Genomic DNA, 57,671 nt, shown 5'->3' on the forward strand with positions numbered 1-57,671 from the left:
CGATCAATTTAATTGGGTTATAAAGTATAGAATCTTCTAAAGTTTGTTTTTCAACAAGGTGAACATCTTCATTGGTAGAAATAAAGAACATAATTATTACGCTGGTAATAAATGCAATTTTAATAAAACCAAACCCTGCCCCTGCCAGCTTATTTATGATTCCGAGAGCAGCAAAATTTGCAACGCTTGTTAAGAATTTTCCAGCTAATGAAATTAAAAATGCCACTAGAATGAAAGTTATAGCAAAAGAAACCAAGTTCACTATATGTGGGTTCCATGAAACTCTTTCAAATAAATATTGGGCGATAATATGAGAAAAATAAACTGCCGCATATACCCCGGCAATAAAAGCTACTAAGGATGCCAGTTCGGCAAAAAATCCTCTAAAAAATCCTCTAACAACACCGTATAGTAATATAACGGCCAAAATTATGTCAACAATATTCATGGTTTTTAAATAGTATTTACATCCTCCAAGATACGTATCTTTGCCAAATGGCAAGAGATGAACAATTAAAAGAACGCTGGAGTAGCCTTCAAACTAAACTTTCTGCTCAATTTGCAGATGGAGATTTGTTAGACCTAGATGCAATTATATACTTAGTTGGAGTGCAGGAATTAGGGCAGATTCACAGAAGATTCAAGAAAGACCATAAGTTAGACTTAATGCATATTGCAATTTGCACTTTGTTGGAACCTTATGGATATTATGAATTTGATTATTTTGATGAAGAAGGGTGGCCTCATTTTAAAATGCTGGAAGTTTTACCTAATTTAAAAGCCGGAGAACAATCGGTGTTAATGAAGGAAGCCATTGTAAATTACTTCCTGGAAAAGTCTTATATACAATAAGACTTTCAAGATACTGCTCTAACTGGACAATTTTAGTAAATTTGCGCTTCTGTAAAGAAAAGAATTCATGATTGATAAGATTAAGGAATACATTGATAAAGTTGCAGCGTTCCAGGCACAGAGTTTGGAAGAAGTTGAAGCTTTTCGAATTGAATATTTAGGTAAAAAAGGACATTTGAACCAGTTTTTTGCTGAGTTCAAAAATGTTCCGAATGACCAAAAGAAGGATTTTGGACAGGCAATAAACACCTTGAAAACAGTTTCTCAGGAAAAAGTAGCAGAATTAAAGGAAACGCTGGAAGGAAAGCAGGAGGAAGAAGGGGTATACGGCGATCTAACAAGACCTGCAGAACCACTTCAAATAGGTTCCAGACATCCTATTTCAATAGTGAAGAATGAGATTATCAACATCTTTTCAAATATAGGATTCAATGTTTCTGAAGGACCGGAAATTGAAGATGACTGGCATAATTTTACGGCACTTAATTTACCTGAATATCACCCTGCGCGAGATATGCAGGATACATTCTTTATTCAAACCGACCCCGATATTTTATTGCGCACGCATACCTCATCGGTACAGGTGAGATATATGGAGAACAATGAGCCTCCAATTCGTACTATTTCTCCGGGAAGAGTTTTTAGAAATGAAGCGATATCGGCGAGATCGCACTGTATCTTTCATCAGGTAGAAGGTTTGTATATAGACAAGGATGTCTCTTTCGCCGATCTTAAACAGACTTTACTGTATTTTACCAAGCAGATGTTCGGCAAATCTAAAATAAGGCTTAGACCGTCTTATTTCCCTTTTACCGAGCCTAGTGCTGAGGTTGATATCTATTGGGGACTGGAAACAGAAACCGATTATAGAATTACAAAAGGTACGGGTTGGTTAGAAATTATGGGCTGCGGAATGGTAGATCCGAATGTTTTAAAGAACTGTGGAATTGATCCTTCAGAATATAGTGGTTTCGCCTTCGGAATGGGAATAGAACGTATCGCCATGCTACTATATCAAATAGGGGATATTAGAATGTTTTACGAAAATGATGTTCGATTTTTAGAACAATTCAAATCTTCAATTTAATATGAAAAAATTCGGATTCTTTATATTGGCGATCATCGTATTTGCCATTATTGTTTATGTAACGTTCATAATCGCAGTTATAAAAATTGCAGTTGGAGCGATACTTTTCTTGATTGCAGCGGTTGCCATCTATATACTTTGGAATAAAATTAAACATAACCTGGATTAGTTTGAAGAAGGATATTGAGATACCAGAAGTTAACAACGTATTTATTGCTGCGGTTAGAGAACAGCATGAAGAATACAAGACGATGGATTGGAACACCTATATCATCAATGATACGAATGAGGCATTAGAAGTGGTTCTAATCGTTTCAAAAGGTTATGATTCTAAAGATGCTACTGCGATAATGCGGCATACTATAAAGGTGTTGCCTGCAAAATCGTATGCTAAGATAGAGTTCCTGCAGGAGGATGTGTTGAAGCTGAATAATGAATTTGCAGTTACTTACTTCGTGGGATCAAAAATGCATGAAAAAACATTTTTATTTAGAGCAAAGAGTATAAAAGAAAGCAAGCTTAGAGAGCTGCCTATAATACCAAAGTTGGGGATACTGGCAGAATAACATTATTAAAAAGATATAAAAAAGCCCTTTAGATTTTCTAAAGGGCTTTTTTTATATCTTAAAACTTAAGATTTTTTCTTCTTTGGCAAATTCATGAGCACAACAGAGAGAATAATAATCAATATTCCAATCCACTGATAGGTGTTTATTTTTTCATTCAATAAAACGTAAGCCATAAGAACGGCCACGGGTAACTCTACTGAAGAAATAATAGCGCCTAAGCCCACGTTTATCTTTGGCATTCCAGCTGTAAAAAGAATAGGGGGTAGAATTGTTCCAAACAATGCCAATATTAGTCCCCATTTTGCGAATATTTCCAGATTGAATTGTTCTAATAAATAAGGTGCCGATATTACTGCCACTATAATGGTGCCTCCTAACATCATCCATAAGCTTCTTCTTAACGAGTTTAATTGCAGTGCTACCGTGTTAGAAGTGTAAATGGTAACCGTGTAAGAAATCGCTGCTAAAAGACCCCAGCCAATGCCTCTCCAGTCCAATTCAATTTCGCTCATAAGCATGTTTGTGGCTAACACCGTTCCAATTAGTATCACTACTACCGCTGCGATCTTGTTAGCTGAAGGTGCTTTTTTTGCGACTATAGCCTCCAGAAATACCCCCATCCATACACTTTGCATTAGAAGCACTATTCCAATTGATACCGGTATGTACTGAACAGCCAAATAATAGAAAGTACTGGTAAGACCTAAAGAAGTACCTGCAGCCATCAGTTTAAGAATGCTCTTCAATTTAGGTTCTATGTGAGCTGTTTTCTTAGCCTTTACAAAAAGAAGATTGATAATTACAAGCCCTACAAGTCCTAAAAGCATTTGAGAAAAGGTTATTTCGTAAGAAGTAAAGCCTTCGGCATACGCCATTTTTACGAAAGTAGTGAGCATTCCATAGCTGGAAGCTCCTAAGGCAACTAATAAGCTGCCTTTAAGAACAGAATTATTCATTTATATTGCGAATGATTTTGCAGAAATCCTTCTGCGTAATGATTTAACTTTTTAGGTCTTTGTTGAAGTAACTTATTAATCCAGCTTTTCAGCTAATTTTTTAAAGACCTTCTTTGGGTTTTTTCCTTCGTAAAGAATATTATACACCGCATTTATAATTGGTGTTTTAGCTCCTTTTTCCTGATTAATCTTATAAGCGCTTTCTGTAGCGTAATAGCCTTCAGCAATCATACTCATTTCCATTTGAGCACTTTTTACAGTATAGCCTTTACCAATCATATTTCCGAACATTCTATTGCGACTAAATACCGAATATCCCGTAACCAGAAGATCCCCCAAATAAGCAGAATCATTAATGTTACGTTTCATTTTATGTACTTTCTTGATGAACTTTTTCATTTCACGAATTGCATTGCTCATTAATACACTCTGGAAATTATCCCCATATCCAAGTCCGTGTGCTATTCCAGCTGCAATGGCGTAGATATTCTTAAGCATTGCGGCATACTCGGTTCCGGTAACGTCGTCACTGGTCTTGCAGGTTATATAGTCGCTTTGAAGGTGTTTTGCCATGATCTTAGCCTTTTCTTCATCCTGGCAAGCAATGGTGAGATACGACAGTCTTTCGAGTGCAACCTCTTCTGCGTGGCAAGGTCCCGTAATTACTCCAAAATTTTCATCGGGTACGCCGTATTCTAAATTGAAATGTTCACCCACAATCAAACTGCTTTCAGGAACAATTCCTTTAATGGCTGAAAAAATAATCTTATCCTTTAGGGAGATCTTTAAGTTATTAAGTTCTTTTTGGACAAAGGCAGAAGGAATTGCAAATATTAAATAATCGGCTGCTGCCACAACTTCATTAATGTCGTTGCTTAAATGAAGTTGATTTACATCAAACTCGACAGAGCTTAAGTAGTTAGGATTATGATCTTGAGTTCTAATATGTTCTATAGAAGATTTACTGCGCATGTACCAGTAAATTTCATCTAGATTTTCACTTAACATTTTAACAATGGCCGTTGCCCAGCTACCGCCTCCAATTACAGCAAATTTATACGTGTTCTCCATAAATACTTTAATTGCGGCAAAAATACGTAATTTTAGAAGAATGCGAATATTGTGTTATTTTAAGTTTGTTGATAACAATCTTATTCAATTTTCAACGTTATAATCTTGGGAATGAACAACTGCAAGTTTATTTCCAAAGTTTAATTTAGTTTTTTGGTTGGTTATTTAGTTAAACAGCGTTACTTACATGTAGATGTGGGACGCTGTTTTTCTGTTTGATGGAAGTGCTAACAAAATTTTAATAGTTTTCATGTTAAAGATGTAAATGGTATTTCGTACTTTAGAAACACTAATCAATAAATAAATATGGGTTTATTTTCATTTATCAAGAACGCAGGTGCTAAAATTTTTGGGGCAGGTAAAACCACCAAGGATTCTTCAGCAAAAGTAGAAGGAGAAAACGACGAAGCCGAAAAATTTGAAAATGCAAAGGCGGCACGAAAACTAGAAGAAACAATTCACGATTTAAATTTAGAAATAGAGAATCTTAAAATTCATATTGAAGGCGAAATGGCCACGGTTTCAGGTTTAGCGAAAGATCAAGCCACTCGTGAAAAGATTATATTGGTGGTTGGAAATGTTGAAGGTATTGCTCAAGTTGATGATAATATGGATGTGGAGAACAAAGAACCTGAGGCTGTTTTTCATACCGTAGAAAGAGGAGATACTTTAAGTAAAATAGCTAAAGAGCACTATGGCTCGGCTAATAAGTATCCTGAAATATTTGAAGCTAATAAACCAATGCTTACAGATCCAGACAAGATCTATCCGGGACAGGTTTTGCGTATTCCGGTATTAAAGAAATAAGATTAAGACTGTTTAAAAAATTTGAGGGTGTTACATTGAGCGCAGTCGAAGTGCTAAGTTAAAGTTCCACCATGAAAAAAGTAGGTTCATTTAACTCTACAGAACGTTCAACAGGATTTTTTAAGCAGTCTTTTTAAAATATATTTATGAAAAACCCTGCATGTAATAGTGCGGGGTTTTTAATGAGATCACATATATCTACGTGGGTCTATTTGTAAAAGTTCATAAGGTCTATATATTCCCAAACTGCAGCCGGTAGCATAGGTTTAATGTTCTTTTTATCTTTGATGGCTTTTCTTATAAATGTAGAAGAAAGTTCTATAATTGGAGCATCCACTTTATGAATTGCCGGATGATCTTTAAACTGACTTTCCATCAAGCCGTCAGAAATTCTGGGATATACGTATATATGATGCTTTTCGAGAATTACCTCATAATTCTTCCACTTATGAAAGCTTTTCAAATTATCTTCTCCCATAATTAAGGAGAATTCCAGTTTTGAATGGTCCTCTTCCAGCTGTATAAGAGTTTTGACAGTATAGTTTGGTTGAGGTAATTTGAATTCCACGTCACAGGGTTTTAGCTTATCGTAATTTTCACAAGCTTTATAAACCATTTCCAAACGATGATGATTATCCAGTAAACTGCTCTTTTTCTTAAAAGGATTATGAGGAGTTACTACCATCCATACTTCATCCAGATCAGAATATTCCACCATATAGTTGGCAATTATAAGGTGCCCTATGTGAATGGGATTAAACGTGCCAAAATATAGACCAACCTTTTTCATCACTTCGTTTTATCTGCTTCAACAAAGTTGGCTACCAAATGGTAAGCTTCGTCTAATGCGGTTTGCAGATGATTATTTTCTATGATGAAATCGAATTGTGGAGCAGTGGCCAGTTCAATTGAAGCCTTTGCAACACGCATGCTAATTTTATCTTCCGATTCGGTCTTGCGTTTCTTAAGGCGTATTTTTAATTCCTCAATGCTTGGAGGTTTTACAAAAACCGCTAAGGTTTTTTCAGGATAAATATTTTTAATGTCTAATCCCCCTACAACATCAATATCAAAAATAACATGCTTCCCATGCGACCAGATTCTTTCAATTTCCGATTTTAAAGTGCCATAAAAATTATCTCTATATACCTCTTCCCATTCCAGGAATTCGTCATTCTTTATCTTCTTTTTGAAATCCTCTAAAGAAAGAAAGTAATAATCCTTTCCTTCTACTTCTTCACCTCTTGCTGCTCTTGAGGTCGCAGAAATAGAGAATTCCAAATTAAGTTCAGGATGAGCTAATAGATGTTGTACGATGGTTGTTTTTCCTGAACCGGAGGGTGCAGAAAACACAATTAACTTACCGGTATTCATTACAGTACGTTTAAAAGTTGTTCTTTAATTTTTTCCAGTTCATCTTTCATCTGAACCACTAATTGTTGCATTGGGGCATAGTTAGATTTGCTACCAATAGTATTTATTTCACGGCCCATTTCCTGAGAGATAAAAGCAAGCTTTCTCCCATTGGAATCTTCAGACGCTATAGTTTCTTTAAAGTAAGAAAGATGATTATCTAAACGAACTTTTTCCTCGGTGATATCAAATTTTTCAATATAAAAAACCAGCTCCTGCTCGAACCTGTTTTCATCTACACGCTCTTTTAGCTCTTCTACCCCTTTGCGAAGGCGCTCTCTAACACCCGCTATCCTATCGGGGTCCATGGCAATTATGTCGCTTAACAGGGTTTCAATATTAGCAATTCGAACATTTAAATCTTTTTCCAAGGCCTTACCTTCATCGGTACGAAACGTGTTTATTTCTTCCAAGGCGGTCATTACAGCTTTTTCAATGGAAGAAAATTCAGTTTCATCTATTTCTTCTCGCTCCGTTTTCATACTATCAGGCATACGAATAGCCATTTTTAGAAGTTCATCGTCATCAGCATTTACAATATCGCGTAATTGCTCCATATATGCTTTTACAATAGGAGCATTTACTACAGAGGAGGTCTCTTCCTTTGTAACTTCTACATACAGAGAGAAATCAACTTTTCCACGGGTAAGGGAATTGGCGATGATCTTTCGAAGATCCAATTCTTTTTCGCGGTATTGACCGGGGATTCTTGCGTTAAGATCCAGATTTTTGCTGTTAAGCGATTTTATTTCTACCGTAATTTTTTTAGTAGGAAGCTGTAAAAGGCTCTTCCCAAAACCGGTCATTGATTGAATCATGCTTGATTTTTAAAAGGTTGCGCAAAGATAAGCAAATCTTCAGCAGGACAAAGAAACTAGTAAAAAGACTGGTTTAAAGAAAAGAGCTTATAAATTCTAAAGCGCGTTCTTCGGTATAAGTTTGTTTTTTATTTTGAATAAAACCAACATGGCCGCCATATAAAGGGGTTTCAAGGAAGAAGTTTGGACTTCTTTTCGCTATAGCTTCTGGGTAGCAGGAATCGGAAAGAAATCCGTCATTCTTGGCATTTATCAATAAAGTAGGTGTGGAAATGTATTGCAGAAAGTTAAGCGAACTGCTTTTCTTGTAGTAATCTAAAGCATCTTTAAAGCCATGAGCTTTACTTGTATATAGATCATCTATGCTTAACAGGCTTTCACATTCCAATATTTGTGACGGGGATAGTTCCGCTGGAAAATGCTTTCCTCTAAGAATGAGCTGAGATTTCAGTTTTTTAATGAATCGTTTTGTGTAAAGTCGGTTCTTAGGCTCCTCTAACTTTTTCAGTGATCCGTGTAAATCACAGGGAGTAGATATAGCTACAGCAGCCTTTAATTGAGGTGGGAGAGCATTTCCTTCGCCAAGATATTTCAAAAGTAAATTCCCGCCCAAACTAAATCCATTAATTGCAAGGTGAGTATAGTTGTTTTTAGGCAGAACATGAGTCACTATTTCCTGCAGATCTTCACTCGCTCCGGCATTATACGATCGGTAAAGCCTATTTATCTCTCCGCTACAACCTCTAAAGTTTACCGCTGCAACATTCCAATTATGAATGTTGAAATAATTTGCAAGCCCTGTAATATATGGCCGTTGAGCATTGCCTTCCAACCCATGAAGAATGACAAGCACTTTTTTTGAAGCGGAGTTAGAATAACTCCAATCGATATCAATAAAATCTCCATCTGCAAGTTCTACGCGTTCCCTTATTTGCTTTACCGGAAGTGGCTTTCTGAAAAGAGAGGCATAAACCGTCGAAATGTGATAGTTCTTGAAAACAAACGGGGGCTGGTAGGAACTCTTTAATAATGGCATGCTGCGAATTTCGGAAATTATTTTGGGTTTTAGTTAGCTTTAATAATTATGCGCGCATAGTATTTATTTGTAGTTTTATAAAAAAAAATTAGGATTTATGTATACAAAAGAATTTGATATAAGATGGAGCGATCTGGATGCCAATCGACACTTGGCTAATTCGGCTTATATTAATTTCATGAGTCATACCCGCATGGGTTTTCTAATGGAAAATGGATTTGGACAAAGAGAATTGGCTAAGTACAATATTGGTCCGGTGGTCTTTTATGAGCATATGTATTATTTTAAAGAGGCTTTTGCAGGGAAGCCTGTAAAAGTAAGCTTACAGTTAAAAGGTCTTTCGGAAGACGGGATGTACTTTGAATTTGTTCATAATTTTTATGACACCAAGGGAAGAAATTTTGCCAGTTGTGAAATGATGGGAGGTTGGATAGATCTTCAGGAGCGAAAACTGGTAGGTTTGCCTTCAGAATTATATGAAAATCTCAATCATTTGGGACATACAGAAGATTTCAGAATTCTAACAAAAGAAGATACACGCAGATTTAATAAAAAACCTCTAGATGTAGACCCTACCGACTTATAGCAGTCGGTTTTTGCTTTTTAGAAACCAGGTAAACTCCCGTGAAAACCAGCATCGCGGCGGTTATCTTTACAATATCTAACGAATCTGCCCCGGTGGAAACGGCGTAAACAATTGCAATAAGCGGTTGTAAATAGATAAATGCGCTAATTGTGGAGGCGCTTAGTTCTTTTAGTGCGTAGATATTAAGTAAATAGGTTGAGACAGTTGTACCTAGTACTACAAAAGCCATTTTCCAGATGGCATGTGCAGGTAAATTTATCCACTCCACGGCTGTAAACTCAGAAATGGTTATTGGAAGATTTATGAAAATGGCAAATAGAAAGAACCACTTCATCAAGGTTAAAGAATGATATTTTGCGGTTAGCGGCTTTACAAGTATTAAATACATTCCATAAGAAAAGGCATTTATTATAAAGAATAAGTTTCCTAAAGGTATATTAGGCGCATTAACAGTCTCTCCGTTGCTAAATAATACTAAGGTTAAAGCGCCGGCAAGACCAATAGTAATTCCTAAAGTTTTTAAAAATGTTACTTTTTCTTTTATAAGAATAGCAGCCAGAATAAAAACCAAAATAGGAGACAAAGTAACTATTACCGAACTGTTTATGGGAGTTGATAAACTCAGCCCTTTAAAGAAGAACAGCATGTTAATTGCCATTCCAAAAATGGTACAGCCCACAATCCGAAGCCAGTCGCTAGTTGCAATTTTCTCCTTAGGTCCCCAAATACTCAAAATCCAGAATACTACCGCTGCTCCGCTAACTCGTAATAAAATAAACCCGAAAGGTTCAATAAACACGGGCATCAAATCTTTTGCTACGGTATGATTTATTCCATAGATGGTACTTGCGCCAATAGCTGCTAATATGGCTAAGAGCCTCTTACTCATTCATAGAGGCTTTTGCTGCTTCTACGCTTTTTTTAGAATTACCTATAAAAATTTTGTCGTTATTTATAATAACCGGTCTTTTTAAGAAGGTATAATGTTCTAAGATAAGGTTCTTGTAGTCTTCCTCTAAAAGGGATTGGCTTTTTAGATCTCTTTCCTTATAAAGCCTGGCTCGCTTGCTAAATAATGCTTCATAACTACCAGAAAGATTATACATTTCCTGTAATTGCGGTTCAGTAATTGCCTCCTGCTTAATATCCTGTAAAATATAAGCTGAGGGAAGCTGTAATTCCTTTAAAATTTTCTTACACGTGTCGCAGGTAGATAGGTAGTATACTTTTTTCATTATAAAATGCTTAAAGTGCAAAGTAAACCACTTTTACCTAAAACGTGCTTATTTTTTGATGGGATTTAACGTTTTTTGAGAAAAGGAGTAGCCTGCACCATTGGTATTTCAAGTCGGATTCCGCCTTCTGCGTAAGATGCTACCTCGTAGGCATTGTATTGTAGTATAAGCTTATCCTTAGTGAAGCCAATGTTTTGAGGAAGTTGAAATTCATCATTTTCAAAGAAAAAACCGGTACTATTAATAGATTCACCTTTGCCAATTTCATTTTTCTCCCGAAATAAGGCTTCTGCATACGCTTCAAACTCTTCCGTAAACAAATCTTTATTTAAAAGACGTTGTCCATTATCGGGATTAATATTAAGATAGCTAACGCTGGTATAGCCATGAGCTCCACCCGTGAAAATAGCTAAATTATATTTTATGGTAATGAGCTCTGGAGAATTATGGGTGATAACACCTTCAACTGAAGCTTCCCATGGAATGTTGTATTCAGGAAACTCCTTGGCAGTTTGCTCATAATTGTCAATAAAGCTTTGAGAAAGTGCTTCTAAGCTCTTAAAATCTTCTTCTTCCTGAAAATCTACCAAGTGAATTATATGCTTTTCAATGAGATAATTGACCTCTTTCCCCAAGGTTCCGGGATCTAAAACCCATGGAGTATGGAGGCTTATAAAAGCGCAATTTTCTTCTTCAGGTTTACAGTTCATTTCTGATACCTGCTCTATAGCAAGTTCTTCAAAAATTAATTCGGCAGGTTCATTTTTACATCCCACGAACATCACGAAGATGGAGAGGGGCAAAAGCATTTTTTTCACAGCAAGAATTCAGTGTTAAATTAGGGATAAAGGTACATGCTATTTTGTCAATCCCCAATACGTTGGTTACATTTGCTTTAAATTATTTTTTATGAAATTCAACACTAAAACTATACATGGAGGGCAGCATAACGTAGATCCCGCATACGGGTCGGTAATGCCTCCAATCTATCAAACCAGCACCTATTCTCAAACCACTCCCGGAGGGCATAAAGGCTTTGAATATTCTAGAAGCGCAAATCCTACCAGAACAGCTCTGGAAAATTCATTGGCTAGTATTGAAAATGGGAAATTTGGTCTTGCTTTTGGTTCCGGACTTGCGGCTATAGATGCTGTGATGAAGTTATTTAAGCCGGGTGACGAGATTATCTCTACTAACGATCTTTATGGTGGATCTTACAGGCTTTTTACAAAGATATTTGAAGGCCTAGGCATAAAATTCCACTTTATTGGAATGCAGGACGCTGAAAAAATAGAAGAATACATTACTGATAAAACAAAGCTTATTTGGGTTGAGACACCAACTAATCCAATGATGAATATCATCGATATTGAAGCTGTATCCAAATTAGCTAAAAAGCATAAGGTATTACTTGCAGTAGATAATACATTTGCTACTCCATATTTACAACAACCTTTAGATCTTGGAGCAGATATCGTCATGCACAGTGCAACCAAATATCTTGGCGGGCACAGTGACGTGGTGATGGGATCTCTTGTGGTGAAGGATAAGGATTTAGCCGATAAATTATATTTTGTGCAAAACGCCAGCGGTGCCGTATGTGGGCCACAGGATAGTTTTTTAGTGCTTAGAGGTATAAAAACCTTGCATATTAGAATGCAAAGACATTGTGAGAATGGTGAAAAAGTAGCGCGTTTTCTGAAAGATCATCCTAAAGTTGACAAGGTGTACTGGCCAGGTTTTGAAGACCACCCAAATCACGATATCGCTAAAAAACAAATGTCAGGATATGGAGGGATGATATCCTTTACAACTGCTGAAAACACTTTGGAAAGTGCTGTGAAAGTGGTCGAAAAATTAAAAGTATTTACCTTGGCGGAATCTCTGGGTGGAGTAGAATCTTTGGCAGGACATCCGGCAAGTATGACGCACGCCTCTATTCCGAAGGAAGAAAGAGAGAAAACTGGAGTTGTAGACTCATTGATTCGATTAAGTGTTGGAATTGAAGATGATGAAGATCTAATTGAAGATTTAAAACAAGCATTGGGTTAAACTCTCAGAAAAATAACTATTTAAAAGGTTTCAGTTTACTGAAGCCTTTTTTTATACAATTAATTTAGAAATCCAGATAATAGATATACCCTACATTTAACCAAAAGATAAGATCGTTAGCTTTATTTTGTGGCGCATCAATGTTGAGGCCGTCCAGCCAATCGGTGTTGTAATAAGTATACCTTCCTTCAATGGCCAGATCGCTGGAAGGTGTTAACCGGTATCTTGCTCCCATACTTCCAACGATTCCCCAAGTGGAACCGGAATCCAGATCTATCCCACCCACAAATGTTGGAAAGACATTATTTGGATCAGATAAAGGGCCAAAATCGGAATAGGCACTAGGTTGATAATTAACAAAATGAAAACCTAGGCTTATGAACGGGGAAAAAAGGTAACTGTAAGCGGTGTAATCACGGATGCTTAAAGGATAATATTCCAGAGAAGAGCCAATTTCGAAGACTTGGGATTTTCCATGCATTCCTCTCAACAATTTTCCGCCAAGGGTGTTTTTTGAAGCCACCGGGCCAAAATGTTCTAAGGCCGATTGGAAATAATCTATCTCAGTACGTATCTTGAAATGATCATTAAAGTATTTATCGGTAGTATAGCAGTTGCATTCGGCTCTAAACGCAAAGTTCATATAATGTATTAAGCCTACACCAATCCCGGAGTTACTTATATTATTCTGTAAATTATAACGTTCGCCATAATCGGTAAAGAAAGAAGTAGGGCCTACTAAAACTCCAATCTCATGAGAAATTCCTAATTGGGCAAAACCGCTTTTTTTAGTGAAAAAGCAAAGTAAAAAAAAGAATAAAACTATGCGGAAGTTCACCATACATCACCGGTTGAGGTACAGGCAAATATATAAAATTGAAGTTAATGTACTATGAACTATTATAAGTGTGCAATAATCTGTATGATTTTTCACGTTAATTTTGTCTCAAAATGCGATTTTTCAAGGTGGTTCCCCATATTAAATTTATATTTGCATAAAATTACGAAAACGTTTTCATTTAATAATAGTAGCACTAAATTATGGAGCAAAGTGTAAAAGATTTTTTAGATGTAGTGTCTAAAAGAAATCAAAACGAACCTGAATTTATGCAAGCCGTTCACGAGGTTGCTGAAACAGTGATTCCATTTATAGAAAAAAATAAAAAATATCAAAATGCCATGCTCCTTGAGAGAATGGTAGAACCGGAAAGAGTTATCATGTTCCGTGTGCCATGGATTGACGACGAGGGTAAAACCCAAATCAACCGTGGCTTCAGAATTCAAATGAATTCTGCCATTGGACCTTATAAAGGTGGACTTCGTTTTCACCCAACCGTTAACCTTAGTGTTTTAAAATTCTTGGCTTTTGAGCAAGTATTCAAGAATAGTTTAACAACATTGCCAATGGGTGGTGGTAAAGGTGGATCTGATTTTGATCCAAAAGGAAAATCAGATAATGAAGTAATGCGTTTCTGCCAGAGTTTTATGACAGAATTACAACGCCATATAGGAGCTGATACCGATGTGCCTGCTGGAGACATTGGTGTTGGTGGCCGTGAAATTGGTTACCTTTTTGGACAGTATAAGCGTTTGAGAAATGAATTCACCGGAATTCTTACCGGGAAAGGTCTTTCTTACGGTGGGTCGTTAATTCGTCCGGAAGCTACAGGTTACGGGAACGTATATTTTGCACAAAACATGTTGGAGGTGAAAGGGGATAGCTTAATGGGTAAAACTGTTGTTGTTTCTGGATCTGGAAACGTAGCGCAGTATGCTGCTGAGAAAGCAACACAACTTGGTGCAAAGGTTGTTACCATGTCTGATTCTGGAGGATATATTTTAGATGAGGCCGGTATTGATGCTGCAAAATTGCAGTTCATTATGACCCTTAAAAATGAGAAACGCGGAAGAATTAGCGAATATGTAGCAGAATATCCAAGTGCTAAATATTTTGAAGGAAAAACTCCTTGGGCTACTCCATGTGATGTGGCACTTCCATGCGCAACTCAAAACGAATTGCACGAAGAGGATGCTATGATATTAGTAGAAAACGGATGTAAATTAGTAGGAGAAGGAGCTAATATGCCAACTACTCCGGAGGCTATTGAAGTATTTCAAAAAGCAAAAGTTTTATTCTCTCCTGGGAAAGCATCTAATGCAGGTGGAGTTGCAACTTCAGGTTTAGAAATGTCTCAAAACTCTATGAGATATAGCTGGACTGCGGAAGATGTAGATAAAAAACTTCATGAGATCATGAAGAATATTCACGATGCATGTGTGGCTTACGGAACTGATGAGGATGGACATGTAGATTACGTAAAAGGAGCTAACATTGCCGGATTTGTAAAAGTAGCAGATGCTATGCTTGCACAAGGTGTTGTATAATCTCATTTATATATAAGAATAGGAAAAGCCGCTGTTTAGCGGCTTTTTTAATATCTTCGAATTAAAATTACGGGATGCAGGTAAACACCAATGCTATTGTAATAAGTGCTTTAAAATATTCGGAAGCCGACTTGATAGTGAAGTGCTACACTCAAAAAAGCGGTCTTAAGACTTATATGCTTCGTGGAATCCTGAAAAGTAAAAAAGGAAAGTTTAAAACTTCGCTTTTTCAGCCATTAACCCAATTAGAGCTTGTCGCAAAGCATAAGGATAAAGGAAATCTGGAATATTTGCAGGATGCTAAAATCCTTACTACTTATAAAAGCTTGCATACTAATGTGGTAAAATCTTCCATGGTGATGTTTCTTTCAGAAATGCTTCGCAATTCCATTCAGGAGGAAGAGCAAAATGAAGCTTTATATTACTTTTTGCAGGATGCATTGAACTGGTTGGATAATAGCGAGCATATTGCTAATTTTCATTTGTTATTCCTTTTGAAACTAAGTAGATATCTGGGCTTTTATCCGGATGATTCTGATACAGAGCATCTCTATTTTAATTTACTAGATGGAGTTTTTCAGGATGTGAAAACAAATGATTACTGCATTGAAGGTGATAACCTTGTCCTGTTAAAACAGTTTCTGCACATAAATTTTGAGGAGCTAAAAAACATAAAAATAAATCAATCTCACCGAACAGACTTTCTTGGAATGCTATTGAACTATTACATGGTTCATATTGAAAATTTCAAGAAGCCGAAGTCATTGTCGGTCTTAAATGAAATCTTTAATTAAATGCGAATTTTATTTTCTGCCCTTTTCACAGTCTTCGTTATTGCAATAAGTTCGGCCCAAGAAATAATAGTGATCGACAAGGATTCAAATCTTCCCATTTCCAATGTAATGATACTCAATAAGAGCAGGTCTAAAACTGTTGTTACCAATTCTCAGGGAAAAGCCGATGTTTCTAAATTTGAAACTGAAGAGCTGCTTGTTTTTACGCATGTTTCTCATTTAACCTATACTATTTCAAAGGCCAGAATTATATCAAATAAGAGCATAGTTTACCTTACTGAAGATCAGAATAACTTACAGGAAGTGGTTCTTTCAGTGGCTAAATTTGAACAGGACCTAACTTTGGTTCCGCAAAAGATAATAAGTTTAGAAGCTTCTGAAATCCAGTTTTCTAATCCGCAAACGGCTGCCGATCTTTTAGAGAATTCAGGAAAAGTATTCGTTCAGAAAAGTCAGTTAGGCGGTGGAAGCCCCATGATAAGAGGTTTTGCAACTAACCGGCTCCTAATTACTGTAGACGGAGTGCGTATGAATACAGCAATTTTTAGAAGCGGAAACCTTCAAAATGTAATTTCCATAGATCCTTTAATAGTAGATAAAACGGAAGTGCTGCTTGGTCCTGGTTCTGTTGTCTACGGAAGCGACGCGGTGGGTGGGGTAATGAACTTTTATACGCTTCAACCTAAATTTTCCAGAGAGGAAAATGCCTTAGTACTTGCAAATGCTTACACTCGATATTCAAGTGCAAATGAAGAGGGAATGGCGCACGCCAATTTTAATATAGGTTTTGAGAAATGGGCATTTTTATCAGCAGTTACGTATTCAGATTTCGGAAATCTTAAAATGGGGTCTCATGGGCCGAAGGAATACTTAAGGTATGAATACGCTTCCCAGGAAAATGGGGAAGATATCACTATTCAAAACCCCGATCCAAAAGTCCAAAAACCAACAGGTTACGAACAAATCAATCTGTTGCAAAAAGTGAAGTTTAAGGCAAATGAAGATTGGGATTTCAATTTGGGCCTTCTTTACTCCACCACCTCAAATTACCCGAGATACGATAGGTTATATCGTAAAAAGAATGGAGAGCTGCGTGCTGCCGAGTGGTATTATGGTCCGCAATCATGGTTTCTTGGTAATTTGAAGATCAATAAAAAGGGGAATAGTCAACTCTACGACAAGGCCCAATTTACAGCTGCTTACCAATATTTTGAGGAGAGTAGGCATGACCGGGACTTTGGAAAGGAACTGCGTTATAACACTCAGGAGCAGGTAGATGCCTATTCCATAAATTTGGATTTTGAGAAATCTATTGATGAAAACAGCCTTTTTTACGGTGCTGAATATGTTTTAAATAATGTACATTCTTCCGGGAACACTTATAATATTACAACAGAGGAAAAGCAGGAAACAGCTTCCAGGTATCCTGACGCTTCCAGCTGGCAAAGCATGGCTGCATATGCTACTTATTTATGGAAAATTCAGGCAAATCTTTCTTTGCAGTCGGGTGTGAGATATAGTCATATTTTACTGAATGCCAATTTTATTGATGAATTCTATGATTTTCCGTTTCAAAAAGCCGATATCAATACTGGGGCATTGACAGGAAGTATAGGAATTAACTGGCAGCAGAACCAGTTTTTTAATTGGCGACTTAATCTTTCTACAGCTTTTAGGGCTCCAAATATAGATGATGTAGGAAAGATTTTTGATTCGGAACCCGGGGCTGTAGTAGTACCCAATCCAGATTTAAAACCGGAGTATGCCTATAATTCTGAAATGGGTTTAAAGTGGACTCCTTCAGAAAAAATTAAATTGGAATTAGCAGGATTCTATACACTTTTAGATAATGCTATGGTGAGAAGGGATTTCAATTTGAATGGGCTAACGCAAGTAGATTATCAAGGAGAACCAAGCAGGGTTCAGGCAATCCAGAATGCCGCAAATGCCTATGTTTATGGATTTGAAGCGGGCGCAGAATTAGATATTATCAAGAGCTTGCAGTTGAAATCATACATTACATACACTCAGGGAAAAGAAGAACAGGACGATGGCGCCAAAAAACCATTACGTCATGCCGCACCAATATTTGGGAATACACATTTAGTGTGGACCAAGAATCGATTGAAACTGGATCTTTTTGGAGAGTATAACGGACAGTTCGATTTTGACGAGTTGGCACCATCAGAACAAAGCAAAGATTACCTATATGCCACAGACAGGAATGGAAACCCGTATTCGCCCTCCTGGTACACCTTGAATGTAACAGGGCAATATGAGTTTGATATAAACTGGACTGCTACAGCTTCCCTCGAAAATATTACCGATCAGCGCTATCGCACTTATTCTTCTGGAATTTCAGCAGCGGGGAGGAATCTTATTTTAGCACTTAAATACAGTTTGTAAACGGGGTTTGCTTTTAGCTACTCTTTTTTATGGATTTAATGTCTCTTCGGAATTAGGTTAGCATTTTACGGAATAAGCGTATTTGGTTTTGTTAAAAATCGTTATTTTCGCAACTCATAAGAAATTTCGACAAAATGAGCAGAAAGTTCCCTGAGTATAAAGGACTTGACTTACCAAAAGTAGCAGAGGAGATCTTAAGCTATTGGAAAGAGAATGATATTTTTGAAAAGAGTGTCTCTACCAGAGATGGGCATGAGCCGTTCGTGTTTTTTGAAGGACCACCTTCTGCTAACGGACTTCCCGGGATACACCATGTAATGGCGCGTGCCATCAAAGATATTTTTTGTCGATACAAAACTCAAAAAGGATTCCAGGTAAAACGAAAAGCAGGATGGGATACTCATGGTTTGCCAGTAGAGCTAGGTGTTGAAAAGGAACTTGGAATTACCAAAGAAGATATTGGAACCAAAATAAGTGTAGAAGAATATAATCAGGCATGTAAGAATGCCGTGATGCGCTACACCGATGTTTGGAACGATCTTACTGAAAAGATGGGGTACTGGGTAGATATGGATGATCCATATATTACCTATAAGCCTAAATACATGGAAACTGTATGGTGGTTGTTATCCCAGATCTATAAGAAAGGTCTTATTTATAAAGGATATACCATCCAACCATATTCTCCAAAAGCTGGTACAGGATTGAGTTCTCACGAACTTAACCAGCCGGGAACTTATCAGGATGTTACCGATACCACAGTAACGGCCATGTTCAAAGCTAAAGTCGATACTTTACCCGAATTTCTTGCTGAGGTTTCTAATGAGATCTATTTGGTTGCTTGGACTACTACACCGTGGACCTTACCTTCTAATACTGCGCTAACAGTAGGACCAAAAATTGAATATGTACTGGTATCCACCTATAATCAATACACTTTTGAGCCTATCAATGTAATTATGGCGAAAAACCTTGTCGCTAAACAATTTGATAAGAAGTTCAAGAAATTAGAGAATAAAGAAGCTTTGAAAGCGTATAAACAGGGTGATAAGATCCCTTATTATGTTGAAAAATCTTTCTTTGGAAAAGATCTTGTGGGCTTAAAATATGAGCAGTTATTGCCTTATGCGCAGCCTCATAATAATCCGCAAGATGCATTTCGAGTAATTGCCGGAGATTTTGTTACTACTGAAGATGGAACGGGGATAGTTCATACCGCACCTACTTTTGGAGCCGATGATGCCATGGTAGCAAAGCAGGCCGTTCCGGAGGTGCCGCCAATGCTAGTGATGGATGAGAATGATAATCTTGTGCCATTGGTAGATCTACAAGGGAAATTTAGACCTGAAATGGATGAGCTTGCCGGGAAGTATGTTAAGAATGAATACTATGCCGATGGAGAAGCTCCTGAGAAATCTGTAGATGTAGAAATTGCTATAAAATTAAAAGAAGAGAATAGAGCCTTTAAGGTTGAAAAATATGTTCACAGTTATCCAAACTGCTGGAGAACCGATAAGCCTATTCTTTATTATCCATTAGATTCCTGGTTTATTAAAATTACCGATGTTAAGGACAGAATGTTCGAGCTTAACCAAGGAATTAACTGGAAGCCAAAAGCTACAGGAGAAGGAAGATTTGGAAACTGGCTGGCAAATGCCAATGACTGGAACCTTTCCCGAAGTAGGTATTGGGGAATTCCGCTTCCAATTTGGAGGACAGAAGATGGAAAAGAGGAAATCATTATTGGGTCTATTGAAGAATTGAAAGCTGAAATGGCTAAAGCCGTAGAAGCAGGATTTATGAAAGAAGATAAATTCGCCTCTTTTGAAGTGGGGAATATGAGCGAAGAGAATTATGACAAAGTAGATCTTCATAAAAATGTAGTAGATGAAATTACGCTGGTTTCAGCTTCTGGAAAACCAATGAAGCGCGAAGCCGATCTTATAGATGTATGGTTCGATTCTGGATCTATGCCTTATGCGCAGTGGCATTACCCCTTCGAGCAGCCAGAAGACAAAGGTTTGATGCAGGCCGATTTCATTGCAGAAGGAGTAGATCAAACCCGCGGATGGTTCTACACATTGCACGCAATTGCTACTACCATTTTTGATGATGTAGCCTATAAGAATGTTGTTTCTAACGGACTGGTGCTGGATAAAAACGGGCAAAAAATGTCTAAAAGACTAGGGAATGCTGTAGATCCTTTTGAGACGCTAGCCGCTTTTGGTCCGGATGCAACTCGCTGGTACATGATCTCTAATGCTAACCCTTGGGATAACTTAAAATTTGATATTGAAGGAATTTCTGAAGTAAGACGTAAGTTCTTTGGAACACTTTATAATACATATTCTTTCTTCATTTTATATGCTAACATCGATAATTTCACTTACGCGGAAGCCGATGTGCCTCTAGAAGAAAGACCTGAAATTGATAGATGGATACTTTCGGAATTGAACACCTTAGTAGATAAAGTAGATAAGTTTTATGCCGATTATGAGCCAACACGTGCTACTCGAGCTATATCTGAATTCGTTCAGGAGAATTTGAGTAACTGGTTTGTGAGATTAAGCAGAAGAAGATTCTGGAAAGGCGATTACGAGCAGGATAAGATCTCTGCATACCAAACCTTATATACCTGCCTACTAACAGTAGCTAAATTAGGTGCACCGGTAGCTCCTTTCTTTATGGAAAGACTTTACCGAGATTTGAATGCTGCAACTCAAAAAGAAGCTTTTGAGTCGGTTCACCTGGCAGATTTCCCTGTTTTCGATGAGAAAATGGTAGATAAAGAGCTGGAACATAAGATGGAAAAGGCCCAGACAATTTCATCGTTAGTGTTATCATTACGTAAAAAAGAGATGATCAAAGTGCGTCAGCCGCTACAAAGAATCATGATTCCTGTGTTAGATGAACAGCAAAAAGCTGAAATTCTGGCTGTAGAAGATTTGATCAAATCTGAAGTGAATGTGAAAGAAATCCAGCTAATTGACGATGCCTCAGGGATTTTAGTAAAACAAGTGAAGCCCAATTTCAAAGTTTTAGGCCCCAGATATGGTAAGAATATGAAAACAGTTGTAAATTTAATCAATCAATTTACTTCTGAAGATATTTCAACTATAGAAAGGGACGGGAATATTAGCGTTGATAGTAATGGAAAAATGATTACTTTGGCGGCCGAAGATGTAATAATTAGCTCGCAAGATATTGAAGGCTGGTTAGTTGCCAGCAGCGGGACTATTACAGTAGCTTTAGATGTGCATATTTCGGAAGAATTAAAAAAAGAAGGAATTGCCAGAGAATTGGTAAACAGAATTCAGAATCTTAGAAAGGATTCCGGATATGAAGTTACCGATACCATAGATGTTACCCTACTGAAAGACAGTGTTGTCGAGGAGGCTGTTTTGCAAAATATAAATTATATCAAGAACGAGACACTAACTGCTCAGCTCGAATTTGCAGAGGTGATAACCGAAGGAATAGATATTGACTTCGATGATGTTACCACCAAATTGTGTATCACTAAACATTTATAACCCATGTCAACAGAAATTAAAGAACGTTACAGTGATGCTGACTTAGCTGAATTTAAAGAATTAATTCAAAGTAAGATCAGAAAAGCTCAGGAACAATTGGAGCTTTATAAAAGCGCGTATGTAAACGATGGGAATAACGGTACAGATGATACTTCCCCCACTTTTAAAGCATTTGAAGAGGGAAGCGAGACTCTTAGTAAGGAAGCGAACTCTCAACTAGCGATACGTCAGGAGAAGTTTATTCGTGATCTAAAAAACGCCTTAGTTCGTATTGAAAGCAAAACATACGGAATTTGTAGAGTAACCGGAAAACTTATTGCTAAAGAACGCCTTAAGTTGGTTCCACATGCTACGCTAAGTATTGAAGCTAAAAATTTACAACGCTAAGCGTTAGTTATTGCAAAATTCATAATTTAAAAACGTTCCATTCTGATTATGTCAAAATGGAGCGTTTTTTGTACCCTGGTATTTAATGAAATACATTTGCTCTCTTTTTATATTTTTTATATTTCTATCAGGATATTCTCAAAAGAATACTTCTCAAACATTTAATGCGGAACAAATAAATCAACTCTATATTTATACAGAGGAGGTTTTTAAGATAAATGTTCACACTTCAAACACACAGCAGGTTGTTTTAAGCTCACATTCGGAAGGGGAATACTTCAATGACATTGCTTTAAACATGGAGTTGCTGGAAGATAAAATGGTGCTAACTTCCAAATTTCGAGAGATCTTGCAAAGTGGCTACGATAAGCTGAGCGCTCATAAAGTATTTTCTCTAGAAATAGATCTTGAAATTCCGGAAGGCATGGAGGTGTTTATTAGATCAAATAATAGTTCGGTCACTGCCAATGGAAATTTTAAAGCCCTTAAAGTAGAACTCAAATCCGGTTCCTGCCATTTGCACAATTTTCTAGGGAATGCAATAATAAACACCTATAACGGCCCTATTGAAGTTACTACCCAAGATGCTATAATAACCGCCAATTCTAGAAACGGAGAAGTAATTCTGCCAAAATTCGAAACGGGAAAACATGTGTTGAAACTCACTTCTATTAACGGAGATATTAGGGTGCTGAAAAACTAAATAATATTAGTATTTTTGAGCCGTTTGTAATACACTCATTTCATGTCTTTAAAAAAAGCCAGTCTTATTATCGTTTTGATCTTATTGATAGATCAACTTTCAAAAATATATATTAAAACAAATTTCATCCTTGGAGAAGAGGTGAAAGTGCTGGAATGGTTTAGGATCTTGTTTGTTGAAAACGAAGGTATGGCTTGGGGAGCGAAAATTCCCGGAGAGTACGGGAAATTGATACTGACACTATTTAGATTAGGGGCTATTGTGGGAATAGGATACTGGCTATGGGATTCGGTTAGAAATAACGGTTCCAGGATATTAATTACTGCCATAGCCTTCATTTTTGCAGGAGCCTTTGGAAATATTATAGATTCTGTTATCTATGGAATAATTTACAGCGATAGTTACGGCCGTGTAGCCGAGTTTTTACCTGAGGGCGGGGGGTATGGAACACTTTTTCATGGAAAGGTGGTAGACATGCTTTATTTCCCTTTGTACGATGGGGTGTTGCCGGAATGGATCCCTATTTGGGGAGGGGAAAACTTCACTTTTTTTGAGCCTGTCTTTAATATTGCCGATACAGCAATAAGCGTAGGGGTAGGATTGTTATTGCTTTTCAATAAAAAAGCATTTCCGGTTAAAAAAGAAGCTGGTTTAGAAACGGCAGCTTAGGCAACCTTGTCGAATATTTTTTCGAATTTCTTAAGCTCTATAGGTTTAATCAGGTAATCGGTAACCAGATTAAAGGATTTTGCTCTTTCCAGATCTCGGGGGTCTATTGAAGAGGAAACAACATACAGCGTGATCTTCTTGTCAAAATTATTCTTGATTTTGATAAATTCTCCCAAAAATTCCCAACCATCCATAATAGGCATGTTAAGATCTAAGAATATGATGTCTGGTAATTTATCCTCGGTCATGTTGGAAAGGATTACTTTAAAATAATCCAAGGCTTCCAATCCGTTTTTGAAGATCAGTAAATTTTCTGATAGTTTTTTAATTTCGATGATTTTTCTAACTAAGTTCACGTATATTTTATCATCATCAATAATACACGCTAGCTCTATTTTTTGCCCCATTTTTTTAGATCTAGAATTTAATTTTAAAAGTGGTACCTATATTTATTGTGCTGGTAACCGAAATAGACCCTCCCATTGTTTCCACCTGATTTTTTGTGATAAACAAGCCTATTCCTTTAGCATCAGGATTTCGATGAAATGTTTTATACATACCAAACATTTTATCGCCGTATTGCTCTAGGTCAATACCCATCCCATTATCGCTTACCTCCATAAAACACTGGTCATTAGCCATGTAGGTTTGTATGAAAATTACCGGTTTCCTGCCCGGGTGTTTATATCGGATAGCATTAGTGATTAAATTTAATAAAATACTTTCGAGATATTCCGGAATGTAATTAATTTCTTTTAGGGCTGTAAATTCTGAAATTATCTTTGCTCTTTCTCTGTTAATTAAGGAAGAGGTTGCAGCAACTACTATATCAAGGGCTTTATTAAAGGAAACATTCGATCTTTCTTTGGTAAGAAGTCCGTGGTGGCTTACCATGCTATTCAGTTCTGAGATGGCATCATCCAGATTATCCGAGATGTCTACCACATTATCCAATAAATTGAGTTTTTCTCTAGCGTCGTTTGATTCGGTTAATAATTGTGCTACTAAACTTAGATTGCTGCTGTGAGATCTAAGATTGTGTGAAACTACATGTGCAAAATTAAATAGCCTGGAATTTTGTGTTGCAATAATGTCTAACGAATTCTGTAGGTTAAGTTCATTGCTCTTATTAACATCTATATCCTGAAAAACACCTCTAATTCCAATAATTTCCTGTTCGTCGCTATAAACTGGTTTTCCTGTTGCCACTACCCAAAACTCTCTTCCGTGATGAGTTAGCATTTTAAGTTCTATTTTAAATGGAATCCCGTATTTTTCACATTTATCGAACATTGAAATTGCCATTTGCTGATGTTCGGTTGCGTAAAATCGCATGCGCTCTTCATAGTCTGGCTGAAAATCTTTCGGACAATCAAAAATTCTTTTAGTAACATCATCCCAATAGATGGATTTTGATAATCCATCAATATACCAACCTCCCGTGGAGGTCATTTCTGCAGTTTCTCTATAATAGAAAAAATTCTCCTCTATGGTATATTGGTCACGCTTGGATTGATGGATATTTACAAATAATAATACGGCTATTTCCTTGCTGCTATTTTCTTTGCTTTTTAAGTTTCTACATTCAAACCACCTGTATTTATCGTTTTGTATCTTGATTTTTATTTCCTGATTCAAATTATCAGTAGTAGATATCAGGTTGTCAAAAGCAATTCGAAAGTCGTATTTATAATCCTTGTGCAGTACCTTATTTATGAAAAAATCGAAGATAGGTTCTTCTAGGCTGGGTTTTCCAACTAAAGATTCAAAGTGGTCTGACCAGGTGATTTCCTTCGTGAGGAGGTTGATCTTCCAATAGGCAATATCAAAATCTTCTAAAATACTATTTAACTGCAGGTCATTAAGCATTCACGTAGGTATGAAGGGTTAAATGTAAGCGCTTAGCTAAATGTAATATAAAATTTCATTATTTGTTAAAACTATACACCTTTCTCGGTGTAATGCAAAAATCCAAGGCTATATCACTACTTAGTAGGCCGGGGATTGCTTTTTCGGCCTCAAAAAGAGATACTCCAACTTTAATAACCTCTTTCTTGCATTCAGCCAAAAATTTATCGTAGAAGCCCTTGCCGTATCCCACGCGATGGCCTTTTTCATCGAAAGCCAGTAAAGGAACAAATACTACATCAATTTTGGACGCAGGAATCTCTATTCCTCCTGTAGGTTCGGGGATATTCCATTTATTCTTTTTTATTACGGTGGTATCTGTAAGAAGAAAATTTGTAAGCGTATTATTGGAAAAATCACTTTTGGATATTACGATGTTCTTATCCTTTCCGTGGAGTATATGAAGTATAGGCTCTGTGTCGATCTCTTTTTTTTCAGAAATAGTTAGAAAAAGATGGTAGAATTCATGCTCCCACAGAGGTAGTTCTAATAACTTGTTAGCTATTTCAAGACTTTTTTCTTCGATCTCTTCTAAAGATAATGAAGTTCGTAATTCCTGATATTTAAGGCGTAATTTATTCTTCATCTAAAGAGGGAGAAGCTGAGATATGAAAAATGGCATCTCCCTGATATACTATGGGAGATTCATTTACATTTATGATATATCCGGTGCGTGGGGCAAGCACCTTATGCCTGAACTTTCCATAAGGATCTGTAATAGTTGCCATGTACTCGCCTTTTTCAACATGTTTTCCACAGGCTATTTTTACATGTAGCAAGCCACTATACTTTGCGCGCATCCAGGAGCTACTTTCAATAATAATGCTGTTTACCACAGCTTCAGGACGATCAAACCTTGTCTTAAGCATCCCGAAATGATGCAACACTCTCATTATTCCATCAACTCCATGTTTGGCAATTTCCTTATTGCTGTCTAAAGATTTTCCTCCTTCAAACAACAAAACTGTTTTACCCAATTTGGAACAGGTTTCTCTATAAGACTTGCCTATTGTTTTAGAATACATGGTAAAAGGAGCATTGAAGATATTGGCATATTTCATCCCTTTTTCGTCATCCTTTTGAATTCTTATCTGCGCCACGTTAAATCGGCTGGCGCCTCCGGTATGAAAATCCATACAGAAATCGGCTACCGGCAAAATTTTCTTAACGAACTGAAAGGCAAACCTACTGGCCAGAGACCCATTTTTAGTTCCTGGAAACATTCGGTTAAGATCTCTTCCATCGGGAAATTCACGGGAGAGGTTAAGAAATCCGAACACATTTACTACAGGGATACAAATAACAGTTCCTATCGCTGGTTTATTAATCTTTTTAGAAATTATCTGGCGTACGATCTCAATTCCGTTAAGTTCATCGCCATGTATTCCTGCCGTAATTAGAACTACAGGCCCCGGTTTCACGGCACGCTCTATAATAACAGGAACTTCTACTGAAGTAGTAGTATATAATTTGGCCATGTTCAAATTGATAACAGCTCCTTTTCCCGGAGGGATCTTTTTGCCTAATATCTCAAGAACATTTTTCTTATCTATATGAGCCATGATCTATACGTTTCTCTCAATATATCGTATGATGGTCTTAGCAATATCTTTTCCAGTTGCCATTTCTATTCCTTCCAAGCCCGGAGAGGAATTAACTTCTAGAATTAGCGGGCCTCTTGAACTTTGAAGCATATCAACACCTGCTACTCCCAGTCCCATGGCTTTTGCTGCTTTAATAGCGGCAATTTCCTCATCATCTGTAAGTTCTATCACGCTGGCAGATCCTCCACGATGAAGGTTAGAACGAAATTCTCCTTCTTTTCCCTGGCGTTTCATGGCTCCAACAACATGTCCATCTACAATAAGAGCACGAATATCTGCACCCCCGGCTTCTTTGATGAATTCCTGAACAATAACCCGTGCCTGCAAACCATTAAAGGCTTCTATTACAGATTCTGCTGCGTTCTTGGTTTCTGCCAGAACAACTCCAAGACCTTGGGTGCCTTCTAATAATTTAATAATTAAAGGTGCGCCACCAACATGATTGATAACTTCTCCAACATCTTTAGAGTAATTGGTGAAAACGGTTTTTGGAAGTCCTAACCTGGCGCGGGAAAGCACTTGTAAGCTACGTAGTTTATCTCTACTTCTTACTAAGGCCTGCGACTCGGTAGTAGTAAATACTCCCATCATTTCGAATTGTCGAACCACTGCAGTACCATAAAAGGTCACTGAAGCTCCAATTCTAGGAATTACAGCATCTACATCATCTATTACTCTTCCTTTATAAAAAATGGAGGGTTTTCTTTTTTCAATAATCAAATCACATTTTAGCGGATCTATTACCTCTACCGTATGATTTCTTTTTTTTGCAGCTTCAATAAGACGTTGGGTAGAATAGAGGTTGCTATTTCTAGAAAGAATTTTTATGTTCATTTGATTTTAAATTATATGAGATGTCTATAAACTCGGTGTCTACAATAAACTTTTTGGTAAGGAATTTCCGTCCTATTAAAACGGGATATCGCATCTCCTGTCTAGCCGACAAAGAAAGTGAAATTTTGAAAACCTTGTTAAAAATTTTTATAGTGGATTGTACCTGATAGCGTTTTTGAATTATCCCGTTACTACTCTTTACAAAAACAATATCATACTCTTTGAAAATAAATTCTTTTCCGTTGTACAATGGGTGTTCATCGTCTAAAAATGTACAGTGGAGCGCGTCATCCTTTTCAATAATATTGTTACAGTGTATGGAAGAAGTATATGCGCCAGTATCAATTTTAATAGCAATATCTTCCAAATCTAATAAGGGAAAGTCGGCTTTATCAAAGCGACCAATTACTTTTTTTTCCATGGCGCAAGTTACTAAATTGAAGTGTAAAGCTTTAGTGCTCTATTAATATAACAAATTCCTAACATATAGAAGGTTTCCTGTTTTTAAAATATGGCTGCTGTAAATTTTACTTGCAGTTCTTTTTTTATGCTACCAAGAATATGTAATATCTTTGAAGTAATGGATACACCCGCTTTAAAAGTACAGTTACAAACCTTGCCTAACAGCCCCGGAGTTTATCAGTATTATGATAAAAATGGAAAGATACTTTATGTAGGGAAGGCAAAAAATTTAAAAAAACGTGTTTCGTCGTATTTTACCAAACGGCATGATTCGCACAGGATTGATGTAATGGTGAAGAAGATACACGATATCAAGCATATTGTAGTAGCTTCAGAAACCGATGCGTTGCTGCTCGAGAATAATCTTATTAAAAAGCTACAGCCACGTTTTAATGTAATGCTTAAGGATGATAAGACTTATCCCTGGATATGCATTAAAAATGAACGTTTTCCAAGAGTTTTTCCTACTCGTCGATTAATAAAAGATGGAAGTGAATATTACGGCCCCTTTACCAATTTTAAAACAGTGAACACACTGTTAGATCTTATTAAAGGCTTGTATCAATTAAGAACCTGTAATTATGACCTTTCAGAAGAAAAGATAAAACATGGGAAATATAAGGTATGCCTGGAATATCATTTGGGGAACTGTAAAGGTCCTTGTGAAGCTTATCAAAGCGAACAGGAATACAATGAGAACATTAATGCCATTAGGCAAATTGTAAAGGGGAATTTTAAGGATTCTCTCCATCAGTTCAGGGAGCAAATGAAAAGGCATGCCGAAAAGATGGAATATGAAGATGCACAGCGTATTAAAGACAAGATACATGTGCTGGAGAATTATCAATCTAAATCTACGGTGATCAACTCTAAAATATCTAACGTAGATGTATTTTCTATTGTGAGTGACGAGGGGTATGGTTATGTAAACTTTCTTCAAATTTCTCATGGAGCCATCATCAGGTCGCATACTATTGAATTGAAGAAAAAACTTGACGAAACAGATAAAGAATTACTGGAACTTGGAATAGTAGAAATTAGACAGCGATTCAATTCCACTTCCAAAGAAATATATGTTCCTTTTAAAGTAGATGTGGGGGAAGATGTGAAGATTACCGTTCCGAAATTGGGAGACAAAAAAGGAATAGTAGACTTGTCTCTTAGAAATGCGAGATATTACAGGCAGGAGCAGTTCAAGCAAATGAAAATTGTAGATCCCGACAGGCATGTGAAGAGAATCATGGCTCAAATGAAGGAAGATCTTAGGTTAAATGTAGAACCAAGACATATAGAATGTTTTGACAACTCTAATATCCAGGGAACCAATCCTGTGGCGGCTTGTGTGGTTTTTAAGAATGGGAAAGCCAGCAAGAAAGACTATAGAAAATTCAATATTAAAACTGTAGAAGGTCCCGATGACTTTGCCTCTATGGAAGAAGTTGTATTTAGAAGATATAGAAGATTATTGAATGAAGACCAGCCACTTCCACAACTAATAATTGTGGATGGTGGTAAAGGGCAGCTTTCCTCTGGAGTGAAAGCTTTAGAAGAATTAGGTTTGAGAGGGAAAATTGCCATTATTGGGATTGCTAAAAGGTTGGAAGAAATCTATTATCCGGGAGATTCCATCCCACTCTATTTAGATAAGAAATCGGAAACATTGAAGATCATTCAGCAATTACGAAATGAAGCTCACCGATTTGGGATTACTTTTCACCGAAATAAGCGAAGTAAAACCGCTTTGAATACCGAACTTGAATCTATTCCAGGAATAGGAGACAAAACAGTAGTAGAATTGCTTACAAATTTTAGATCTTTAAAGAGAATAAAAGAATTGCCTTTGGCCGATTTGGAGCAGGTGATAGGAAAATCAAAAGCCGCAATAATCTATAATCATTATCATAAAGATTAAATGAAAAAAATACTCTTCATCCTCATTTTACTTCTTCCATTTTTGGGTATTTCCCAGCAGCAGGAAGATGTGAAAGTGGGCTTGGTGCTAAGCGGGGGTGGGGCAAAAGGTCTTGCTCATATAGGGGTTCTAAAGGTTATTGAGGAGTCGGGAATAAAGATAGATTATATTGGAGGGAGCAGTATGGGAGCCATAGTGGGTGCGCTCTATGCTTCGGGTTATACCTCACACCAATTGGATTCTATTTTTCATGAGATCAATTTCAACATTCTTATTCAAGATGATATTCCGCGGAGTTCTAAGACCTTTTATGAAAAGGAGGATACCGAGAAATATGCTCTCACACTGCCTTTCGATAATTTTAAAGTGGGTTTTCCTTCAGGCCTTTCTAAAGGTCAGAACATTTATAACCTCATTTCCAGACTCACGATGCATTTAGGAGATGTGCGGGATTTCAGCAAATTACCGATTCCTTTCTTTTGTATTGCTTCTAATATTGAAACAGGGGAACAAGTTGTGCTTGATCACGGCTCTCTGGCAAAGGCGGTTTCTGCAAGTGGAGCCATTCCATCTATATTTAGCCCTATTAAGATAGAAGGAAAATTACTTACCGATGGCGGGGTGACAAATAATTACCCTGTTAAGGAACTCAGGGATCGGGGAGCAGAATTGATTATTGGGGTGGATGTGCAGGATAGTTTAATGGATAGAAAACAATTAAGAGGTGTTTTCGATATTTTAACTCAAATCAGCAATTTTAGAACGATTAGCGATATGAGGGAGAAGATCAAACAAACCGATATTTATATAAAACCAAATATTAAAGGTTTTAGCGTGCTCTCTTTTGAAAAGGGGTCGGCCATTATAGACTCTGGTGAGGTAGCCGGAAAGTTGAAAATAGAAAGGTTCAAAGAAATAGCCTTAAAGCAAAAGAATAGGAAAGAAGAGGTGAAGAAGATACCTTTAATAGATAGTATCAACATTAATGCGTTAACTATTGAAGGCAATAACAGCTATCCCAGAGCTTATATTTTGGGAAAGCTGAAATTGAAATACAATTATAATTATTCTCAACTGGATCTCAATAAAGGGATCAATCAACTTGCTGCAACCGGGAATTTCGACAGGATAAATTACAGTTTGATCCCTAATAATAACGCTTATACTTTGGCAATGCAATTAGAGGAAAGCCAGAATAAGACTTTTTTGCGTCTGGCGTTGCATTATGATGATGTCTATAAGAGTGGTGCCTTAGTCAATCTTACGAAAAAGAGTAGCATTTTCACGAATGACGTAGCTTCTTTGGATATTATTTTGGGAGACAATTTCAGGTATAATTTTCAATATTATGTAGATAAAGGTTATTACTGGAGTGTGGGTGTCAAATCCAGATATAATTCCTTTACCAAAGGGGTGCCTTTCGATTTTATAAATGAAAATCTTGGTGTAGAAGGGAGCGGTATTAATAAAATAGAAGTAGACTATCAGGATTATACCAATCAGGTATATGTAGAAACGCTCTTTCAGCAGATATTTTCCTTTGGAATGGGATTGGAGCAAAAATATTTGAAAGTAACCTCGGAAACTTTAGGAGATTTCGATGAGAACGAACGGCCATCTTCTGTTTTTGATAAAAGTCATTACTATAGCGCATTTGGATATTTAAAACTGGATAGCTTCGATAATAAATACTTCCCAACCAAAGGGTTGTTTTTTGATGGCGATTTTCATTTGTACCTGTTTTCTTCAGATTATAATGAGAATTTTTCAGAATTTTCCATAGCAAAGGGGGCAGTTGGCTATGTAGTGAGCCCTTTTAATAGATTTACCACTAAGATATCTTCAGAAGTGGGCTTTAGAGTTGGGAATGAGAGTACGAACATTCTTAATTTCTCTCTTGGAGGTTATGGAAATGACTTCATTAATAATTTCGTTCCATTTTACGGGTACGATTATATAAGCATTTCAGGAGATAGTTATATTAAAGGCTTGGTAGAGTTAGATTATGAGATCTTTCATAAAAACCATATTACCGGAAGTTTTAATTTCGCTAATGTTGGTAACAGATTGTTTTCTACCGGCGACTGGTTTACAGCGCCAGATTATACTGGTTATGCGTTGGGTTATGGTATCGAAACCTTGTTAGGGCCTCTGGAAGCAAAATATTCATTTTCTCCAGAAAATAAAAAAGGCAACTGGTTCTTTAGTATTGGTTTCTGGTTCTAGCAAGTTTAAATAAAATAGGCTTTTTTGACAATGAATTTTATAAATGATATTATGACTTCTGCGCCGACTTTTAATTCTTCTTTAAGGGCTTTTCCGTAAAAATTATCGATATTTGTTATAGAAGACTAAGAAACTCCAGTCTTATTGAGGATTTGATTTTTTTATCTGTATTTAATATAAAAATCTTAACAATATGCCTTTTTATCATAAATTAGGAAATATACCCCATAAGCGCCATACCATCTTTAAAAAACCGGATGGAAGTTTATATTATGAGCAGCTATTTGGAACAATCGGGTTTGATGGAATGTCTTCCAATCTATATCATGAGCATAGGCCAACACAGGTTAAAGAAATAAAAGATAGTTATAGTGTAAAGCCAAAAGTTGCCATAGGAAATAATATAAAATCATACAGACTTCGTGGGTTTCAGGTAATCCCACATCCAGATTATTTGGAAAGTCGAAAAGTGATGCTTACCAATAGTGATGTGGATATTGCTTTAGCGGCTCCACAACAATCTACCTCAGATTATTTTTATAAGAATACCGATGCCGACGAGCTTTTGTTTATTCACAAGGGAAGCGGAAAGCTGAGAACTCATTTAGGAAATCTCGATTTTAAATACGGCGATTATCTATTGATTCCCCGAGGAACGATATATAAACTGGATTTTGACGATGAGGTTAACCGATTATTTATTGTAGAGTCTAGAAGACCAATATATACGCCTAAAAGATATAGAAACTGGTTTGGCCAGTTGTTGGAACATTCTCCATTTTGTGAGCGAGACCTTAGGCAGCCATATGAGTTAGAAACGAATGATGAAAAAGGCGATTTCCTTATCAAAGTAAAAAAGCAAGGTGAGATTTTCGATATGGTGTACGCGACGCATCCTTTTGATGTGGTTGGATATGACGGGTATAACTATCCTTATGCTTTTTCAATCCACGATTTTGAACCTATAACTGGTAGAATCCATCAACCGCCACCCGTGCATCAAACATTTGAGACCGATGCTTTTGTGGTTTGCAGTTTCTGTCCTAGAAAATATGATTATCATCCACAAAGTATTCCTGCGCCATACAGCCATAGTAATATAGATAGTGATGAGGTGCTTTATTATGTAGATGGTGATTTTATGAGTAGGAATGACATTGAAGCAGGACATATTTCCTTGCATCCTGCAGGAATTCCTCACGGGCCACACCCGGGAGCTGTAGAGCGTAGTATTGGTCAGACAGAGACTGAAGAGCTTGCTGTAATGGTAGACACATTTAAACCTTTAATGCTAACCGAGGAGGCTATGAAAATTGCCGATGAGTCCTATTATAAATCATGGTTGGATCATTAATGCCAAGTTTAAGGTTGCGTGTTGAAAATTAATCTTTGAATTATTTAATTAGTTGAATTTTTTTATAATCCATAACAAACTAGAAATGAATAAAAGGGTGGATACCTCGGTAAGTGCAAGGGCAATGTGGTGATCTTTTAATTCATGTAGAGGCAGAAACTTGATTATAAAATTTTAAAAAAGAAATAATGAGCACAGATAACACATCTCTAAATTTAGAAAAAGTAATTCCCGGAACTGAAGACTTTCTTCCCCTTCTAGGAACAGATTTCGTAGAACTATATGTAGGGAATGCCAAGCAGGCAGCCTTTTACTATCAGCAAGCCTGGGGTTTTCAGCCTGTGGCATATTCAGGATTAGAAACGGGTAGAAAAGACAGTGTTTCTTATGTCCTTCAGCAAGATAAAATTCGATTGGTGCTAACATCACCTTTGCAGCCGGAAGGAGAGATCAATGCACACATTAATAAGCACGGCGATGGTGTAAAGGTTGTGGCGCTTTGGGTAGACGATGCAAGAAAGAGTTATGAAGAAACAACCAAACGCGGAGCAAAATCATATAAAGAACCTTATGTGATGGAAGATGAACACGGAACCGTAGTTATTTCAGGAATTCATACCTATGGCGAGACGGTACACTTATTTGTAGAGCGTAAAAATTATTCAGGTCCTTTCTTGCCGGGATACAGAAAATATGAGCCAAGATTCAAATCGGCACCGGTTGGTCTTAAATATATAGATCACATGGTAGGGAATGTAGGTTGGAATGAAATGAATAAATGGTGTGAGTTCTACGCCAATGTAATGGGCTTTGCTCAAATGGTGTCTTTTGATGATAAGGATATTTCTACAGATTACACTGCTTTAATGAGCAAAGTAATGAGCAACGGAAATGGTAGAATCAAGTTTCCTATCAACGAGCCTGCAGAAGGTAAGAAAAAATCACAAATTGAAGAGTATATAGATTTCTATAATGGAGCTGGAGTGCAGCATATAGCACTTGCTACTGATAATATTATTGAAACGGTAACTAACTTGAGAGATCGCGGGGTTGAATTTTTATATGTGCCGGAAACTTATTATGACACCGTTCTTGAAAGAGTAGGAGAAATAGATGAAGAATTAGCACCCCTAAAAGAATTGGGAGTTTTAATTGACAGAGATGATGAAGGGTATCTTTTACAGATTTTTACGAAGCCAGTTTTAGACCGACCTACCATGTTCTTTGAGATTATTCAGCGAAAAGGAGCTCAGTCTTTTGGAAAAGGGAACTTTAAAGCGCTTTTTGAAGCTATAGAGAGAGAGCAGGAAATGAGAGGAACATTGTAATAATTATTAAATTAATAAATAATCACACGAATAATTAATCAATTTTTAATATTATGGAAAATATTTAGTTAAAGTTAAAAATTGACTTGTTTATAAGCTTCAATCTTAGGACTTTTGCACCGCATTTTTGGAGTGGTTACCAAAATGTTTAATTTTTTTTCATAATTTAAGTTTTAGTTGGTTAATAAGATAAAAACCCCATCATTAATTTGATGGGGTTTTTTGTTTTAATACATTTGGAATAGAAATTGTAATTCTTTCATTCAAGAATATATAACCTACTAAGTGTTAGTTAAATCCTTATTATTATGAACAACAGATTTGCAATTCTATACCTGCTCATATTTTTATTACCACTAAGCTCTTTTTCTCAAAAAGCTTTTCAGCATGGCGAGTGGTTTAAATTCAGGATTCATTATGGCCCTTTCAATGCCAGCTTCGCCACAATTGCCGTGAATGAGACCAACCTAAATAATAAAAAAGTCTTTCATGTTGTTGGAAAAGGGAAATCTACTGGCTTATTGCATTTGTTCTTTAAAGTAGACGACAATTATGAAACCTATATAGATAAGCATAGTGGTTTGCCGTATAGGTTTGTGCGCCAGATAGATGAAGGTGGACACACAAAAGACTTGCAAATAGATTTTGACCATCCTCAAAGCAAGGCTTATGTATTTGACAAAAAACATAACGAAAACCGCACTTATACTACAGAAAAGGAGGTGCATGACATGCTTTCTGCGTTCTATTTTGTTCGTAACGATTTAAATAATAAGAAGTTGCAGGAAGGGGCAGAGTTTCATTTAAATATGTTCTTCGATAAAGAAAATCACGATTTTAAATTAAAGTTCCTTGGAAGGGAGGTTTTAAACACAAAATTTGGTAAAATTGCGACTTTAAAATTTCGTCCTTACGTGATGGCGGGAAGAGTTTTTAAGGAGCAGGAAAGTCTTACGTTCTGGGTTAGTGACGATCATAACAAAATGCCGGTAAAAATCACTGCCGATCTTGCCGTAGGATCTCTTGATGCCGATTTGGAACAGTTTAAGGGATTAAAGCACCCGCTTAAAATAATAATGGATTAGTCTATGGAAATAAAGCCTGAAATTGCTGAACGTATTTTATTATTAGAGGAAAAGTTCAAAAATTCCGGGCAGGATATGGGCTCTTATTTAGATGGTCTTCTGTATGATAAGTATTTAACTTATTGGGATTATATAAGTTTAGATACTCTTTTGAGTTTACAAAATCCTAAAACGCATTTCCCTGATGAAGAGATTTTTCTTACATACCATCAAATAACCGAACTTTATTTCAAGCTTATTCTTCATGAGCAACAGCAAATTATTAATTCCGAAAATTTAACTGCTGCATTCTTTGTTGGAAAACTCGAGCGCTTAAACAGATATATTCGAATCCTTATTAATTCCTTCGATGTAATGATAAAAGGGATGGACAGAGAGCAGTTCCTTCAATTTAGAATGGCGCTTCTTCCTGCCAGCGGATTTCAGTCTGCTCAATTTAGAATGATTGAAATTAATGCAACCCCTTTACAACATCTAGTTCCTTTTAAGCAAAGAAACAATTTTAGTGAGTATAACAGTATTGAAGAATTGTATGAGAATATTTACTGGAAACAAGGGGGGATTGATCTGGTTACTGGTGAAAAAACTCTTACTCTTAAGCAATTTGAATTAAGATATACTCCAAGATTTTTGCGAATAGCCAATAGTGTAAAAGAGAGAACGCTTTATCATAGATATCTTCAGCTTCCGGAATCAGAAAGGAACAATAAAACGCTAATAGAAGCGTTGCGTAGTTTTGATACTAATGTAAATGTGAATTGGTTGTTGATGCATATGGGGGCTGCACATAGGTATTTGAATAAGGACAATAAAACAATTGCTGCAACAGGAGGCACCAACTGGAAGGAATTTTTACCTCCAAGTTTTCAGAAAAATAGTTTTTTTCCAAATTTATGGTCAGAAGAAGAGTTTAATAACTGGGGTAAAGAATGGGTCACCCATTTGTTTAATACAGAAAAATAAAATTTGAAATTGAAAAAGTTAAGTTGCTTACTAATCATTGCGCTGGCATTTGCTGCCTGTAATAATGACGAAAAAAATCAGGATCTAGTTGAAGTTAAAAAAGTTGAAAAAGCTCCTATTTTAAAAGAATATGGATTCGTTCTGAATAATTATGAAGTTGTTAGAGATACCATTCAGTCAGGAGATAGTTTTGGAGAGCTATTAGATAGACAGGGAGTTAGCAGGTCTAAAGTATTTGATATTACTCAAAAGGTAAGTGAAACTTTTAATCCAACCCGCTTGGTTGTGGGAAAACCTTATGTAATATTAAAGGCAAAAGACTCCGCCAGAACCCCTCAGTTCTTCATTTACGAAAATGATAAAATAGATTATACTGTAGTGAACGTGGCCGATGATATTGCTGCATATAAAGCTCAGAAACCTGTAAGTATAAAGCGTAGAACTGTTTCTGGGGTAATTGTGAACAATCTGTCGGAAGCAATGCAGAATCAAGGATTAAGTGTGTTGCTTTCTCATAAATTGAGCAGTATCTATCAATGGAGTATTGACTTCTGGAAACTTCAGAAAGGTGATCAGTTCAAAATGGTATATAATGAACGATATATAAACGATACTATATACGCCGGCGTAGAGAATATTGAAGGTGCAGTTTTTGTACATCAGGGTAGGCCTTATTATGCCTTTAGTTATTTGGCCGACCCGGAAATGTCAGGATCTGATTTCTATGATGAGGAAGCCCGTCCCTTAGAAAGCTTCTTTTTAAAAGCACCCTTAAATTTTAGCCGAATTTCATCCAGGTATTCCGGAAACAGGTATCATCCTGTTCAAAAGAGATGGAAAGCTCACAAGGGTACAGATTATGCAGCTCCGCACGGAACCCCAATCTGGAGTACGGCGAATGGAACGGTAATCGCTTCCAGTTATACTTCCGGAAATGGAAATTATGTAAAAGTGAAACATAATGAAACCTATACTACGCAATATTTGCATATGTCCAAACGCAATGTTAGAGTTGGGCAACGAGTTAGGCAAGGAGATGTAATTGGGTATGTGGGAAGTACTGGGTTAGCAACGGGCCCGCATGTTTGTTACAGATTTTGGGTTAGGGGGAAACAGGTTGATCCTTTCAGGCAAAACCTTCCTGCGGCCGAGCCTATAGCAGATAACTTAAAAGAAGACTATTTTGCCGCAATTAAGCCAGTAAAAATCAAATTAGATAAAATTCCGTTTAAAGAAATATAGCATGAAGAATATCAATCCTACTCACACCACATCTTGGAAAAAATTGACCGCTCATTTTGAAAAGATGAAATCTTCTCAAATGAAAGATCTCTTTGAGGAAAATACTGAGAGAGCCAAAGATTTTACGATTGATTGGGAGGACTTTTATGTAGATTTCAGTAAGAATAGAATTAATGAGGAAACACAAACTCTTCTTCTTGATCTGGCTCATGAATGTGGACTAGAAGAGGCTACTGCTTCCTATTTTAATGGAGAGGTGATTAATAGAACTGAAAACAGACCAGTGCTTCATACAGCTTTAAGGGGGCGTGAAGATGATAAGGTTTTGGTTGAAGAGAATAATGTGATGCCAGAGGTCTATCAGGCTAAAAAGAAAATGCAGGAATTTTCTGAAGCGATTATAAATGGAGCCAAGAAAGGTTATACCGGAAAAGCCTTTACCGATGTTGTGAATATAGGGATTGGTGGCTCAGATCTTGGTCCGGCAATGATTACAGAGGCTTTAAAATTCTATAAGAATCATTTAAATGTTCATTATATTTCAAATGTCGATGGAGATCATGTACATCAAACCCTGAAAGATCTACATCCGGAAACTACATTATTCGTGGTGGTATCTAAAACCTTTACCACCCAGGAAACCTTATCCAATGCAAATACAGCAAGAAACTGGTTCAATAAGACGGCTCCTGCCAATGCAGTAGCTTCTCATTTTGTTGCTGTTTCAACCAATCTTACTAAAGTGGAAGAATTTGGTATTGCTTCTGAAAATATCTTCCCCATGTGGGATTGGGTTGGAGGGAGATTTTCTCTATGGAGTGCAGTAGGTCTTTCGGTAAGCTTGGCGGTAGGATTTAATCAATTCAATGAATTGCTAGAAGGAGCTCATGCTATGGATCTTCATTTTAGAAATGAAGATTTTAGGAAAAACATTCCTGTGCAGCTTGCTTTATTGAGTATTTGGTATAACAATTTCTTTAATGCTGAAAGTGAAGCAGTAATCCCTTATACGCAATATTTGCAGAAACTCCCATCTTACTTGCAACAGGCAATCATGGAGAGTAATGGAAAAAGCGTTGATAGGAATGGGGAGGAAGTAAATTACCAAACTGGTAATATTATTTGGGGTGAGCCGGGAACCAATTCTCAGCATGCATTTTTCCAGCTAATTCATCAAGGAACTAAATTAATTCCTGCCGATTTTATTGGTTTCAAGGAATCTTTATTTGGAGATAACGACCATCATGATAAATTAATGGCTAATTATTTCGCACAAACCGAGGCTCTTTTAAAAGGCAAAACTTCAGAAGAGGTTCGTAAGGAATTAGAGAATGGAGATCTATCTGAAGAAGAAATAGCATCATTGCTTCCATTCAAGATCTTCAAGGGAAACAATCCTACCACTTCAATGTTAATAAAACGTCTTACTCCCAAAAGTCTTGGGAAATTGGTTGCGATGTACGAACATAAAATATTCGTGCAAGGGGTTATCTGGAATATTTATAGTTACGATCAATGGGGTGTGGAGTTAGGAAAGCAATTAGCGTCCAAAATATTGTCTGAAATTCAACAAACTGACGTTCAATCTCATGACAGTTCTACCAAAAATCTCTTAAATTCCTATTTAAATTAAACATTTCGGTATTGTTAATTAATTGTTAGTAGTTTTAAACTCTTTGTTTTCAAGGGCTTGTGTAATTGTGCTAAGTTTGTTTTGGTGAAATTGTTAAAACCTGAAACCTTAACATTGTGTTAAACTAGGGTGTTGGTTATTTCACTTCTTTTGCCGTGAATTATAAACAAAACTCAAACAAATTAAAGCATGAGGAAATTATTAGCTCTAGCATTGTTTTTAACAACTGCTACAATTTTTGCTCAAGGAACACTTACCGGTACGGTAATGGATTCCGACATGAATGCTCCATTACCTGGCGCAACAGTGATGGTTGTGGGCACCAACACCGGGACTACTACCGATTTTGACGGAAATTTTTCACTTAATGTTCAAAGTGCAACCGGAACTATCGAAATCAGTTTTATTGGATTTACAAAACAAACTTTAGCGTTCTCTGTAACGAATGGCGAAGTAAAAAAATTAGGTCAGATCAACTTGACACCAGATGCAAATGCATTGGATGAGATTGTAGTAACTAGTTTTTCTCTTGCAATAGATCGTAAAACTCCTGTTGCTGTTTCTACAATTAGTGCAGAGAAGATTGACACTAAATTGGGAAACCAAGAGTACCCTGAAATTCTTAAAACCACTCCTGGTGTTTATGCGACTAAATCTGGAGGTGGGTTTGGAGATGCTGAATTAAGATTAAGAGGTTTTAACTCAGAGAATATTGCTGTTATGATTAACGGTGTTCCAGTAAACGATATGGAAAACGGTCGTGTATATTGGAGTAACTGGGCAGGTCTTTCTGATGTTACAAGAACCATGCAAGTTCAAAGAGGTTTAGGTGCTTCAAAAGTTGCGGTTCCCTCTATTGGAGGAACTGTTAACATAGTTTCTAAATCTACTGATGCTGAAATGGGTGGAAGTGTAATAGCTTCTACTGGTAACGATGGTCTTCAAAAATTTGGAGCTACTGTTTCTACAGGAATAAGTGAAAATGGATGGGCTGCTACAGTATCGGCTTCTAAAACATCTGGAGAACGTTTTGCTGATGGTCTTCAATTTGAAGGTTATAACTATTTTTTAAATATTTCAAAAGAGTTTAATGAAAACCATACTTTATCGTTAACTGCTTTTGGAGCGCCACAGCGCCACGGTCAACGTGAAACACGTTACTCTATAGAAGATTACCAGACTAGTGATAGAGGTATCAAATTCAATGGAGACTGGGGTTACAAGAATGGGCAAGTGGTTAATGTACAAGACAATTTCTACCACAAACCGCAAATATCTCTAAATCACTACTGGAATATTTCAGACAAAACAAGCTTATCCACTGCTGCTTATGTTTCTTTCGGAACTGGTGGAGGTGGTGGTTACTCAGGATCTGCTAACTTGAGAAATGTAAATTCTCCTTACAGATCAGCAGATTATCAGCCATTAGATTTAGATAGAGTTGTTGATGAAAATGCAGCTAACGGTGCTGATGGATCTGGAACTATTCTTTACAATTCTAGAAACGACCATAACTGGTATGGGGTATTATCTACGTTGTCTACAGAGATTACTGAAGATATCGACCTTGTGGGAGGTATTGATTTGAGATATTATAAAGGAAAACACTTCCAAGAGGTAAAGGATCTTTTAGGAGGTCAGTATTGGGCAGATGACAGTAATGAGAACGACCCTGTAAATCTTGCAAGAGTAGGGGATAAAATTAACTATTACAACGATGGAGTTGTACTATGGGAAGGTGTGTTTACTCAAGCTGAATACTCTAAAGATGACCTTTCTGCATTTATATCTTTATCAGCTTCTAATACTTCCTATAAAAGAGTTGATTATTTTAACTATTTAGATAGTGATCCAGAGCAGGAAACAGATTACCAAAATTTCTTTGGTTATAGTGCAAAAGGAGGTCTTAACTACAACATAGATAATAGTCACAACATTTTTGCTAATGTTGGGTATTTTGAAAAGGCACCTTTTTTCGGAGCAGTTTTCCAAAACTTCCAAAATGATATAAATGAAGATGCAGAAAATCAAAAGATTTTTAGTGCAGAACTTGGATATGGTTTCAGAACAGCTAATTTTAGAGCTAATGTGAATGTATACAGAACACTTTGGCAGGATAGAACTTTTGTTCAGTCTTTCAGAGATCAAGATGGAGAACAGTTTTTCGCTAATATCTTGGGAGTAGATGCTCTTCACCAAGGTCTTGAAATTGATGTAGACTACAGAGCTACGGATAAGTTAACTTTAACTGGTATGATATCACTTGGAGATTGGAAATGGAACAACAATGTTGATAACGTATTCTTATATGATCAGGATCAAAATATTTTGAATCCAGATAGTCCAATTAACGTAATTATAGAAGACACTCCTGTGGGAGATGCTGCTCAAACTACTGCTGCTTTAGGTTTAAACTATCAGGTGTTTGAGAAGACTTTTGTAAGAGCGGATTATACTTACTTTGATAGATACTTTGCAGATTTTGAACCAACAGATAGAACTGTAGAAGGTCTTCCTGATCCATGGGAAGCTCCAGATTATGGTTTAATAGACCTTGGTTTAACACACGGTTTTAGTTTTGGATCTTTTGATGCGACCATTAATGCTAACGTATTTAATGTGTTGGATACTGAATATATTTCAGATGCTCAAGATGGATCTAGCTACGATGCTAATTCTGCATCTGTGTGGTACGGGTTTGGTAGAACTTATACCGTTGGTGCTAAAATTAAATTCTAAAAAAAATTAGATATGAATAAGACAATTTATTATTTAGCGATTTTCCTTGGTTTAGCTCTAACAAGTTGTGAGCCAATGGAGGAAATTCATGATGACATCAACAATAAGCTTGATAATAGCCTTGCTGTTGGTAATATAGAGTATACACTAACTTCAGATGATTATTCTGATCTTGGATTGAGTTTTCCAAACTTTAATTCAGTAGAGGATGCAAAGAATTTGTTACCTGCTTTCTTAGAAGATAACTATCCATATTACGGTGCAGAATCTCAGGCGAATTTAACTTTTGATATCTACGCTCCTCAGTCTACAGAAAAAAGCTTAATAGTTTATACTGTAACTACTGAAGATTACGATTCAAATCCTGAAACTGCGCAATATGATAATTTTGATGATGAAAGTCAGATCTATGCTCTATTGAACAAAAAGTTTCCAAACTTGGCAAACAGAACGTTAGTTTCTTTGACATACAAGTATTATGATGGTCAAGCAAAAACTCTTAACAACGGTTTTCTTTATGTAAATGGAGAATTTATGTTAATTGAAGGTTTAACAGACGCTGAGTATATTGCTACTGGGGAATCTTACCCTAACTTCTCAAGTGCAGATGAAGCTAATCAAAAACTGCCTATTTTCTTAAAGGAAAAGTATAAGTACAGAACTTTTGAAGCGGGAGATTTAGTGTCGGTTCTTTATAAGTTGTATACTAAAGATGTACAAGATGTTGATGGAGATGGTAGTACAGAAGATAACGCTACCTATAGCTATGTAAAGTATTTCAGTTGGAATGGTGAAGCATTTGAGCCTTACAACAATACTGTTGCTCAGACTCTTCAATTTGGTAATATTGATGGAACTTGGATTCCAGATAATACCATTAGATACACTCTTTCTGGAACAGATTTCGCTTATATTGGAACTCAATTTGCAGATGCTTATCCAACCCCTGCAAGTAGCGCGGGTAGATATGGAAACTTTGATCGTAGATCAAGTAATACTGCTTACTGGAGTGATGCAATGATCCTTGAGGCTGTAAATGCTGTATTAGATAACATCAATCCGAATGCTGAAGAAGGTCAGAAATATGTAATTACTTATGATGTTTATAACGGTTCAAATACAACTGAAGTTATAAGTGTTATTAAAGAAGGTGGTTCTTGGATACTTAACTAAGAGAAACCTATAATATTGAACAAACCCCTTTTCCAAACTGGATTAGGGGTTTTTCTTTTGTTATAATCAACTGAAATTTAAGATATTTGCAAACTGAAAATATGAATTGGCAGTTCTGCTAGAAATTTACCTTATGAAAAAGTTTTTAATATGTATTTTAAGTCTTCTTGTACTTTCTTGTAGTAAAGAAGATACCCCGTCAACCCCAGATCCAACCCCTCCTACTACCTCAGAAAAACCAAAGGCAGTAAATGATGCTTCATCAACTATTGAGGATGAAGAGTTAATCATATCAAACCTATTAAGTAATGATGTTGTAGTAACTGGTTCTCGAATAACTTCTATTGATGTTTCCTCGCAAAATGGAGCTAGTATTACCGATAATAGAAATGGGACCTATACGTATGTGCCTGCTAAGAATTTTACCGGTGAGGATACCTTTTCTTATAGTTTATGTGATCTTGATGAGAACTGCTCGTCGGCTACCGTAACGGTAACTGTAACTGATGCCGGATTTCCAACTGCTGAAGATGATACCGTGAACACGGTTGTTTCGGTAGAGGTTAATATAAGTGATCTAGCCGCTAACGATGATATCTCCGATGAAGCTACAATTTCATCTGTTGATGATTCCGAATCTACTGGAACGGTGGTTTTAAATAATGATGGTAGTGTTACCTACACACCAAAAGACGGTTTTCAAGGTGTTGATACATTTACTTATACATTATGTGATGATGATGAAGAAGCCACCTGTTCTGCAGCTACTGTAACAGTAAATGTTTTGGATCCAGTTGCATTTAATATTCCTTCTGAACTTCAAGAATATTATGCTGATCTTGCCATTACTACAAGTGCAGATCTCAATTTTAAATTTGTTTCGGCTCATACTTCCGTAAATCATACCACTATTCTTTCTTACGGACAAAGACATGAGTTCTTATATAATGCTGATCAGGATTTAGATAATGTAGATAATGTGATTTTAATGTACACGGGGCAAAGTAGATATTGGAAAGAATATACTTCGGGTTCGAACTCTTATTCTCCTCAAACCTTTAATACAGAGCATATCTATCCGCAGTCTAAGTTAGCATCAGATCTGGCGGTATCAGATCTTCACCATTTGCGTTCTGCTGATGCTGATATCAATTCATTAAGAAGTAATTATCCGTATACCGACGGAAGTGGAGGCTATGCTTTAATAGATGGTTCCAAATGGTTTCCAGGAGATGAGTGGAAAGGGGATGTTGCGAGAATGGTTTTATATTTAAATGTTCGTTATGGAGAGGAATTTAGCAAGGTTGGAAATTTAGATATCTTCCTTAAATGGAATAAAGAGGATCCTGTTTCTGCATTTGAAATTCAAAGAAATAATGTTATTTATTCGGCTCAGGGAAATAGAAACCCTTTTATAGATAATCCATATATTGCAACATTAATTTGGGGTGGTACTCCAGCAGAAAATAAATGGGAATAGTTAGCATCTAATAATATTTACAATACTTTAATTATGTATCAAACAGTTCAATTTATACACTCTTACTGGGCGTATTTAGTGGTAATCATGTTAGCTATCGCATCAATAAGTGCTATTATTGGTTTTATTAGTAATAAGGAATATACCGCCAATAATTTCAGGATTTCTTTATTCACCTTAATAACCACGCATATCCAGTTATTAATTGGTATCGTATTATATTTTACAACTCCTTATTTCAAAATGTTTAGTGAAGTGGGAATGAAAGGTGTTATGCAGGATCCTATTTTGAGATTGTATAATGTAGAGCATCCAATGGTGATGATTCTTGCTATTGTTTTTGTGACAATTGGTTACTCAAAACATAAGAAAAAGCTGACCTCTAAATCTAAGTTCAAAATGCTGGCTATATTTTATACGCTCGCGCTATTATGTGTGCTTTCAAGGATTCCTTGGAGTGCATGGTTTTAATGTAGAAAAGTAACAATTTTAAAAAAGGTGCAATTACTATAGTAGTTGCACCTTTTTTGGCATTATGATTTACCGTTCCATTCATCATAAAACTGATCTAGGAAAGAATTCATATAACTGCTTCTTTTTATAGCAAGAGCTTTACCTGTCTCGGTATTCATTCTATCTTTTAATAGAAGTAATTTCTCGTAGAAATGATTAAGGGTAGGAGCAGAGGAAGTTTTATATTCCTCTTTGGTCATATGAAGGTTAGGTTTAATTGCCGGGTCATAGAGGCCTCTGCCTTTAAATCCCCCGTAATTAAAAGCTCTGGCAATGCCTATTGCTCCAAGAGCATCCAATCTATCGGCATCCTGAATAACATTAAGTTCAGGCGATTTGAATTTTTGAGCTTCCTTACCGCCTTTAAAGGATATGTTCTCAATAATATGGATAACGTGCATAATAACTTCTTCCGAAACTTCTTGTTGTAACAGGAAACTTCGAGCTGTTTCTGGCCCTATGTATTCATCTCCATCGTGAAATTTAGAATCGGCAATGTCATGAAGTAAAGCACCCAGCTTCACAATAAACATATTTACTTCCTCAGAGGCCGCTATCAACTCTGCATTATTCAAAACTCTTTGGATATGAAACCAATCATGCCCTCCTTCAGCATCTTTCAAAGTATCTTTTACGAAACGTATGGTATTTTGGATAACCTCTTCTTGGAGCATTTGTATTTTATTATAAAATGAATTAGAATCGATTTAATGACCTAAATAATATCTTCAGTAATAATTCGCTCTACTTTTTCAATAAGAACTTCAGTGCCCTCCCCTGTGTTTGTAATTGGCTCGTGAACCTTCACTTTTAAATGAACGCCAACATCCAAAGGAAAAGTGCCATATCTAAACAATTTCCATGAATTGTTGATGGTGACAGGTACAATGAGCGCATCAGGCATTTTTTTGATCATTAATTGGAGTCCGCTTACGGCGAATTTTTTAGGTTGCCCGTTACGGCTTCGGGTTCCTTCCGGGAAGATAACGGCAGAGTGCCCGGTGTTATTTAAATCTTTTGCAAATGCTGCCAGAGTAGCAATTGCCTGTTTAGGGTTTTTCCTATCGATTAATGCCGCGCCGCCATGCCTCAAATTGAAGGATATCCCGGGGATTCCCTTGCCTAATTCTATTTTGCTTATAAATTTTGGATGATGTTTCCTTAAATACCAGATAAGTGGAGGGATATCGAACATTCCCTGATGGTTCGCAACAAAAATACATGGTCTATCAGCCGGAATATTATGTGTGTTATCAAAACTGAATGTTGTTCCCAAAACGTTCAGGCAGCGCATAATGGCAAGGTTAAAAACATCAACCGATTTTTTATGTGCTTCATACCCGCCTAGTTTAAGTGAAATCCATTGAATAGCATGAAAAATTAAAAGACATGGAAAAAATAGTAAAGCAAAAAGAATAGTAAGCGGATAAGCGATTAGTTTTTTCATCTCAAATATTGAATATCGCAAAAATACATTTTTGTGGGAATATTACATATAATCTAAACGTAATCCAATTTCCTGTTATTTACTAATTATAACTATTCCTTCATTGTTAAAAATAAAAAAGCCGATTCATATGAATCGGCTTTTAAACTGATTGCTAAAATCTGATTAGCAAAATTCGTTATAAGCGGCAGTAAGATTTTCTGCGATCATTTCAGCCGGACGTCCTTCAATGTGATGACGCTCTAGCATATGAACTAATTCTCCGTCTTTAAAAAGAGCCATACAAGGAGAAGATGGAGGGAAAGGAATCATAAATCCTCTCGCCTTATCGGTTGCTTCTCTGTCTACTCCTGCAAAAACAGTTACCAGGTTATCCGGAGTTTTTGCGTTTTGTAAAGAAATTCTAGCCCCGGGACGTGCATTTGCTGCTGCACAACCACAAACTGAATTAACAACAACTAAAGTTGTTCCTTCTTTTTCCATTGCCGCATCTACATCTGCCTCAGTGTGTAATTCCTGAAAACCAATATTAGTAAGGTCTTCTCTCATAGGTTTTACTAATTCTGCTGGATACATATATTGAGTTTTTATTAAACATTTATTTTGCTGCAAAGATACTGAATTAAGTTTACCTAAACTTATCGCATCTTCTTATCAATTCATAGTTTCAATTTATTGTTTTACTTCCGCTTAACTTTATAAAGAGGATAGCATTTTAAACTTTTTCAAAATGCTATCTTTACCCTTTAATTAGAAGGTTTTTTGAATGTTTAAATGGATACTGGCCGTTTTGGGCTACGCTTTTATGAGATACCCCGGAGCTATTCTTGGGTTTATTGTTGGTACTCTTATAGATAACTGGAACAGGTCTTCAGGCGGATTTAAAACTGTTTTTGGAGCCGAAGAAAGCAGGGTCTCTCCTGGAGATTTTGAGCTTAATTTACTTTCGCTGGCCTCCATTGTTATAAAAGCCGATGGAAAGGTGTCTCAAACTGAATTAGATTATGTGCGTGCTTATTTTGTACAATCTTATGGCAAGGAAAGAGCTAATGCTACATTTAGAACGTTTAATGAGGTTATTAAGAAACGCGAAATATCGGCCCAGCGAATAGGACTCTATCTTCAACAACGTACAAGATATGAGGTGCGACTTCAAATTCTACATTTTTTATTCAGCATCGCTCAGGCTGATGGGAATATTTCTGATTCTGAATTGGGCAGCCTTTCGGAGATAGCGCGATATTTAAAGCTTACTAACAGGGATTTTGAGAGTATTAAAGCTATGTTCTTCAAATCGGCTGATAATGCCTATAAAATTCTTGAAATCGATAAATCGGCTACCGATGCCGAAGTGAAAAAAGCTTTTAGAACCATGGCTAAAAAATATCATCCCGATAAACTTCAGCATATGGATGAAGCTTACCAGAAAGGTGCCCAGGAAAAATTTACCAAGGTGCAGGAAGCATATGAGCAAATTCAGAAAGAAAGAGGTTTGTAGACCCTGCTTTAAAGCAGTTTATTTCCGAATTTTAAACCTATGTAAAAAGAACGAGGTCTTGAGGGACCATAAACATAGGTAGCATCCCTATTCACACCACGATCAAAATCACTCTGATAGCTGTTGAAGATATTTTGAATTCCGCTATTTATTTCCAATTGAAAATCGCTGGAAATACTAAAAGTATAAGCGGTTTTAAAGTTGAGTTCAAAGAAGTCAGGACTTTTTTCTAACACATCTTTTTCTATATATCCAGCTAAGTGCGGCACATACATACGTCCTGTGTAAACACCCGATAAATTATTTTGCCAGGCTTTAATTGGGGCATAGGTAAGAATAAAATTCCCATAGATATTAGGAGATTTAAAAAAATTGCGCGCATTTTTCAAGGAAACACTGGGATCATCACTATAGCTTACAGGTTTGTCATATAAGGCTTTTTGTAAAGTTCCGCCCACCTGCAGGATCCAATCCTGATTTGGCGCATACACAGCATCCATATTTATACCCTGTACATTAGCTCCCGTTCCATTGCGTTTTTCAAAAATGGTAGCCGAAGTTCTTTCCAAGATGAAGGGGTTATTTAGCCGGGTGTAAAATGCTTCTAAACTAAATCGATAATTTTCATCTAAGGTGGTTTTATTCCAATCTGCTGAAATTAAAAAACTATGGGAGGTCTCCGATTTGAGGTTATCCGGGATTTGAACCAGGCTTACCTCACCTGCAGCTATTCGTGCATGAATATCTTCAGTAAATACTTGTGGAGCTCTAAAGCCTTTAGCATAACTTGTTCTAAATTGAAGATTATCATTTAAACTGTATAAAATATTAAGTCGTGGGTTAAGCACCACTTTCTCTTCAGCAATATTGTGAATATCGGCGCGTAACCCACCTAATACTTTGAGTTTTTCGGTGGCTTGCCACTCCTCTTGAGCATATATCCCAAAGATATTTAAAACCTGATGGATGTATGCATTATAGCCCGGCTTTTCATCGCTCATTTCACTGTGTTTGAATTCCGTACCAGTGGTAAAAATTCCTGTATTTCCAAGGAATTTTTTCTGGTTAATAGAAATCTGCCCTCCGGCAACATAGGTGTTATCTTTAGTTTTTCCGTAACCTTGTAAACTCTCCTCTAGTGTATCGCCCTTTCCTCCATAAAAATTATCGTTTTTTGAAAGCTGTGCGGTTGTATATACGGAGTACTTTATGTCTTTGTTTGCGGTGTATGCTTCGTAGCTTATTCCACCTCCCACAACATTACTAGTTATTTGTTCAGTAATATCGGCTTCAAAAGGGAGAAGAGATAGGTTGTTACCTCCACGTCTAAATTCGTTAGTAGCATGGAAATCTAATGTTATTTTATTTTGGTTTCCAGGTTTGTAAAAAGTTTTTAGGCCGATGGTTTTATTATCAATTTTGGTGATCTCGGTAAAGCCATCGCCATTGGCATCAAAGGGATTTCTATTCCGGTACATTCCCGACACGCTTAGACCAGCCGAATAATCTTCACTTAAAATAGTACCATTTAAAGTAAGGGCTTGATCTGTAGAAGTTCCATCAACTAGGGCAAGGTTTGATGCCACTTCAAAAATATTCTCTATAGGTTCTTTTGTAATGATATTAATTGTTCCGGCAATAGCATTACTTCCGTAAAGGGCAGAGCCACCCCCTCTAACTACTTCTACACGTTCAATGGAGTTAGCAGGAATTTGATCCAAACCGTAAACCCCGTTCAGCGCACTAAATACTGGCCTGCTATCAATGAGTATTTGGGAGTAAGCACCGTCCAGACCATTCATTCTCACTTGCGAAAATCCACAATTTTGGCAGTTCGTTTCCATTCTCAATCCAGGTTGGAAGTTTAAACCTTCGCTTAAGCTTATAGACTGTGTAGCATCAAAATCTTTAGCAGTAGTAACCGATACTATAACAGGAGCAGTTTGTCTAATTTGTCCGGTTCGGCTGGCAGAAACTACAACTTGATTGAGGCCAAGAACATCTTCTTCCAGTTGAAGATCCAGTTGAATGTTTTCACTGAAAAGCGCATCTAAATGTTTTTTAACTTGCTTAAAACCAATAGCCTGTACAATTAGCTCGTGATGCCCTAAAGGAATGTTTAATTGATAGTTGCCGTCTTCATTAGATGTTGTTCCTATATTCGTTTTCTCTAAATAGATATTCGCAAATGCAACTGATTTCCCGTTAGAGGTTACTTGGCCTGATACTTCAATTGTTTGTGCGCTAGCCCATGTGGTTAGTAAGGAGAAAACGATAATAAAGACTTTCATAACTATATTTTTGGCAAATGTAAATAATATTTTTAGATTAGTCTAAAAAAGAATTGTTGTTTCAATTAAAATTGTATTTTTGTTCTAATTAAAAATCATTATGATCACATTTTCAGAAGAGAATTACTTAAAAGCTATTTTTCATCTTGAGAAATTACATGTTAAAGGAGTTCCTACAAATGCCGTGGCAGAGTCTATGGATACAAAGGCTTCTTCTTCAACCGATATGATAAAGAGGTTATCAGAGAAAAAGTTATGTGTTTATAAGAAGTATCAAGGTGTAAAGCTAAGTGCGCTGGGGAGGTCCCATGCTGTGAACGTGATTAGAAAACATCGATTATGGGAATGTTTTTTAGTAGAAAAACTGGATTTTTCCTGGGATGAGGTCCATGAAATTGCGGAACAGCTGGAGCACATTGAATCTGAAAAGTTGATCGATAAGCTTGATGAATTTTTAGGTTATCCTAAGACCGACCCGCATGGAGACCCAATACCTGATGAGCAAGGAAATTTCAGTAAGATCGATAAAGTTTTATTGCTGGAATGTGGTGTGGATGAATCAGGGGTGTTTGTAGGGGTGCGAGATTCTTCTCCGGCCTTTTTGCAATATCTGGATAAAAATAATATTAGTCTGGGTGTAAAAATAAAGGTATTACATAAGGAGGAATTCGATCAATCGGTTCAAATAGAGGTTGAAGGAAATGAAGTTACAGTTTCGAGTAAAACTGCTTCCAATATATTTATTAAGTTATAGGTATAGGAATTTTGAAAAATAGGTAGTTCGTAATTGACTATGAATTCTTTATTCTATTATGGAAGCACGTTAAGTCCAGTTGTTAAAATTTAGGATAGTAGTATTTATTATATAATTAAACACAATTAATTTAAGATGAAGGATATTGTAGAATATATGGGGTCTATAGACCCAATTTTAGCCGCATTTTACGCTACTTTGTTTACATGGGGTGTAACAGCATTGGGTGCCTCTTTAGTATTCTTCTTTAAGAAGATGAATCGAGCCTTTTTTGATGGAATGCTTGGGTTTACAGGGGGAGTGATGGTGGCTGCCAGTTTTTGGAGCTTACTTGCTCCCGGAATAGAGATGAGCAAAGGGGAAGGCTTCGTAAAGGTGATACCGGCAGTTGTGGGCTTTTCACTGGGGGCGCTGTTTATATTTGCTTTAGATAAAGTATTACCGCATTTACATGTTAACTTCAAAGAAACCGAAAAAGAAGGAATTAAAACTCCCTGGCACAAATCGGTCCTTTTAACTTTAGCAATCACCTTACATAATATCCCGGAAGGACTTGCTGTGGGGGTTCTTTTTGGTGGAGTTGCAGCAGGATTTGAAGGAGCATCTATTGGAGGTGCAGTAGCGCTAGCAATAGGGATCGGACTTCAAAATTTTCCCGAAGGTTTTGCCGTAGCTATGCCTTTAAGAAGACAGGGGCTAAGTAGATGGAAAAGTTTCAATTACGGGCAGCTCTCTGCTATAGTAGAGCCTTTTGCTGCTGTTTTAGGTGCTTGGGCAGTAATGACGTTTCAGCCTATTTTGCCTTATGCCTTATGTTTTGCAGCCGGAGCAATGATATTTGTGGTAGTGGAAGAAGTCGTGCCCGAATCTCAACAGGATAAATTCACCGATATTTCTACTATGGGCTTTATAGGCGGATTTATTTTGATGATGACCCTAGATGTAGGTTTGGGGTAATATCTGCAACTTGTTGGAAGAAAAGAAGTCTTTAAATAAAACTATGTTATGAAGATAGTACTAGTATTGTTGTGTCTTTTGGGGCTTTCAGTAAATGCTCAAGTAGATAGCGATGGGGATATAATATCGCTTAAGACTGGGGAAGGCTTTCAAATGAAGAGCACAGCAGTAATATTTAAAGAGGTGATTTCCGATTCCAGGTGTCCCCAGAATGTGACGTGTATATGGGCGGGGGAAGCTAAAATTCTAATAGAAATAACAAACTGTGGAAAACTCGTAACTGCTGAAGAGATCGTAATTTTTGGCGCTGGAATAGGTTTTACATCTTCTCCGCTACATCTACTTGGAGAATATTTTAACATGTCGATTACTGAAGTTTACCTGTCTCCCAATGTTGAAACGGTAAATGAGAGCGAGAAGGAATATTATCTCCGCTTTAAACTTAAGAATATCAAGGTTTAATAAGTTTCTTAATGGCAACCGCAATCGGAAGAACCACAGGCCTTATCTGTTTTTTTGCTAAAATTCAAAAAGGCAGGCTTCCAGATAAATTTTGTAATAATATATCCTATAGCCATCAAAAAGGTGATAAATACTAATATTTCTTGTAATGTATTCATATCGATTAAGTCGATTTAATATTAGAGTGCTTACTTATTTTAATACTTGAAATGCTATAAGGGCAACCACATAAGCAAAACCACTCATAATTACTAATTGTAAAATAGGCCATTTCCAAGTGTTGGTTTCTTTTTTTACGATGGCCAATGTACTCATGCATTGCAGGGCAAAGGCATAGAATAACAGTAAGCTAACTCCACTTGCAAATGTAAATAAAGGCCCTCCCAGAACAGGGTTCACCTCTGCAGCCATTCTATTTTTAATGGTTTCCTCTTCATCGTTACCAACACTATAGATAGTGGCTAAGGTTCCTACAAATACCTCTCTCGCGGCAAAGGAGCTTACAATGGCAATTCCAATTTTCCAGTCGTATCCCAAAGGTGTTACTACGGGTTCGATCCCTCGGCCTATAATTCCAATATATGAGTGCTTCAGTTTATAAGCTGCGATCTCCTGTTCAAGTCCTGTTTCAGAATTGACGGTTTGTGTATGCTGGGCACTTACAATTTCTTCAGCATTACTAAAGTTCTCTCCTGGGCCATAACTTGCCAATACCCAAAGAATTATAGAAATGGCCAGGATGATTTTCCCTGCGCCAAAGACAAAAGATTTTGTCTTTTCTATCACATTTATTGCTACATTCTTTACTAAGGGGACTTTGTAATTTGGCATTTCTATTACAAAATAACTCTTCGATTTTATTTTTAATACCTGATTAAGGATCCATGCTGAAAATATAGCGGTTCCAAAACCTATAAGATATAATAGCATTAATGTTAGTCCTTGCAGGTTAAGGCCAAAATAGGTTTCATCTGGAATAACAAGTGCAATAATGATCAGGTATACCGGGAGCCTGGCAGAGCAGGTAGTAAATGGAATTACTAATATGGTAATAAGTCGCTCTTTCCAATTTTCGATATTTCTCGCTGCCATCACAGCCGGAATAGCACATGCTGTACCTGAAACAAGGGGAACAACACTTTTTCCGCTCAAGCCAAATCTTCGCATGATCCTATCCATAAGGAAAACAACCCGGCTCATGTATCCGCTTTCTTCCAGAATAGAAATGAAGAGGAATAGAAAAGCAATTTGAGGTATGAAAATTACAATCCCCCCTAATCCGGGAATAATCCCTTCTGAAATTAAATTGGTAAAAGGTCCTACGGGCATCACATTTTTTGCCCATTCACTTAATGAAGCGAAGGTGGAATCTATAAAATCCATTGGATAACTGGACCAATTATAGATAGCCTGAAAAATAATGAGAAGTATAAAAAAGAAGATGAGATATCCCCAAACACGGTGGGTTAGAATTCTATCAAATCTAATTCTAAGATCGGTAGCTGAATTCAGGTCTATGCTAAGTCCTTCTTTTAAAAGTCCGTTTATGAACTGGTATCTTAAAATGGTCTCTTTTTGCTGAAGCCTTTTAAGGTCTCCTGTACTCTTGGTGTGAAAATTAGTAGTGGAGTTCAGCGCATGCCTATTCACATTTCCAAAATTGACATCCTGGGTAATTACCAGCCATAATTTATATAGCGACTGATTTGGAAATGCCTTTCGTAATCTTCCAAAATATTCAGGATCCATGATAGATGCATGCAAACATGGCTCGGTAGATAGATTTTTATAATTCAAAATCAATTCCTTCAGCTCATCTATTCCGGTATTCTTTCTGGCGCTTACTAAAGCGATCTTGGTATTTAGCTTTTCCTCGAGCACATCAATATCCAGTGTGATTCCTTTGCGCTTCATTCTATCGGCCATATTGATAACCAGAATGGTAGGAATTTCTAGATCCTTAATTTGTGTAAAGAGCAGTAAATTTCTTTTCAAATTCTCCACATCGCTCACTACTACGGCAACATCAGGAAAATCTTTATCGTTTTTATTGAGTAGAAGTTCTATAACGACATTCTCATCTAAAGAAGAAGCGTTTAAACTGTAGGTGCCGGGTAAATCCAGGATATGCGCCTTCAATCCGCGTGGTAATTTACAGATTCCCTCCTTCTTTTCTACAGTAATTCCCGGGTAGTTCCCTACTTGTTGATTAAGGCCGGTAAGCTGATTAAAAACCGAGGTCTTACCAGTATTTGGGTTTCCAATTAACGCAACATTAATCTGTTTCCCCATAAAAATTATATTAATTCTATTTCAATTAGAAGCGCTGTTTCCTTTCTTATTGCTAAGTGACTCCCATTAATATTTAGATACATAGGGTCTCTAAAAGGGGCGGTTTGTACCAGCTCTACTTGATTACCCGGAAGGCAACCCATCTCTAGCAATTTTAATGGCACATTATCTACCGAGAATTCTTTTATAATTCCCCGCTGTCCGCGTTTTAGATGAGCAACAGTTAGCTTCAATTTTATTTAGATTGATTTTAAACAAGGCAAAAATAACGTAAAATAAAGTCTTATGAAAAGTTTAGACCTTAAAACTGTCAATTCTGATATTCAGCCTTCAGGATTTTTAGATCATGCACAAGATCATCTATTGCTTCGGGATTGGTACCGTCGTAAAACCCGCGAATTCTTTTTTCTTTATCAACCAGGATAAAATTCTCGGTATGAATCATATCGTAAGGTCCCCCGTCTCCATCAGTTTTGGTTGCTAAATATGACTTTCTTGCAAGTTCATAGATCTGTTTTTTATCTCCAGTAACCAGATTCCATTTAGAATCATTCACTCCTTTTTCTATGGCATATTTTTTAAGTTGTGGTACGCTATCTGCTTCAGGTATTACGCTATGTGAAAGTAATAATACATCAGAATCATTTTGAATGAGTTCCTGAATTTTAAGCATATGGTCTGTCATAATAGGACATATGGTTACACAGGTTGTAAAAAAGAAGTCGGCCACATAAATCTTGTCCTTATAAAAATCTTGAGTTATAGTGTCCCCATTTTGATTCACTAATTTGAAATCTGCAATTCTATGATATTTTCTTACATACTGAATAGTGGTATCCACCAACTCGGCATTTACCATATCTGGCTGGAATACCTGCAATTTTTCCTTAGGCTTTAACAAAGAGTAAATTGAGAAAATAATTATTACTGAAAGTATGGATAATACTATGGCAAGAAATTTGAATTTTGCAAAGAACCGAAGCATACATTTTATTTTAACACAAAATTAAAGCCTAAGAATCAATTAGAAGGCCTTTCTCTGGTAAAATTTTTTATTCAGGAAAGCTTGGAAAGATTTATACTTTTTTAGGAGCTTTTAAAAGGTTACTTTTGTGCGATTAAAAACCGAAGTTTAAAGAATGGATCCATTTATAATTAAAGCAATACAGTTAATTCTAAGTTTGTCGTTGCTTATAGTTTTACACGAATTAGGGCATTTTATTCCCGCCAAATTATTTAAAACCCGAGTAGAAAAATTCTTCTTGTTCTTTGATGTGAAGTTTGCACTTTTCAAGAAGAAGATAGGAGAGACAGAGTATGGAATTGGGTGGCTTCCATTAGGTGGCTATGTGAAAATTTCAGGAATGATTGATGAGAGCATGGACAAGGAGCAAATGGCGCTACCTCCACAGCCTTGGGAATTTAGATGTAAGCCGGCATGGCAGCGTTTAATAATAATGCTTGGAGGGGTAACCGTGAATTTAGTTTTAGGTTTCCTTATTTATATGATGGTATTATTTGTTTGGGGAAGTAATTATGTGGGAGCAAACGATATGCCTCGAGGGTTTGCAGTAGCCGAACAATTCAAGGAGTTTGGATTTCAGGATGGCGACAGGATACTGGAAGTGAATGGTGAGGACATGAAAAACTCTATTGATATAAACCGTTTTCTTTTTATGCGTGATGTGAAGAACATCACAGTGTTACATCAGGATGGCTCAAAAGAAACAGTGAATGTTCCGGATGAGATAGGTTCTAAAATGTTTCAGGAGGGAATTATGCAGCCATTTATCCCTATTCAAAATGCAATTTTAGATAGTGTGGTTATAGATTATGCTGCGGCTAACGCCGGACTTCAAAAGGGAGATAGTCTTATTTCCTTGAATAATCAGGAAATAGGGTATTGGCATGAGCTTGCTCCTATCTCTGTTGAGAATGCAAATAAGGAAGTAGAGTTGGTTTTTGCTCGTGATGGGAAAATAATGAGTACAAAAATCACTCCTAATGAAGAAGGAAAATTAGGGGTAACAAGTAGAAGAGATTGGGAAATACAACACAAAGATTATAGCGTTTCCGAAAGTATTAAAGAAGGTTTTGATTATGGGTATTGGACCTTACGCGATTATGTGGCGCAATTCAAATACGTGTTTACGGC

Annotated in this window: 54 protein-coding genes (2 of these 54 running past the window's edge); 30 read left to right on the plus strand and 24 right to left on the minus strand. The window is 36.7% G+C overall.

From position 1 onward, the window contains the following. A protein-coding gene (locus tag L1I30_RS03450) for a CvpA family protein (RefSeq protein ID WP_308444041.1) crosses the window boundary here: on the minus strand, positions 1 to 502 show its 5' portion. Its footprint begins 74 nt before the window's first position; only the first 502 of its 576 coding nucleotides appear in the window; the start codon lies at positions 500 to 502; the stop codon falls past the left edge of the window. Here L1I30_RS03450 and L1I30_RS03455 point away from each other — a divergent pair. From L1I30_RS03455 to L1I30_RS03465, 3 genes are all read left to right on the plus strand, one after another. After that, a complete protein-coding gene (locus L1I30_RS03455) occupies positions 496 to 852 on the plus strand; it encodes a hypothetical protein (RefSeq protein ID WP_236132853.1) in 357 nt (118 codons plus the stop codon). The two genes, L1I30_RS03450 and L1I30_RS03455, sit on opposite strands and share 7 nt — an antisense overlap. 67 nt (positions 853 to 919) lie before the next feature. Further along, positions 920 to 1,939, plus strand: a complete 1,020-nt coding sequence (locus L1I30_RS03460; protein ID WP_236132854.1) for a phenylalanine--tRNA ligase subunit alpha — start codon at positions 920 to 922, stop codon at positions 1,937 to 1,939. A 170-nt stretch (positions 1,940 to 2,109) separates the two neighbouring features. Then, positions 2,110 to 2,505 (plus strand): hypothetical protein, encoded by a 396-nt coding sequence (locus tag L1I30_RS03465; RefSeq protein WP_236132855.1) that lies wholly within the window; start codon positions 2,110 to 2,112, stop codon positions 2,503 to 2,505. Positions 2,506 to 2,570: 65 nt separating this feature from the next. Here L1I30_RS03465 and L1I30_RS03470 read toward each other — a convergent pair whose 3' ends face one another. Together L1I30_RS03470 and L1I30_RS03475 are read right to left on the minus strand one after the other, a co-directional pair. Further along, a complete protein-coding gene (locus tag L1I30_RS03470) occupies positions 2,571 to 3,464 on the minus strand; it encodes an EamA family transporter (RefSeq protein WP_236132856.1) in 894 nt (297 codons plus the stop codon). A 75-nt stretch (positions 3,465 to 3,539) separates the two neighbouring features. Then, on the minus strand, positions 3,540 to 4,535 hold the full coding sequence (locus L1I30_RS03475; RefSeq protein ID WP_236132857.1) for an NAD(P)H-dependent glycerol-3-phosphate dehydrogenase: 996 nt from the start codon (positions 4,533 to 4,535) through the stop codon (positions 3,540 to 3,542). A 306-nt stretch (positions 4,536 to 4,841) separates the two neighbouring features. On the opposite strand from L1I30_RS03475, the gene lysM reads away from it, so the two are divergent. Next, on the plus strand, positions 4,842 to 5,342 hold the full coding sequence (lysM, locus tag L1I30_RS03480) for a peptidoglycan-binding protein LysM (protein WP_236132858.1): 501 nt from the start codon (positions 4,842 to 4,844) through the stop codon (positions 5,340 to 5,342). A gap of 208 nt (positions 5,343 to 5,550) precedes the next feature. Here lysM and nadD read toward each other — a convergent pair whose 3' ends face one another. From nadD to L1I30_RS03500, 4 genes are all read right to left on the minus strand, one after another. After that, the gene (gene nadD / locus L1I30_RS03485) at positions 5,551 to 6,132 is read right to left on the minus strand and encodes a nicotinate (nicotinamide) nucleotide adenylyltransferase (RefSeq protein ID WP_236132859.1); all 582 of its coding nucleotides are present in this window, start codon (positions 6,130 to 6,132) and stop codon (positions 5,551 to 5,553) included. Beyond that, positions 6,132 to 6,716: a guanylate kinase gene (gmk, locus tag L1I30_RS03490; RefSeq protein WP_236132860.1), complete on the minus strand. Its 585-nt coding sequence runs from the start codon at positions 6,714 to 6,716 to the stop codon at positions 6,132 to 6,134. The genes nadD and gmk overlap by 1 nt, the downstream gene beginning before the upstream one ends. Continuing rightward, on the minus strand, positions 6,716 to 7,573 hold the full coding sequence (locus tag L1I30_RS03495; protein WP_236132861.1) for a YicC/YloC family endoribonuclease: 858 nt from the start codon (positions 7,571 to 7,573) through the stop codon (positions 6,716 to 6,718). Before L1I30_RS03495 ends, gmk begins: the two co-directional genes overlap by 1 nt. A gap of 73 nt (positions 7,574 to 7,646) precedes the next feature. Beyond that, positions 7,647 to 8,609 carry a YheT family hydrolase gene (locus tag L1I30_RS03500; RefSeq protein ID WP_236132862.1) on the minus strand — a complete coding sequence of 321 codons (963 nt, stop codon included), beginning with the start codon at positions 8,607 to 8,609 and terminating at the stop codon, positions 7,647 to 7,649. Between the two features lie 97 nt (positions 8,610 to 8,706). Between L1I30_RS03500 and L1I30_RS03505 the strand changes: the two genes are divergently transcribed. Then, the gene (locus L1I30_RS03505; protein ID WP_236132863.1) at positions 8,707 to 9,195 is read left to right on the plus strand and encodes an acyl-CoA thioesterase; all 489 of its coding nucleotides are present in this window, start codon (positions 8,707 to 8,709) and stop codon (positions 9,193 to 9,195) included. Here L1I30_RS03505 and L1I30_RS03510 read toward each other — a convergent pair. The 3 genes from L1I30_RS03510 to L1I30_RS03520 all read right to left on the minus strand — a co-directional run bounded on the left by L1I30_RS03510 (position 9,182) and on the right by L1I30_RS03520 (position 11,239). Continuing rightward, complete coding sequence (locus L1I30_RS03510; protein WP_236132864.1) at positions 9,182 to 10,084, minus strand: DMT family transporter; 903 nt, start codon at positions 10,082 to 10,084, stop codon at positions 9,182 to 9,184. The genes L1I30_RS03505 and L1I30_RS03510 overlap by 14 nt on opposite strands. After that, on the minus strand, positions 10,077 to 10,430 hold the full coding sequence (locus L1I30_RS03515) for an arsenate reductase family protein (protein WP_236132865.1): 354 nt from the start codon (positions 10,428 to 10,430) through the stop codon (positions 10,077 to 10,079). The genes L1I30_RS03510 and L1I30_RS03515 overlap by 8 nt, the downstream gene beginning before the upstream one ends. Positions 10,431 to 10,495: 65 nt before the next feature. Further along, the gene (locus L1I30_RS03520; RefSeq protein WP_236132866.1) at positions 10,496 to 11,239 is read right to left on the minus strand and encodes a DUF3298 and DUF4163 domain-containing protein; all 744 of its coding nucleotides are present in this window, start codon (positions 11,237 to 11,239) and stop codon (positions 10,496 to 10,498) included. A 100-nt stretch (positions 11,240 to 11,339) separates the two neighbouring features. Here L1I30_RS03520 and L1I30_RS03525 point away from each other — a divergent pair, with 100 nt between their 5' ends. Further along, positions 11,340 to 12,482, plus strand: a complete 1,143-nt coding sequence (locus L1I30_RS03525) for a cystathionine gamma-synthase (RefSeq protein ID WP_236132867.1) — start codon at positions 11,340 to 11,342, stop codon at positions 12,480 to 12,482. Positions 12,483 to 12,546: 64 nt separating this feature from the next. Here the strand turns inward: L1I30_RS03525 and L1I30_RS03530 are convergent, their stop codons facing one another. Then, positions 12,547 to 13,323 carry a THC0290_0291 family protein gene (locus L1I30_RS03530; protein ID WP_236132868.1) on the minus strand — a complete coding sequence of 259 codons (777 nt, stop codon included), beginning with the start codon at positions 13,321 to 13,323 and terminating at the stop codon, positions 12,547 to 12,549. Positions 13,324 to 13,523: 200 nt separating this feature from the next. On the opposite strand from L1I30_RS03530, the gene gdhA reads away from it, so the two are divergent. From gdhA to L1I30_RS03565, 7 genes are all read left to right on the plus strand, one after another. Beyond that, positions 13,524 to 14,867, plus strand: coding sequence for an NADP-specific glutamate dehydrogenase (gdhA, locus tag L1I30_RS03535; RefSeq protein ID WP_236132869.1), 1,344 nt, complete (start codon positions 13,524 to 13,526; stop codon positions 14,865 to 14,867). A gap of 74 nt (positions 14,868 to 14,941) precedes the next feature. Then, the gene (gene recO, locus L1I30_RS03540) at positions 14,942 to 15,661 is read left to right on the plus strand and encodes a DNA repair protein RecO (protein ID WP_236132870.1); all 720 of its coding nucleotides are present in this window, start codon (positions 14,942 to 14,944) and stop codon (positions 15,659 to 15,661) included. Next, entirely contained in the window at positions 15,662 to 18,067 is a 2,406-nt protein-coding gene (locus L1I30_RS03545) for a TonB-dependent receptor (protein ID WP_236132871.1), read from the plus strand. 134 nt (positions 18,068 to 18,201) lie between these two features. Next, the gene (gene ileS / locus L1I30_RS03550; RefSeq protein ID WP_236132872.1) at positions 18,202 to 21,600 is read left to right on the plus strand and encodes an isoleucine--tRNA ligase; all 3,399 of its coding nucleotides are present in this window, start codon (positions 18,202 to 18,204) and stop codon (positions 21,598 to 21,600) included. A 3-nt stretch (positions 21,601 to 21,603) separates the two neighbouring features. After that, on the plus strand, positions 21,604 to 21,987 hold the full coding sequence (locus L1I30_RS03555) for a TraR/DksA family transcriptional regulator (RefSeq protein ID WP_236132873.1): 384 nt from the start codon (positions 21,604 to 21,606) through the stop codon (positions 21,985 to 21,987). An 85-nt stretch (positions 21,988 to 22,072) separates the two neighbouring features. Then, positions 22,073 to 22,690, plus strand: a complete 618-nt coding sequence (locus L1I30_RS03560) for a DUF4097 family beta strand repeat-containing protein (protein ID WP_236132874.1) — start codon at positions 22,073 to 22,075, stop codon at positions 22,688 to 22,690. A gap of 42 nt (positions 22,691 to 22,732) precedes the next feature. After that, positions 22,733 to 23,359, plus strand: a complete 627-nt coding sequence (locus tag L1I30_RS03565; protein ID WP_236132875.1) for a lipoprotein signal peptidase — start codon at positions 22,733 to 22,735, stop codon at positions 23,357 to 23,359. Here the strand turns inward: L1I30_RS03565 and L1I30_RS03570 are convergent. The 6 genes from L1I30_RS03570 to L1I30_RS03595 are packed head-to-tail and all read right to left on the minus strand — an operon-like array spanning position 23,356 to position 28,126. Beyond that, on the minus strand, positions 23,356 to 23,766 hold the full coding sequence (locus tag L1I30_RS03570; RefSeq protein ID WP_236132876.1) for a response regulator: 411 nt from the start codon (positions 23,764 to 23,766) through the stop codon (positions 23,356 to 23,358). The genes L1I30_RS03565 and L1I30_RS03570 overlap by 4 nt on opposite strands. Before the next feature lie 10 nt (positions 23,767 to 23,776). Then, positions 23,777 to 25,228, minus strand: coding sequence for a PAS domain-containing sensor histidine kinase (locus tag L1I30_RS03575; protein WP_236132877.1), 1,452 nt, complete (start codon positions 25,226 to 25,228; stop codon positions 23,777 to 23,779). A gap of 58 nt (positions 25,229 to 25,286) precedes the next feature. Next, complete coding sequence (locus tag L1I30_RS03580; protein WP_236132878.1) at positions 25,287 to 25,853, minus strand: 5-formyltetrahydrofolate cyclo-ligase; 567 nt, start codon at positions 25,851 to 25,853, stop codon at positions 25,287 to 25,289. Continuing rightward, positions 25,843 to 26,829, minus strand: coding sequence for a succinylglutamate desuccinylase/aspartoacylase family protein (locus tag L1I30_RS03585; protein ID WP_236132879.1), 987 nt, complete (start codon positions 26,827 to 26,829; stop codon positions 25,843 to 25,845). Before L1I30_RS03585 ends, L1I30_RS03580 begins: the two co-directional genes overlap by 11 nt. Before the next feature lie 3 nt (positions 26,830 to 26,832). After that, entirely contained in the window at positions 26,833 to 27,705 is an 873-nt protein-coding gene (gene rimK, locus L1I30_RS03590) for a 30S ribosomal protein S6--L-glutamate ligase (protein ID WP_236132880.1), read from the minus strand. Next, positions 27,683 to 28,126 carry an ATP-dependent zinc protease family protein gene (locus L1I30_RS03595; RefSeq protein WP_236132881.1) on the minus strand — a complete coding sequence of 148 codons (444 nt, stop codon included), beginning with the start codon at positions 28,124 to 28,126 and terminating at the stop codon, positions 27,683 to 27,685. Before L1I30_RS03595 ends, rimK begins: the two co-directional genes overlap by 23 nt. Before the next feature lie 159 nt (positions 28,127 to 28,285). On the opposite strand from L1I30_RS03595, the gene uvrC reads away from it, so the two are divergent. From uvrC to L1I30_RS03655, 12 genes are all read left to right on the plus strand, one after another. Further along, on the plus strand, positions 28,286 to 30,079 hold the full coding sequence (uvrC, locus tag L1I30_RS03600) for an excinuclease ABC subunit UvrC (protein ID WP_236133051.1): 1,794 nt from the start codon (positions 28,286 to 28,288) through the stop codon (positions 30,077 to 30,079). After that, positions 30,080 to 32,305, plus strand: a complete 2,226-nt coding sequence (locus L1I30_RS03605; RefSeq protein WP_236132882.1) for a patatin-like phospholipase family protein — start codon at positions 30,080 to 30,082, stop codon at positions 32,303 to 32,305. 193 nt (positions 32,306 to 32,498) lie between these two features. Then, on the plus strand, positions 32,499 to 33,659 hold the full coding sequence (locus L1I30_RS03610; protein WP_236132883.1) for a homogentisate 1,2-dioxygenase: 1,161 nt from the start codon (positions 32,499 to 32,501) through the stop codon (positions 33,657 to 33,659). A 188-nt stretch (positions 33,660 to 33,847) separates the two neighbouring features. After that, the gene (gene hppD / locus L1I30_RS03615; RefSeq protein ID WP_236132884.1) at positions 33,848 to 34,987 is read left to right on the plus strand and encodes a 4-hydroxyphenylpyruvate dioxygenase; all 1,140 of its coding nucleotides are present in this window, start codon (positions 33,848 to 33,850) and stop codon (positions 34,985 to 34,987) included. A 308-nt stretch (positions 34,988 to 35,295) separates the two neighbouring features. After that, on the plus strand, positions 35,296 to 36,072 hold the full coding sequence (locus L1I30_RS03620; RefSeq protein WP_236132885.1) for a DUF3108 domain-containing protein: 777 nt from the start codon (positions 35,296 to 35,298) through the stop codon (positions 36,070 to 36,072). A gap of 3 nt (positions 36,073 to 36,075) precedes the next feature. Further along, positions 36,076 to 37,035 carry a tryptophan 2,3-dioxygenase family protein gene (locus tag L1I30_RS03625; RefSeq protein ID WP_236132886.1) on the plus strand — a complete coding sequence of 320 codons (960 nt, stop codon included), beginning with the start codon at positions 36,076 to 36,078 and terminating at the stop codon, positions 37,033 to 37,035. A gap of 9 nt (positions 37,036 to 37,044) precedes the next feature. Beyond that, positions 37,045 to 38,277 carry a peptidoglycan DD-metalloendopeptidase family protein gene (locus L1I30_RS03630; RefSeq protein WP_236132887.1) on the plus strand — a complete coding sequence of 411 codons (1,233 nt, stop codon included), beginning with the start codon at positions 37,045 to 37,047 and terminating at the stop codon, positions 38,275 to 38,277. Between the two features lies 1 nt (position 38,278). Then, the gene (pgi, locus tag L1I30_RS03635; RefSeq protein ID WP_236132888.1) at positions 38,279 to 39,910 is read left to right on the plus strand and encodes a glucose-6-phosphate isomerase; all 1,632 of its coding nucleotides are present in this window, start codon (positions 38,279 to 38,281) and stop codon (positions 39,908 to 39,910) included. A gap of 189 nt (positions 39,911 to 40,099) precedes the next feature. Further along, on the plus strand, positions 40,100 to 42,649 hold the full coding sequence (locus tag L1I30_RS03640) for a TonB-dependent receptor (protein ID WP_236132889.1): 2,550 nt from the start codon (positions 40,100 to 40,102) through the stop codon (positions 42,647 to 42,649). A 12-nt stretch (positions 42,650 to 42,661) separates the two neighbouring features. Continuing rightward, positions 42,662 to 43,822 (plus strand): hypothetical protein, encoded by a 1,161-nt coding sequence (locus L1I30_RS03645; RefSeq protein ID WP_236132890.1) that lies wholly within the window; start codon positions 42,662 to 42,664, stop codon positions 43,820 to 43,822. 133 nt (positions 43,823 to 43,955) lie between these two features. After that, the gene (locus L1I30_RS03650) at positions 43,956 to 45,302 is read left to right on the plus strand and encodes an endonuclease (protein WP_236132891.1); all 1,347 of its coding nucleotides are present in this window, start codon (positions 43,956 to 43,958) and stop codon (positions 45,300 to 45,302) included. A gap of 33 nt (positions 45,303 to 45,335) precedes the next feature. Further along, entirely contained in the window at positions 45,336 to 45,773 is a 438-nt protein-coding gene (locus tag L1I30_RS03655; RefSeq protein ID WP_236132892.1) for a hypothetical protein, read from the plus strand. A gap of 62 nt (positions 45,774 to 45,835) precedes the next feature. Here the strand turns inward: L1I30_RS03655 and L1I30_RS03660 are convergent, their stop codons facing one another. From L1I30_RS03660 to L1I30_RS03670, 3 genes are all read right to left on the minus strand, one after another. After that, positions 45,836 to 46,489, minus strand: coding sequence for an HD domain-containing protein (locus tag L1I30_RS03660; protein ID WP_236132893.1), 654 nt, complete (start codon positions 46,487 to 46,489; stop codon positions 45,836 to 45,838). A 41-nt stretch (positions 46,490 to 46,530) separates the two neighbouring features. Then, positions 46,531 to 47,262, minus strand: a complete 732-nt coding sequence (locus L1I30_RS03665) for a lysophospholipid acyltransferase family protein (protein ID WP_236132894.1) — start codon at positions 47,260 to 47,262, stop codon at positions 46,531 to 46,533. A 165-nt stretch (positions 47,263 to 47,427) separates the two neighbouring features. After that, the gene (locus tag L1I30_RS03670) at positions 47,428 to 47,838 is read right to left on the minus strand and encodes a BrxA/BrxB family bacilliredoxin (protein WP_236132895.1); all 411 of its coding nucleotides are present in this window, start codon (positions 47,836 to 47,838) and stop codon (positions 47,428 to 47,430) included. 190 nt (positions 47,839 to 48,028) lie between these two features. On the opposite strand from L1I30_RS03670, the gene L1I30_RS03675 reads away from it, so the two are divergent. Continuing rightward, positions 48,029 to 48,760: a TerB family tellurite resistance protein gene (locus L1I30_RS03675; RefSeq protein WP_236132896.1), complete on the plus strand. Its 732-nt coding sequence runs from the start codon at positions 48,029 to 48,031 to the stop codon at positions 48,758 to 48,760. An 8-nt stretch (positions 48,761 to 48,768) separates the two neighbouring features. On the opposite strand, the gene L1I30_RS03680 is transcribed toward L1I30_RS03675, so the two are convergent. Then, entirely contained in the window at positions 48,769 to 51,051 is a 2,283-nt protein-coding gene (locus L1I30_RS03680) for a TonB-dependent receptor (RefSeq protein ID WP_236132897.1), read from the minus strand. Between the two features lie 100 nt (positions 51,052 to 51,151). On the opposite strand from L1I30_RS03680, the gene L1I30_RS03685 reads away from it, so the two are divergent. The 3 genes from L1I30_RS03685 to L1I30_RS03695 all read left to right on the plus strand — a co-directional run bounded on the left by L1I30_RS03685 (position 51,152) and on the right by L1I30_RS03695 (position 53,224). Further along, on the plus strand, positions 51,152 to 51,805 hold the full coding sequence (locus tag L1I30_RS03685) for a metal-dependent transcriptional regulator (protein WP_236132898.1): 654 nt from the start codon (positions 51,152 to 51,154) through the stop codon (positions 51,803 to 51,805). A gap of 135 nt (positions 51,806 to 51,940) precedes the next feature. After that, on the plus strand, positions 51,941 to 52,762 hold the full coding sequence (locus tag L1I30_RS03690; protein ID WP_236132899.1) for a ZIP family metal transporter: 822 nt from the start codon (positions 51,941 to 51,943) through the stop codon (positions 52,760 to 52,762). Positions 52,763 to 52,810: 48 nt separating this feature from the next. Then, positions 52,811 to 53,224, plus strand: coding sequence for a hypothetical protein (locus L1I30_RS03695; RefSeq protein WP_236132900.1), 414 nt, complete (start codon positions 52,811 to 52,813; stop codon positions 53,222 to 53,224). Positions 53,225 to 53,416: 192 nt separating this feature from the next. Here the strand turns inward: L1I30_RS03695 and feoB are convergent, their stop codons facing one another. The 3 genes from feoB to L1I30_RS03710 form a co-directional block, all read right to left on the minus strand. Continuing rightward, positions 53,417 to 55,516, minus strand: a complete 2,100-nt coding sequence (gene feoB, locus L1I30_RS03700; protein ID WP_236132901.1) for a ferrous iron transport protein B — start codon at positions 55,514 to 55,516, stop codon at positions 53,417 to 53,419. 5 nt (positions 55,517 to 55,521) lie between these two features. Next, positions 55,522 to 55,749 (minus strand): FeoA family protein, encoded by a 228-nt coding sequence (locus L1I30_RS03705; protein ID WP_236132902.1) that lies wholly within the window; start codon positions 55,747 to 55,749, stop codon positions 55,522 to 55,524. A gap of 77 nt (positions 55,750 to 55,826) precedes the next feature. Continuing rightward, positions 55,827 to 56,501, minus strand: a complete 675-nt coding sequence (locus tag L1I30_RS03710) for an SCO family protein (protein ID WP_236132903.1) — start codon at positions 56,499 to 56,501, stop codon at positions 55,827 to 55,829. 154 nt (positions 56,502 to 56,655) lie between these two features. On the opposite strand from L1I30_RS03710, the gene rseP reads away from it, so the two are divergent. Then, a protein-coding gene (gene rseP / locus L1I30_RS03715; protein WP_236132904.1) for an RIP metalloprotease RseP crosses the window boundary here: on the plus strand, positions 56,656 to 57,671 show its 5' portion. It continues 301 nt past the right edge of the window; 1,016 of the gene's 1,317 nt are visible here — the first part of the coding sequence; the start codon lies at positions 56,656 to 56,658; its stop codon lies off the right edge, out of view.

Origin of the sequence: Gillisia lutea, from assembly GCF_021568705.1 — a bacterium.
GTDB classification, from domain to species: Bacteria; Bacteroidota; Bacteroidia; order Flavobacteriales; family Flavobacteriaceae; genus Gillisia; species Gillisia lutea.

Excerpts from the sequence above, each read along its gene's own strand:
- L1I30_RS03660 (WP_236132893.1), bottom strand. The coding sequence starts at position 46,489 with ATGCTCCAAGAAGAGGTTATCCAAAATACCATACGTTTCGTAAAAGAT.
- L1I30_RS03530 (WP_236132868.1), bottom strand. The coding sequence starts at position 13,323 with ATGGTGAACTTCCGCATAGTTTTATTCTTTTTTTTACTTTGCTTTTTC.
- L1I30_RS03610 (WP_236132883.1), top strand. The coding sequence starts at position 32,499 with ATGCCTTTTTATCATAAATTAGGAAATATACCCCATAAGCGCCATACC.
- ileS (WP_236132872.1), top strand. The coding sequence starts at position 18,202 with ATGAGCAGAAAGTTCCCTGAGTATAAAGGACTTGACTTACCAAAAGTA.
- pgi (WP_236132888.1), top strand. The coding sequence starts at position 38,279 with ATGAAGAATATCAATCCTACTCACACCACATCTTGGAAAAAATTGACC.
- L1I30_RS03505 (WP_236132863.1), top strand. The coding sequence starts at position 8,707 with ATGTATACAAAAGAATTTGATATAAGATGGAGCGATCTGGATGCCAAT.
- L1I30_RS03575 (WP_236132877.1), bottom strand. The coding sequence starts at position 25,228 with ATGCTTAATGACCTGCAGTTAAATAGTATTTTAGAAGATTTTGATATT.
- L1I30_RS03695 (WP_236132900.1), top strand. The coding sequence starts at position 52,811 with ATGAAGATAGTACTAGTATTGTTGTGTCTTTTGGGGCTTTCAGTAAAT.
- L1I30_RS03560 (WP_236132874.1), top strand. The coding sequence starts at position 22,073 with ATGAAATACATTTGCTCTCTTTTTATATTTTTTATATTTCTATCAGGA.
- uvrC (WP_236133051.1), top strand. The coding sequence starts at position 28,286 with ATGGATACACCCGCTTTAAAAGTACAGTTACAAACCTTGCCTAACAGC.
- L1I30_RS03650 (WP_236132891.1), top strand. The coding sequence starts at position 43,956 with ATGAAAAAGTTTTTAATATGTATTTTAAGTCTTCTTGTACTTTCTTGT.
- L1I30_RS03645 (WP_236132890.1), top strand. The coding sequence starts at position 42,662 with ATGAATAAGACAATTTATTATTTAGCGATTTTCCTTGGTTTAGCTCTA.
- L1I30_RS03605 (WP_236132882.1), top strand. The coding sequence starts at position 30,080 with ATGAAAAAAATACTCTTCATCCTCATTTTACTTCTTCCATTTTTGGGT.
- L1I30_RS03620 (WP_236132885.1), top strand. The coding sequence starts at position 35,296 with ATGAACAACAGATTTGCAATTCTATACCTGCTCATATTTTTATTACCA.
- L1I30_RS03565 (WP_236132875.1), top strand. The coding sequence starts at position 22,733 with ATGTCTTTAAAAAAAGCCAGTCTTATTATCGTTTTGATCTTATTGATA.
- L1I30_RS03500 (WP_236132862.1), bottom strand. The coding sequence starts at position 8,609 with ATGCCATTATTAAAGAGTTCCTACCAGCCCCCGTTTGTTTTCAAGAAC.
- L1I30_RS03520 (WP_236132866.1), bottom strand. The coding sequence starts at position 11,239 with ATGCTTTTGCCCCTCTCCATCTTCGTGATGTTCGTGGGATGTAAAAAT.
- L1I30_RS03675 (WP_236132896.1), top strand. The coding sequence starts at position 48,029 with ATGTTTAAATGGATACTGGCCGTTTTGGGCTACGCTTTTATGAGATAC.
- L1I30_RS03515 (WP_236132865.1), bottom strand. The coding sequence starts at position 10,430 with ATGAAAAAAGTATACTACCTATCTACCTGCGACACGTGTAAGAAAATT.
- lysM (WP_236132858.1), top strand. The coding sequence starts at position 4,842 with ATGGGTTTATTTTCATTTATCAAGAACGCAGGTGCTAAAATTTTTGGG.
- L1I30_RS03710 (WP_236132903.1), bottom strand. The coding sequence starts at position 56,501 with ATGCTTCGGTTCTTTGCAAAATTCAAATTTCTTGCCATAGTATTATCC.
- L1I30_RS03655 (WP_236132892.1), top strand. The coding sequence starts at position 45,336 with ATGTATCAAACAGTTCAATTTATACACTCTTACTGGGCGTATTTAGTG.
- L1I30_RS03625 (WP_236132886.1), top strand. The coding sequence starts at position 36,076 with ATGGAAATAAAGCCTGAAATTGCTGAACGTATTTTATTATTAGAGGAA.
- L1I30_RS03570 (WP_236132876.1), bottom strand. The coding sequence starts at position 23,766 with ATGGGGCAAAAAATAGAGCTAGCGTGTATTATTGATGATGATAAAATA.
- L1I30_RS03455 (WP_236132853.1), top strand. The coding sequence starts at position 496 with ATGGCAAGAGATGAACAATTAAAAGAACGCTGGAGTAGCCTTCAAACT.
- L1I30_RS03640 (WP_236132889.1), top strand. The coding sequence starts at position 40,100 with ATGAGGAAATTATTAGCTCTAGCATTGTTTTTAACAACTGCTACAATT.
- L1I30_RS03685 (WP_236132898.1), top strand. The coding sequence starts at position 51,152 with ATGATCACATTTTCAGAAGAGAATTACTTAAAAGCTATTTTTCATCTT.
- L1I30_RS03510 (WP_236132864.1), bottom strand. The coding sequence starts at position 10,084 with ATGAGTAAGAGGCTCTTAGCCATATTAGCAGCTATTGGCGCAAGTACC.
- L1I30_RS03470 (WP_236132856.1), bottom strand. The coding sequence starts at position 3,464 with ATGAATAATTCTGTTCTTAAAGGCAGCTTATTAGTTGCCTTAGGAGCT.
- gmk (WP_236132860.1), bottom strand. The coding sequence starts at position 6,716 with ATGAATACCGGTAAGTTAATTGTGTTTTCTGCACCCTCCGGTTCAGGA.
- L1I30_RS03595 (WP_236132881.1), bottom strand. The coding sequence starts at position 28,126 with ATGGAAAAAAAAGTAATTGGTCGCTTTGATAAAGCCGACTTTCCCTTA.
- L1I30_RS03680 (WP_236132897.1), bottom strand. The coding sequence starts at position 51,051 with ATGAAAGTCTTTATTATCGTTTTCTCCTTACTAACCACATGGGCTAGC.
- L1I30_RS03690 (WP_236132899.1), top strand. The coding sequence starts at position 51,941 with ATGAAGGATATTGTAGAATATATGGGGTCTATAGACCCAATTTTAGCC.
- L1I30_RS03475 (WP_236132857.1), bottom strand. The coding sequence starts at position 4,535 with ATGGAGAACACGTATAAATTTGCTGTAATTGGAGGCGGTAGCTGGGCA.
- nadD (WP_236132859.1), bottom strand. The coding sequence starts at position 6,132 with ATGAAAAAGGTTGGTCTATATTTTGGCACGTTTAATCCCATTCACATA.
- L1I30_RS03665 (WP_236132894.1), bottom strand. The coding sequence starts at position 47,262 with ATGAAAAAACTAATCGCTTATCCGCTTACTATTCTTTTTGCTTTACTA.
- L1I30_RS03555 (WP_236132873.1), top strand. The coding sequence starts at position 21,604 with ATGTCAACAGAAATTAAAGAACGTTACAGTGATGCTGACTTAGCTGAA.
- recO (WP_236132870.1), top strand. The coding sequence starts at position 14,942 with ATGCAGGTAAACACCAATGCTATTGTAATAAGTGCTTTAAAATATTCG.
- L1I30_RS03580 (WP_236132878.1), bottom strand. The coding sequence starts at position 25,853 with ATGAAGAATAAATTACGCCTTAAATATCAGGAATTACGAACTTCATTA.
- L1I30_RS03460 (WP_236132854.1), top strand. The coding sequence starts at position 920 with ATGATTGATAAGATTAAGGAATACATTGATAAAGTTGCAGCGTTCCAG.
- L1I30_RS03585 (WP_236132879.1), bottom strand. The coding sequence starts at position 26,829 with ATGGCTCATATAGATAAGAAAAATGTTCTTGAGATATTAGGCAAAAAG.
- hppD (WP_236132884.1), top strand. The coding sequence starts at position 33,848 with ATGAGCACAGATAACACATCTCTAAATTTAGAAAAAGTAATTCCCGGA.
- L1I30_RS03525 (WP_236132867.1), top strand. The coding sequence starts at position 11,340 with ATGAAATTCAACACTAAAACTATACATGGAGGGCAGCATAACGTAGAT.
- L1I30_RS03670 (WP_236132895.1), bottom strand. The coding sequence starts at position 47,838 with ATGTATCCAGCAGAATTAGTAAAACCTATGAGAGAAGACCTTACTAAT.
- L1I30_RS03545 (WP_236132871.1), top strand. The coding sequence starts at position 15,662 with ATGCGAATTTTATTTTCTGCCCTTTTCACAGTCTTCGTTATTGCAATA.
- L1I30_RS03495 (WP_236132861.1), bottom strand. The coding sequence starts at position 7,573 with ATGATTCAATCAATGACCGGTTTTGGGAAGAGCCTTTTACAGCTTCCT.
- gdhA (WP_236132869.1), top strand. The coding sequence starts at position 13,524 with ATGGAGCAAAGTGTAAAAGATTTTTTAGATGTAGTGTCTAAAAGAAAT.
- rimK (WP_236132880.1), bottom strand. The coding sequence starts at position 27,705 with ATGAACATAAAAATTCTTTCTAGAAATAGCAACCTCTATTCTACCCAA.
- feoB (WP_236132901.1), bottom strand. The coding sequence starts at position 55,516 with ATGGGGAAACAGATTAATGTTGCGTTAATTGGAAACCCAAATACTGGT.